This is a genomic window from Paenibacillus glucanolyticus NBRC 15330 (assembly GCF_004000885.1).
GTDB lineage: Bacteria > Bacillota > Bacilli > Paenibacillales > Paenibacillaceae > Paenibacillus_AQ > Paenibacillus_AQ glucanolyticus.
The window spans coordinates 115,343-173,013 of record NZ_BIMC01000005.1 but is presented as its reverse complement, the minus strand read 5'-3'; the positions used below and the strand labels follow the sequence as shown (position 1 = coordinate 173,013).

The 57,671-nt window shown below is 48.1% G+C and carries 53 protein-coding genes and 1 pseudogene (1 of these 54 cut by a window edge); 45 read left to right on the top strand and 9 right to left on the bottom strand.

Annotated elements, in window-relative coordinates; genetic code table 11:
- The 11 genes from PGL02S_RS10670 to PGL02S_RS10625 form a co-directional block, all read left to right on the top strand.
- Positions 1-23, top strand: the 3' portion of a protein-coding gene (locus tag PGL02S_RS10670; RefSeq protein WP_036640734.1) for a baseplate J/gp47 family protein. The gene continues 1,036 nt to the left of window position 1, outside the view; the window shows 23 of its 1,059 coding nt (coding positions 1,037-1,059); its start codon lies beyond the left edge, outside the window; the stop codon is at positions 21-23.
- Positions 20-565, top strand: a complete 546-nt coding sequence (locus PGL02S_RS10665) for a YmfQ family protein (protein WP_036640733.1) — start codon at positions 20-22, stop codon at positions 563-565. The genes PGL02S_RS10670 and PGL02S_RS10665 overlap by 4 nt, the downstream gene beginning before the upstream one ends.
- Positions 566-3,187 (top strand): hypothetical protein, encoded by a 2,622-nt coding sequence (locus PGL02S_RS10660; RefSeq protein WP_036640731.1) that lies wholly within the window; start codon positions 566-568, stop codon positions 3,185-3,187.
- A gap of 129 nt (positions 3,188-3,316) precedes the next feature.
- The gene (locus PGL02S_RS10655; protein WP_244892310.1) at positions 3,317-3,778 is read left to right on the top strand and encodes a hypothetical protein; all 462 of its coding nucleotides are present in this window, start codon (positions 3,317-3,319) and stop codon (positions 3,776-3,778) included.
- Between the two features lie 19 nt (positions 3,779-3,797).
- Entirely contained in the window at positions 3,798-3,935 is a 138-nt protein-coding gene (locus PGL02S_RS10650; protein WP_081742784.1) for an XkdX family protein, read from the top strand.
- A 295-nt stretch (positions 3,936-4,230) separates the two neighbouring features.
- Positions 4,231-4,683 (top strand): phage holin family protein, encoded by a 453-nt coding sequence (locus tag PGL02S_RS10645; protein WP_006212518.1) that lies wholly within the window; start codon positions 4,231-4,233, stop codon positions 4,681-4,683.
- The gene (locus PGL02S_RS10640) at positions 4,670-5,455 is read left to right on the top strand and encodes a glycoside hydrolase family 73 protein (RefSeq protein ID WP_036640729.1); all 786 of its coding nucleotides are present in this window, start codon (positions 4,670-4,672) and stop codon (positions 5,453-5,455) included. The genes PGL02S_RS10645 and PGL02S_RS10640 overlap by 14 nt, the downstream gene beginning before the upstream one ends.
- A gap of 238 nt (positions 5,456-5,693) precedes the next feature.
- The gene (locus PGL02S_RS28745; protein WP_006212516.1) at positions 5,694-5,828 is read left to right on the top strand and encodes a hypothetical protein; all 135 of its coding nucleotides are present in this window, start codon (positions 5,694-5,696) and stop codon (positions 5,826-5,828) included.
- A gap of 56 nt (positions 5,829-5,884) precedes the next feature.
- On the top strand, positions 5,885-7,300 hold the full coding sequence (locus PGL02S_RS10635) for a deoxyguanosinetriphosphate triphosphohydrolase family protein (RefSeq protein WP_036640728.1): 1,416 nt from the start codon (positions 5,885-5,887) through the stop codon (positions 7,298-7,300).
- Between the two features lie 23 nt (positions 7,301-7,323).
- A complete protein-coding gene (locus tag PGL02S_RS10630) occupies positions 7,324-8,430 on the top strand; it encodes an LLM class flavin-dependent oxidoreductase (RefSeq protein WP_036640727.1) in 1,107 nt (368 codons plus the stop codon).
- Between the two features lie 142 nt (positions 8,431-8,572).
- Complete coding sequence (locus tag PGL02S_RS10625) at positions 8,573-9,607, top strand: TRM11 family SAM-dependent methyltransferase (RefSeq protein WP_051449215.1); 1,035 nt, start codon at positions 8,573-8,575, stop codon at positions 9,605-9,607.
- Here PGL02S_RS10625 and PGL02S_RS10620 read toward each other — a convergent pair.
- Positions 9,552-9,863 (bottom strand): MGMT family protein, encoded by a 312-nt coding sequence (locus PGL02S_RS10620; protein ID WP_036640726.1) that lies wholly within the window; start codon positions 9,861-9,863, stop codon positions 9,552-9,554. The genes PGL02S_RS10625 and PGL02S_RS10620 overlap by 56 nt on opposite strands.
- Positions 9,864-9,997: 134 nt before the next feature.
- Positions 9,998-10,951: a D-2-hydroxyacid dehydrogenase gene (locus tag PGL02S_RS10615; protein WP_036640724.1), complete on the bottom strand. Its 954-nt coding sequence runs from the start codon at positions 10,949-10,951 to the stop codon at positions 9,998-10,000.
- 297 nt (positions 10,952-11,248) lie between these two features.
- On the opposite strand from PGL02S_RS10615, the gene thpR reads away from it, so the two are divergent.
- From thpR to PGL02S_RS10600, 3 genes and pseudogenes are all read left to right on the top strand, one after another.
- Entirely contained in the window at positions 11,249-11,818 is a 570-nt protein-coding gene (thpR, locus tag PGL02S_RS10610) for an RNA 2',3'-cyclic phosphodiesterase (protein ID WP_036640722.1), read from the top strand.
- 110 nt (positions 11,819-11,928) lie between these two features.
- The gene (locus PGL02S_RS10605; RefSeq protein ID WP_036640720.1) at positions 11,929-12,828 is read left to right on the top strand and encodes a cell wall hydrolase; all 900 of its coding nucleotides are present in this window, start codon (positions 11,929-11,931) and stop codon (positions 12,826-12,828) included.
- A gap of 42 nt (positions 12,829-12,870) precedes the next feature.
- Positions 12,871-13,589 (top strand): annotated as a pseudogene (locus tag PGL02S_RS10600) (metal-dependent hydrolase).
- An 86-nt stretch (positions 13,590-13,675) separates the two neighbouring features.
- On the opposite strand, the gene PGL02S_RS10595 reads toward PGL02S_RS10600, so the two are convergent.
- Positions 13,676-14,851, bottom strand: coding sequence for a UDP-N-acetylglucosamine--LPS N-acetylglucosamine transferase (locus PGL02S_RS10595; protein ID WP_036640719.1), 1,176 nt, complete (start codon positions 14,849-14,851; stop codon positions 13,676-13,678).
- A gap of 340 nt (positions 14,852-15,191) precedes the next feature.
- Between PGL02S_RS10595 and PGL02S_RS10590 the strand changes: the two genes are divergently transcribed.
- From PGL02S_RS10590 to PGL02S_RS28130, 4 genes are all read left to right on the top strand, one after another.
- The gene (locus PGL02S_RS10590; protein WP_006212506.1) at positions 15,192-15,773 is read left to right on the top strand and encodes a TetR/AcrR family transcriptional regulator; all 582 of its coding nucleotides are present in this window, start codon (positions 15,192-15,194) and stop codon (positions 15,771-15,773) included.
- A gap of 215 nt (positions 15,774-15,988) precedes the next feature.
- On the top strand, positions 15,989-18,256 hold the full coding sequence (locus tag PGL02S_RS10585; protein ID WP_036640717.1) for a YhgE/Pip domain-containing protein: 2,268 nt from the start codon (positions 15,989-15,991) through the stop codon (positions 18,254-18,256).
- 568 nt (positions 18,257-18,824) lie between these two features.
- Positions 18,825-23,420: a glutamate synthase large subunit gene (gene gltB, locus PGL02S_RS10580; protein WP_036640715.1), complete on the top strand. Its 4,596-nt coding sequence runs from the start codon at positions 18,825-18,827 to the stop codon at positions 23,418-23,420.
- Positions 23,421-23,758: 338 nt separating this feature from the next.
- Positions 23,759-23,905, top strand: coding sequence for a hypothetical protein (locus PGL02S_RS28130; protein ID WP_164481459.1), 147 nt, complete (start codon positions 23,759-23,761; stop codon positions 23,903-23,905).
- 103 nt (positions 23,906-24,008) lie between these two features.
- On the opposite strand, the gene PGL02S_RS10575 is transcribed toward PGL02S_RS28130, so the two are convergent.
- Positions 24,009-24,377 carry a helix-turn-helix domain-containing protein gene (locus tag PGL02S_RS10575; protein WP_006212502.1) on the bottom strand — a complete coding sequence of 123 codons (369 nt, stop codon included), beginning with the start codon at positions 24,375-24,377 and terminating at the stop codon, positions 24,009-24,011.
- 373 nt (positions 24,378-24,750) lie between these two features.
- On the opposite strand from PGL02S_RS10575, the gene PGL02S_RS10570 reads away from it, so the two are divergent.
- The 22 genes from PGL02S_RS10570 (at position 24,751) to PGL02S_RS10465 (ending at position 46,154) form a co-directional block, all read left to right on the top strand.
- A complete protein-coding gene (locus tag PGL02S_RS10570) occupies positions 24,751-25,116 on the top strand; it encodes a hypothetical protein (protein ID WP_244892309.1) in 366 nt (121 codons plus the stop codon).
- Between the two features lie 107 nt (positions 25,117-25,223).
- A complete protein-coding gene (locus PGL02S_RS10565) occupies positions 25,224-25,913 on the top strand; it encodes a CpsD/CapB family tyrosine-protein kinase (protein WP_006212500.1) in 690 nt (229 codons plus the stop codon).
- The gene (locus PGL02S_RS10560; protein ID WP_231887940.1) at positions 25,901-26,962 is read left to right on the top strand and encodes a nucleotidyltransferase family protein; all 1,062 of its coding nucleotides are present in this window, start codon (positions 25,901-25,903) and stop codon (positions 26,960-26,962) included. Before PGL02S_RS10565 ends, PGL02S_RS10560 begins: the two co-directional genes overlap by 13 nt.
- A gap of 350 nt (positions 26,963-27,312) precedes the next feature.
- Complete coding sequence (locus PGL02S_RS10555; protein ID WP_244892308.1) at positions 27,313-28,041, top strand: hypothetical protein; 729 nt, start codon at positions 27,313-27,315, stop codon at positions 28,039-28,041.
- Complete coding sequence (locus PGL02S_RS10550; RefSeq protein WP_006212496.1) at positions 28,038-28,319, top strand: PqqD family protein; 282 nt, start codon at positions 28,038-28,040, stop codon at positions 28,317-28,319. The genes PGL02S_RS10555 and PGL02S_RS10550 overlap by 4 nt, the downstream gene beginning before the upstream one ends.
- Positions 28,312-28,746, top strand: a complete 435-nt coding sequence (locus PGL02S_RS10545; protein WP_255308625.1) for a S24/S26 family peptidase — start codon at positions 28,312-28,314, stop codon at positions 28,744-28,746. The genes PGL02S_RS10550 and PGL02S_RS10545 overlap by 8 nt, the downstream gene beginning before the upstream one ends.
- A 76-nt stretch (positions 28,747-28,822) precedes the next feature.
- Positions 28,823-31,003 (top strand): ABC transporter ATP-binding protein, encoded by a 2,181-nt coding sequence (locus tag PGL02S_RS10540; RefSeq protein ID WP_036640712.1) that lies wholly within the window; start codon positions 28,823-28,825, stop codon positions 31,001-31,003.
- An 80-nt stretch (positions 31,004-31,083) separates the two neighbouring features.
- Entirely contained in the window at positions 31,084-31,494 is a 411-nt protein-coding gene (locus PGL02S_RS10535) for a DUF1854 domain-containing protein (protein ID WP_234973106.1), read from the top strand.
- Positions 31,495-31,728: 234 nt separating this feature from the next.
- Positions 31,729-32,550: a YveK family protein gene (locus tag PGL02S_RS10530; protein WP_255308624.1), complete on the top strand. Its 822-nt coding sequence runs from the start codon at positions 31,729-31,731 to the stop codon at positions 32,548-32,550.
- 221 nt (positions 32,551-32,771) lie between these two features.
- Positions 32,772-33,665 carry a UTP--glucose-1-phosphate uridylyltransferase GalU gene (gene galU / locus PGL02S_RS10525; protein WP_006212491.1) on the top strand — a complete coding sequence of 298 codons (894 nt, stop codon included), beginning with the start codon at positions 32,772-32,774 and terminating at the stop codon, positions 33,663-33,665.
- Positions 33,666-33,681: 16 nt separating this feature from the next.
- A complete protein-coding gene (locus PGL02S_RS10520; protein WP_006212490.1) occupies positions 33,682-34,389 on the top strand; it encodes a sugar transferase in 708 nt (235 codons plus the stop codon).
- 17 nt (positions 34,390-34,406) lie between these two features.
- Positions 34,407-35,360, top strand: coding sequence for a GDP-L-fucose synthase family protein (locus tag PGL02S_RS10515; RefSeq protein ID WP_036640757.1), 954 nt, complete (start codon positions 34,407-34,409; stop codon positions 35,358-35,360).
- Between the two features lie 2 nt (positions 35,361-35,362).
- Complete coding sequence (gene gmd / locus PGL02S_RS10510) at positions 35,363-36,361, top strand: GDP-mannose 4,6-dehydratase (RefSeq protein WP_006212488.1); 999 nt, start codon at positions 35,363-35,365, stop codon at positions 36,359-36,361.
- Entirely contained in the window at positions 36,358-37,818 is a 1,461-nt protein-coding gene (locus tag PGL02S_RS10505) for an oligosaccharide flippase family protein (protein ID WP_235187387.1), read from the top strand. Before gmd ends, PGL02S_RS10505 begins: the two co-directional genes overlap by 4 nt.
- On the top strand, positions 37,815-38,615 hold the full coding sequence (locus PGL02S_RS10500) for a glycosyltransferase family 2 protein (protein WP_036640707.1): 801 nt from the start codon (positions 37,815-37,817) through the stop codon (positions 38,613-38,615). The genes PGL02S_RS10505 and PGL02S_RS10500 overlap by 4 nt, the downstream gene beginning before the upstream one ends.
- Complete coding sequence (locus tag PGL02S_RS10495; protein WP_006212485.1) at positions 38,605-39,453, top strand: glycosyltransferase family 2 protein; 849 nt, start codon at positions 38,605-38,607, stop codon at positions 39,451-39,453. The genes PGL02S_RS10500 and PGL02S_RS10495 overlap by 11 nt, the downstream gene beginning before the upstream one ends.
- A 62-nt stretch (positions 39,454-39,515) precedes the next feature.
- Positions 39,516-40,700 (top strand): hypothetical protein, encoded by a 1,185-nt coding sequence (locus PGL02S_RS10490; protein ID WP_006212484.1) that lies wholly within the window; start codon positions 39,516-39,518, stop codon positions 40,698-40,700.
- Positions 40,697-41,986, top strand: coding sequence for a membrane protein (locus PGL02S_RS10485; RefSeq protein ID WP_036640705.1), 1,290 nt, complete (start codon positions 40,697-40,699; stop codon positions 41,984-41,986). The genes PGL02S_RS10490 and PGL02S_RS10485 overlap by 4 nt, the downstream gene beginning before the upstream one ends.
- A gap of 11 nt (positions 41,987-41,997) precedes the next feature.
- Positions 41,998-43,230 (top strand): glycosyltransferase family 4 protein, encoded by a 1,233-nt coding sequence (locus PGL02S_RS10480; protein WP_036640704.1) that lies wholly within the window; start codon positions 41,998-42,000, stop codon positions 43,228-43,230.
- 32 nt (positions 43,231-43,262) lie between these two features.
- Positions 43,263-44,627, top strand: coding sequence for a sugar phosphate nucleotidyltransferase (locus tag PGL02S_RS10475; protein ID WP_006212481.1), 1,365 nt, complete (start codon positions 43,263-43,265; stop codon positions 44,625-44,627).
- Between the two features lie 33 nt (positions 44,628-44,660).
- Positions 44,661-45,209 (top strand): VanZ family protein, encoded by a 549-nt coding sequence (locus PGL02S_RS10470; RefSeq protein WP_036640701.1) that lies wholly within the window; start codon positions 44,661-44,663, stop codon positions 45,207-45,209.
- A gap of 6 nt (positions 45,210-45,215) precedes the next feature.
- On the top strand, positions 45,216-46,154 hold the full coding sequence (locus PGL02S_RS10465; protein WP_036640699.1) for an LCP family glycopolymer transferase: 939 nt from the start codon (positions 45,216-45,218) through the stop codon (positions 46,152-46,154).
- A gap of 76 nt (positions 46,155-46,230) precedes the next feature.
- Here PGL02S_RS10465 and PGL02S_RS10460 read toward each other — a convergent pair whose 3' ends face one another.
- On the bottom strand, positions 46,231-48,024 hold the full coding sequence (locus tag PGL02S_RS10460) for a glycosyl hydrolase family 28-related protein (protein ID WP_036640698.1): 1,794 nt from the start codon (positions 48,022-48,024) through the stop codon (positions 46,231-46,233).
- A 483-nt stretch (positions 48,025-48,507) separates the two neighbouring features.
- Between PGL02S_RS10460 and PGL02S_RS10455 the strand changes: the two genes are divergently transcribed.
- Both PGL02S_RS10455 and PGL02S_RS10450 read left to right on the top strand, forming a co-directional pair.
- On the top strand, positions 48,508-49,425 hold the full coding sequence (locus PGL02S_RS10455) for an ABC transporter ATP-binding protein (RefSeq protein ID WP_036640696.1): 918 nt from the start codon (positions 48,508-48,510) through the stop codon (positions 49,423-49,425).
- Entirely contained in the window at positions 49,418-50,191 is a 774-nt protein-coding gene (locus PGL02S_RS10450) for an ABC transporter permease (RefSeq protein ID WP_036640694.1), read from the top strand. Before PGL02S_RS10455 ends, PGL02S_RS10450 begins: the two co-directional genes overlap by 8 nt.
- Positions 50,192-50,331: 140 nt before the next feature.
- On the opposite strand, the gene PGL02S_RS10445 is transcribed toward PGL02S_RS10450, so the two are convergent.
- Positions 50,332-50,745 (bottom strand): bactofilin family protein, encoded by a 414-nt coding sequence (locus tag PGL02S_RS10445; RefSeq protein WP_006212475.1) that lies wholly within the window; start codon positions 50,743-50,745, stop codon positions 50,332-50,334.
- A gap of 40 nt (positions 50,746-50,785) precedes the next feature.
- The gene (locus tag PGL02S_RS10440) at positions 50,786-51,757 is read right to left on the bottom strand and encodes a M23 family metallopeptidase (protein ID WP_006212474.1); all 972 of its coding nucleotides are present in this window, start codon (positions 51,755-51,757) and stop codon (positions 50,786-50,788) included.
- 274 nt (positions 51,758-52,031) lie between these two features.
- Here PGL02S_RS10440 and cls point away from each other — a divergent pair, with 274 nt between their 5' ends.
- The 3 genes from cls (at position 52,032) to PGL02S_RS10425 (ending at position 55,855) form a co-directional block, all read left to right on the top strand.
- Positions 52,032-53,462 (top strand): cardiolipin synthase, encoded by a 1,431-nt coding sequence (gene cls / locus PGL02S_RS10435; protein ID WP_006212473.1) that lies wholly within the window; start codon positions 52,032-52,034, stop codon positions 53,460-53,462.
- Positions 53,463-53,629: 167 nt separating this feature from the next.
- Positions 53,630-54,547 (top strand): YitT family protein, encoded by a 918-nt coding sequence (locus tag PGL02S_RS10430; protein ID WP_006212472.1) that lies wholly within the window; start codon positions 53,630-53,632, stop codon positions 54,545-54,547.
- Positions 54,548-54,769: 222 nt separating this feature from the next.
- The gene (locus tag PGL02S_RS10425; protein ID WP_036640692.1) at positions 54,770-55,855 is read left to right on the top strand and encodes an SPL family radical SAM protein; all 1,086 of its coding nucleotides are present in this window, start codon (positions 54,770-54,772) and stop codon (positions 55,853-55,855) included.
- Here the strand turns inward: PGL02S_RS10425 and ligD are convergent.
- Both ligD and PGL02S_RS10415 read right to left on the bottom strand, forming a co-directional pair.
- Positions 55,838-56,755 carry a non-homologous end-joining DNA ligase gene (gene ligD, locus PGL02S_RS10420; RefSeq protein WP_036640689.1) on the bottom strand — a complete coding sequence of 306 codons (918 nt, stop codon included), beginning with the start codon at positions 56,753-56,755 and terminating at the stop codon, positions 55,838-55,840. The two genes, PGL02S_RS10425 and ligD, sit on opposite strands and share 18 nt — an antisense overlap.
- A 5-nt stretch (positions 56,756-56,760) precedes the next feature.
- Entirely contained in the window at positions 56,761-57,666 is a 906-nt protein-coding gene (locus PGL02S_RS10415) for an ATP-dependent DNA ligase (protein WP_036640688.1), read from the bottom strand.
- Positions 57,667-57,671 lie beyond the last annotated feature (5 nt).

Below are 57,671 nucleotides of genomic sequence, written 5' to 3'. Positions count from 1 at the left end.
TGGGGACGGTGACGGTCCAATGAGCAAAGCGGAGGTTTGGCTGAGTTACCTGCCGTCCTTTTATCACGATGTTCGGGAGATGAAAGCCATCGCCGGAGCCGAAGGGACCGAGCTGGACAAGCTGACGCAGGAACTGGAGGATCTGCTGGATCAGTATTATCCAGAGACTGCTACCTGGGCGCTGTCCCGATATGAGCAGGACTTGAACATTCCGGTGAATCTGTCCAAGCCGATAGAGCAGCGGCGCTCGGTTATTATCTCGAAGATGCGGGGGAGCGGGAAAGTGTCGGTCAGCATGCTCAAAAACGTGGCGCAGGCCTACGAGCGGGGCAGCATCGAAGTAACCGTACAGCCGGATGCGTATAAAGTGACAATTCATTTTCGGGATACGCTGGGCATTCCCCCGAATTTAAGCGATCTGAAATCGGCCATTGAGGAGATTAAACCTGCGCATATGACTGTCGATTACGCGCTGCGTTATCTCACGATAACCGAGGTGGAGGGCATGACCTTTGATGAAATATCAGGAACAACACAAGACAGATTGTTGGGAGGAGGAGCTTAAATGACAAATCCGGTTACACCGAATATCGGATTGAACAAAATCGATCGAACCTCACCGTCCACGACGTATTTCGATCTGGATAAGTATATCGATCAGAACGCGGATGCCGTAGATCAGTTCGCGGGTGCAGCCAGTGAAGCAATCGGCGCTTTGGAAAAGCGCCTGGACACGGAAGAACGCAGGGAAGTCGTGCTGCAGCCAGGGCTCCAGATCGTGAACGCAGAGCGGAGCGCACCTTTTAAGTTGTGCGGGATTAAAGGGCGGACGCTGGTGAATTTGCTTGGGCGGGAGGGAAACGTTGAGGATATAACTAAGTGGTATCCTTATCAATCGACTATTGCCAATGATACGTCAAATTTCACAACCGGTTCAAAATCGATTAAAATCACCATTTCCACAGGGTTTACAGCCGGAAATGCGGGATCAAATGTACAAGTTCAACTAAACGCTGGGAAATATTATATTGTTGTGGCTGACTTAAAAAATGGAAATGCGGCGTCGGCTCTTGTCTACCTGAATAATGCGACAGGTAACAAAGGTTTAACTCCTACTACAAGCGATACAACTAAATTTGTGCCAGTGTTTCGTGCTTACAACCCGACTGTTGATGCGCTAAGTGAGGCAGTAATAAGCATAAACGGTACGGCGGGACAATTTGGGTATGGTGATGCGATCCGTATATATGAAATATCTGCCGCAGAATACGCCGCACTTGACAGCATGACGCCGGAGCAAGTAGCTGCTAAATATCCTTACGTTGATAGCGTAACGCCTGTACGAAACCCGTATGCGATCCGGTACGGGGAGAATTTGTTGCCATCATTGTATGAATGGAATATTCACGCACAAGCAAAGGCCAACGGCCCGTATACTCTTTCCCTGGCAAGCACAGCAGCGACACAGAACACTTATATAAACATCCGGGTTATACCGAATACTGATTATGTGCTTTCCGGAGTTGTTACCGGAGGTACGTCGACAACGGGTGGTTATATAACTGTTGGTTGGGTCGACGCTACAGGTACTACTTTTATTTCGTGGGTAGGCGAAATATACACCGGGGGAAGTCCTAGGAAGATTCATTCCCCAGCCAATGCAGTTTACGCCCAGGTGGTGTGTACCACGACGGGGGCGGGTAACTACGAGTTTACAAATGTAATGTTAACCGCGGGCTCCACGCCTAAACCGTTCAAACCACGCGAAGATTCCATGCTCGCCCTGCAAACGGACTTATATGCCGATCCGCTGACAGGTGCGAATGCTGATGAGGTGTTCGAAAAGGACGGACAATATTTCAAGTTGGCGAAGTGGAAGAAGGTTGTAATAGACGATTCGATTGGTAAATATGTCGTTCCTACAAATCAAGGGAATGTGCCGATTGGGTCAAAAGTGATCTATATAGAACCTCTCAATTTTTCTGATGGGAGTCGTACAGGCGCTATCCTCCCTGCCTATATGACTAAGTTCAACGGCTCATTGCTTAAAGGTGAAACGGATAACGCAAACCTTAATGCTGTCGATGAATTCCTTCTGAACTCTGCATACCAGAATAAAATTCAGATTGTAATGTCTAACACTGACACCGGGTGGGGCGACAACTACACGCCGACAGTCGACGAGATTAAGGCGTACTTTATGGGCTGGGTTATGTATCCGGGGGCAGCAGCTGGGGATAATCCGACAACTAAAGGGCCGTATAATGGAACAGGCGAAAAATGGTGGGTTAGAAAAAGCTCTTCTGGGTCATGGGCAGATGCGACCAAAATTTGCCCAACTACACTAGCAGCCGAGTACACGCCCTACCAACTCGTATACCAACTCGCAACGCCAACAGTCGAGCCTATCGTTTCCGAAGGCATGCTGACGTTTAATGAGGGCGATAATCAGATTGAAGTTGGAACGGGAATTGTACTACGGGAGGGGGTAAAGCCAGTTGACGCGGGAGACGGTACGTATTGGATTAACGGTAGAACTTCTCCAAGTTACCCATTATCCAAAAGACCAAGCAGAATACAGTCTGTATATAAGAACAATCTACCTGACAATGGGTGGATTGCCCACCCTGTGGACGTAGGATATGAGTACGTATTTGGGCTTGTACAAGCGAGATTAGGAAGCGGCCTTTTCGATCCATCCGCAAATTATTCCGTCACGTACCTAATGCTTGACAAGTCGCCAATCGCTCCGTTCACCGGATCGTACGCGGCCAACGAAAAGGCGATGCTCCAAGAGCTGACCGACACCGTGCAGCAGAATGCGACCGCTGTATCCGTGTTGATGAATAAGAAGGTGGATAACGATGCACCGGGGTGGATTACGCCAACACTGTTAAATGGGGCCACATCTGTGGATACTACAAGGTTTGGAACAGTTGCTTATAGGAAATTGAGTACTGGTAAAATTCAATTTCGAGGGCTAGTCCAGGTTACATCGTCAGGCGCGGATATTTTTAAACTCCCTAGTGGGTTTAGGCCCGAAAGCTATCTAAAGTTCCCCGCCGCGAATGGTGGAACCTATGGTGAGATTGTCGTACTAAATACAGGTGAAGTTAGGGCAGATGTTGGAGGTACAGGGGCCAAATGGTATTCACTCGCCAACATCACGTTTCTAGCCGAACAATAAAGGAGGTTCCACATGAAAGCCGTACCTAAAGTAAATACAAATGGCCTCTATTTAGAGGACACACTTGTGGACGATGCCTTTTCCGGTGTCGTCCCTTTTTATTCCCACATTGGGCAAGGGGAACCTAACGTGTCTACAACAGTAGACGCTACAGAACCTGACGATGAGCCGTCAAACGACTCTGACTCTAATATCTCGGGCTACATTGTAGGCATCCCGACAACTTCCGGCTTGTACCGCCCGTGTTTTGATCTCGCAGCCTGGAGTGCATACCAGTCTGCCATAAGCGCAGCTCAAGACTCATACCAACGAGTCCTTTCGGAGTGGCAAGCACTGTCGAAGGAAGAACGCGGCGAAATGCCGGTTCTGGAGTCCACACCTCAGCCGACTCTATGGATTGAAGGCTTAACCCCGGAAGAAATCGAGGAGCTAACAAAACCTCAACCGCAGGAAGCCAATGAAGTGGATCGCCTAGGCAGCGAGATGGTGACACGAGAACTGGAAGCCTTGGAACTGCGTCAGCAGAATGAGGCGCAGGGCGCTCAAATCGTAGGGCTTGAATTGCGGCTGCTGTCACTTGAAAATAGCTGAACGAAAGGAGCGGGAGACGATGTTTGAGAACGATTTTGAACGATTGAAATACTACTATGAAAAAAAATGGGCGCAGAAGCCCCAATTGAGACTGTATGTTTCATTCGGTGTAATCACGCCAGAAGAATTCGAAGTTATTACTGGCGAGGTCTACTAAACGCTGCTTTGAATGACTCTACAGTAAACCAGACTTCAACGGAGAAGGCGGAATCAGGCTGGAGAAGCGAAGCGGTCGCCTTTGTCCACGGATTTTAACCCTATCGATAAAGTTACAAGAAAATCTGGGGGCAACAGCGATCGGAAGCATGATCCGCATGCGAAGTGGTGCACATACTAAAAAGGTGATCTCTATTAGGATCAGCTATGAATAACTTCAATTCTAACTTCAATCCAGTCCTCGGCTCACCGAGGGCTTTTTCACACCCTCAAAACCATATAAAGGAGGAGCAATTATGTATGAGCACATCGGTCAGATTTTTAAGATGCTGGTGGCGGGGACGGGGGCCGTGACAGGGTACGTCTGGGGCGGGTGGTCGCTTCCGCTGCATCTGTTGTTATGGTTCGTGGTGATCGATTGGCTGACAGGATGGGGCGCAGCCTGGATGAACGGTGAGCTGCGCAGCCGCATTGGTTATACTGGTATTGCACGAAAAATGACCATTTTTCTCATCATCGCCCTGATGCATCTGGTGGACCGGGTGCTGGGAGAGATGAATTATTTTCAGAATACCGTGATTTTCTTCTATCTTGCGAATGAGCTGCTGTCTATTATTGAGAACGTTGGGCGAATGGGAGTACCGATCCCTCAGTCCCTGCGTAATGTGGTACAGGTGTTCCAGATCAAATCCGAAGAAGGGGACAAGCAAACCGAAGGAAAGGAGGAGAAAAAGAATGAAGCCTCTTGAATTTATTGCCCGACTTGCCCCTGTTGCTGTTCAGGACATGCGTAAATACGGGGTACCGGCTTCACTTACGCTGGCCCAGGCTATTTTGGAGTCGAATTGGGGAACGAGCGGTCTCACGCAAAAAGCAAATAATCTGTTTGGTATCAAGGGAACCGGTCCGGCGGGAAGCGTCACCATGCAGACAACGGAATACCGGGGGCAGACATCTTATACAACCAACGCCCAGTTCCGCAAGTATAACAGCTGGAGCGAATCGGTTGCTGATCATACGCGCCTCATCCTGAATGGAACGAGAGACAAGCCAATGCGTTACCATGGCGTGTTATGGGAGGACTATAAAACGGCAGCTACGGAGATATGGAAGGGAGGCTACGCTACAGATCCCAATTATCCGAAAAAGCTGATCTCCCTTATGGAGCAAAACGCACTTCATCAGTATGATGTACCCAGTCCGGAGGAGGAGGAACGCATGAAAATCGAACAATTAACAGCGGAGCTGCAAAAGACACAAGAGCAGGTACGTCAGCTTAACGAGCAGTATGCTTCCGCATTGAAAATGTTAACAGAACAGAGCAATACCATGAAGCAAATGAACTCCAGGCTCAAGGACATAGAGAGTGGAAAGTCTGCAAAAGTTCCAAGCTGGGCAGAACCCGCGATACAGGCTGCTCAGCAGGCAGAGGTTTTGAATGACCCGGAAGGCAGCTTCGATTTTTACCGAATCATGACTGTCCTGCACCGGGTAGGGGTCTTTAATAACGAGAGTAAGTGACAAGCACTGTTTTACGACATACGAAACGTCGCTAATTTTGCAGCATCTAACAGCCGTATTGGCAGAAAAAAACTTATTGTGAAACACTGGGGTCGCCAATAGGCGGCCTTTTCATTCGGTACGGGTTTTGTGTGATCCTAGAAGCGTCTGGTGCTTTACATAATGTAAGCTTTATTACGCTCCAATCCATCCTTTTTACATAACATGAAATGCTTGGCAGAGGGAGAGTCTGCTCACCGTGTCGGTGTTTGAAGCTTGGTATATGAAGGAAAATCCTCCACAGCGGATAACAGGCGTTACGATAGGGGTATACAATGAGGGAACGGGTACAGAAGGAATAACCTTTTTCTTTCAGAAGCGAGATGGCATATAATCTAAGGAACGAACAATTCAGAATCGACCATAAACAGATAAACAGGAGTGGGGAAAATGAGACTGAGGGAGCTTAGAGAGCATCGCCAATACCCGGAGCAGACGAAGTCCGATGCTTCGCGCGCAGTATACGAGCGGGATTATTCCCGCCTGATCCATTCGCCGACGTTCCGCAGGCTGCAGGGGAAGTCACAGGTATTCGGTGCAGGCACCGGCGATTACTACCGAACGCGCTTAACGCATTCACTGGAGGTTGCGCAGATTGCACGGGAAGCGGCGCGAAGTCTGACCCGTCATTATCCTGAAGTGCTGCCGGAACAAGCCGAGAATGCGGGCCTGATGATTGATCCCGAGGTGGTGGAATGTGCGGCAATCGCTCATGATTTTGGACATCCTCCATTTGGTCATAAAGGCGAAGAGGTGCTGCAGGGCATTCTGGAGAAACTCATCGACCGCAGAACCGAGAAGGAGCTGACGCGTCAGCCGGGTACACCGACACCGGAGCAGGCTGCTGAAGTACAGCGGGCGATGCGTCGAAAATATGAGCATTTTGAAGGGAACGCGCACAATTTTCGGCTGATCATGTTTTTGGAGAAAAGAGAGAACATGAACGGGCTCAACCTGTCCGATGCGGTTCTGCTTGGAATTAATAAATATCCGTTCTCCGGTTTGGTGAATCCGAAAGGGATGTACCGGCATGAATGGGAATATATCTCCCACATCCGGGAGGCTTGGCAAATTCCTGGCACGTATCGGACGCTCGAAGCGCAGCTGATGGACCTCTGTGATGACATCGCGTATTCCGCGCATGATCTGGAGGATGGCATTAAAGCCGGAAAGATAGAGGTGCATGAGCATTTTCTGCGGGACAGTCATCTGAACAAGCTGATCGTGGAGAAGATCATGACGCTGGAGGACGAGGTGTGGAAGGGCTGGACCCCTGAGAAGATTCATCCGAAGGTGGATTCGGTGCTGGATGAGTTCCTCAAGATTTGGAATGAGAAGATGCCGACTTGCGAGAATGACTATTCCCGTACCCGGCGCGAGGTAAAGGCCTATTGGGTGAGTCTGTTTGTAGGCAGCCTGGGCGTGATCACGAACGGGGACTGGAAAAAGGTGACGTTTGTCAGAGACGGCGCGGAGGACGAGGATATGCTGCGCACGGTCAGCGTCCTGAAAAGTTTCGCCTGGGTGACCATGATTCGCGACCTGCGGGTCCAGCGTCTGCAAAAACGCAGCGAGTGGATCATTAAGCGCCTGTGGGACGCTTTTCTTGATCCTGTTGCCTCAACGGCCATCATTCCATCGGATTGGCTTCAGCGTTATGAAGCGGATCAGAAGCGGGCGCACCCGATCTGGACATGGGAGCATATGGTGATTGATTATATCGCGGGCATGACGGATGCCTTTGCCGAGAAAATATACAACGAGTTATATGGCCTGAAGGTTGGCTCGATCTACGATCTGGATTAGGGGTCAGGAGAAGGAGGGAGCTTATGAACAACCCATTGAAGTTTAGCGTGCTTGATCTTGTTCCGCGTTTTGGGGAGAGCACCTTCGAGGAGGCCCTTTTGCATGCGGTGGATCTGGCACAGCATGCGGAAGCGTGGGGCTACCGCCGTTACTGGGCGGCGGAGCATCATGATCTGGAGCACTTGTCCTGCGCTTCACCCGAGATTCTGCTCTCCCATATCGGAGCCCGGACAGAACGTATTCGCCTCGGTTCCGGGGCCGTGCTGCTGCCGCATTACAGTCCGCTGAAGGTAGCGGAGAATTTCCGTATGCTGGCGGCGCTGTATCCCGGACGCATCGATCTCGGGATCGGGCGGGCGCCGGGAGGTTCCGCGCATACAAGCATGGCGCTTAGCGGAAATTTCCTGGGCCACGTGGCAGATTTGCCTCATCGGATTCGGGCCCTGACCGAACTGCTTGAAGACCGGTATCGCTACGAGGATGTGCCGGTGGCAGCGAAACCGGTTCCTGTAACGGAGCCGGTTATGTGGATGCTCGGCACGAATACGAAGAGTGCCGGTTATGCGGCGGAATTCGGCACGGGGTATGTATTCGGCCAGTTCATGAGCGATACGGACGGTGCCGAGGTTTTGCGCTCTTATCGTGAAGGTTTTCAGCCCAGCGCTCGTCTGCGAGAACCGCACACGATGGTGGCAGTAAGCATTGTGTGTGCAGAGACGGAGGAACGAGCAGGCGAACTTGCTGCTGAAGCTTCCGGGTTCGGACAGCGCCCGCTGCCCTCGGACCGCTTGGACACGGGGGCAGCTGCTCCAGAACAGAGCTCTGCTTCAACCAGGATTGGACAAGCTGAGTTTTATGGATCGGCCGATCGCGATAAAGGGGGGAGCCGCAGCCGAGATCCGATCTACAACGGAGATCCGGCAGGCAAATCCAAGCAAGGAAGTCCGGATACGGCTGCTTCCAGGACGCCAGGCCCTAGTCAACTTATTGTCGGTACGCCTGCAAGTGTGCACCTCAGGCTTCGGAATATGGCAGAGCAGTATGAATGTGACGAGTTCTTGATTGTCACACCGGTGAGTGATTATGCTGCGCGGCTGGCATCTTATCGTCTATTAGTAGAATCCATATAGTTCTCTTTATAATAGAAGAAACTATTCTAAACTGCGCAGCATTTTATTTCCATACAACATTTATCCTGCCACATATGTATTAATGCGTACGTTTAAGCTGATGCAGGGTATTCACCTATATAATAGAAGGAAGTAGAAATAAATGACGAATTTCGTTCAAGATGACATTGCATGGGGTCCTTCTTCCATAAGGGATAAGTCATCATATCTGTATACTTACGCCTGTCATGAAACAGAGCGTGAGCTGTGCTTCATGGAGCTGGCCGAGCTGTTCGGACATATGCCGGATGGAGAGGACTGGCTGGAAAGCGAGCAATGGGTGGATCCGGATCGAAGCCCATTCCTGTCCGCTTGCCTGGATGTCAGGGTGACTGGCGATTCGATAGAACAAATGGCAGAGCAAGCAGACGAAATTCAACTTAGGAACGCCACCTTCAAAGTTGTTTCCCTAAAGGCGGGAGATCCTTATACTTATGATCAATTACGCGAGTTTGAGCGGAGGGTAGGCCGCCGAATCGCAGGAACAGCACAGATGAAATCACCCGATATCACGTTTGGGATGATATCCATAGACGGCATCTGGCGCTTGGGCATACTGCAAGAGCCAGCGCGTGCCTGGCTGAAGCATAAGCAGAAGCCGCAAAATTACTCCACAGGTCTTAGCTCTCGGTTAGCAAGGGCATTGGTTAACATCGCTGCACCTGAACCGGATGGGGTCATGCTGCTGGATCCCTGCTGCGGAATGGGAAATGTTCTGATCGAGGCGTTGTCGATGGGAATTTCGGTCGAGGGCTGTGACATTAACCCGCTTGCGGTGCGGGGAGCAAGGGTGAACCTGAAGCATTACGGTTATGATGACAACATAGTTGCCATTCATGATATGAATACATGGCAAGGACATTATGACGCGGCTATTCTGGATCTTCCTTATAATGTGTGTTCCGTTTTCCCAGAGGAAGAGAAGTTGAAGATGCTGCATAGCTTACACAGGTTGGCAGATCGGGCGGTTATCATTAGCACGGAACCATTAAGGGAACATTTGCGGGAGACGGGGTGGAAGGTGCTTCGTCATAGCACGACCCGCAAGGGGAGTTTTGTAAGAGAAATCTGGCTGTGTGTATCTATTCCGCAGGATCGTAACCAAATTTCTTCAAGTCGATCATGCCCAGGTGGTTAACCGTAACGCCTTCGTCCTGCAGGTACAGCTCCTGCATTAATCTGGACTCATCGTCCTTGATGGCAATTTCGCCTTTGGCATTAACAACCCGATGCCATGGAAGCTTATGAATATGACTTTGGGTGTGAAGTATTCTAACGACTTGGCGTGCGGCCCGCGGACTCCCAGCCAATCGGGCTACTTGTCCATAAGTCGCCACATATCCTTCGGGGATGCTCTGGATCACTTCGATCACGCGTTTCGTAAATGGCTGCATACATGTTCACTCCTGCCGGCATTGGGATTATTATATAAACGAATAGGGTGTCCCGAGGATACAGATCACGGGACACCTTTCTATTTGCTTCAAGATCGCTTCAAACGAATGTTCAGACTTCTTGCACTCTGATCCTAGTACGACTTGCTGTAATCGATCACATTGCGGGATAGCGGCTCGCCGTTTACATAGTTCTTTAAATTTTCCAGGAAAATAGCCACGGCTCGCTCGCTGTAGCGATCCGTATCGCCCGCCGTATGCGGCGTGATGATAACGTTGTCCATCGCCCACAACAGATGATCCGACGGAAGCGGCTCTTCCTCGAAGACGTCAAGGCCTGCACTCGCCAATGACCCGTCTTGAAGCGCCCGAATCATATCATCGGTTACCACGGTCTGGCCTCGACCCACATTGATGAAAATAGCGGTGTCCTTCATAGCGGAGAATCGTGCTTGATTGAACAAGCCATGGGTCTCATCCGTCAGCGGGAGGATGTTCACGACATAGTCGCCCTCCGCCAGCGCTTTATCAAGCTGATCGACCTTATACATCACTTCTATATGGGGATCTGATTTACCGGAATGACGAACCCCGACCGTCCGCATACCGAACGCCTGCGCGACACGTGCGGTGTGGCTGCCAATCTGGCCGACGCCGACAATGACAATCGTTTTGCCTGCCAATTCCGTGAAAGTACCCGAAGTATCCCATTTCTTGTTCGACTGCTGCCGGATGGCAAGATGCAGGTTGCGGGTAAAGCCCAGGATCATGGAAAAAATATGCTCCGTAATCGGAACGCTATGTACACCACTGGCATTGGTGAGGCGGATGTCCTTTTCCTGAAGCTCTGGAAGCGGCATTTTATCCACGCCAGCGGACCATGCTTGTATCCACTTGAGTTTACTGTTCGCAGACAAGACATCCTCCTGGATGGAGCGCGACCAGCCGATCAGTATTTCGGCATCCTGAACTATGCTTGTCGTAAGCTCTTTGGCTTTTGAAACGATCAGCTCATAGCCGGGGGCGATATCCTTGATTTTTTGCTGCTGCTCGGTGGTTAAGTCGTGAATGGCAACGATTTTCGGCATGGTACTACCTCCTGGGGAATGTGATGATAATACAGAATAAAAGCGATACTCTCTTTGGAACATATTATCAGAAATCATGGCTTTGCGCATGGCGGAACCCGTCCGCTTAACAAATTTATACATGTATTATTGTCCGATTTATGGTAAATTGAAGCTTCATCATATTTTTAGGCGAAATGATGTACCCCTCATATTTATTTTCAGGCTCTATTGCTCACACTATAAACGAACTGCGAAAACATGGTGCTTATAGCAGCCGATGGCTGCTTGATGATGATTAGGAAGGAAGTGTCTTAGTTGAGCCATTCGGCTGAGGGAGCTATGGATCGTTTATTTGTTGCCGTTCATCTGCCATCCGAGGTATCTTCCCGGATTCAGGAGTGGGCGGACAAGCTGGCAGAGCATGTGAATTTCAAAAAATGGGTTCATCCGCAGGATTACCACATTACTTTACAGTTTCTAGGTGATACACCGACTCATCGCATTGAGGAATTGACGAAGGGGCTTCAGCAGGTAGCCGGGGAGCACAAGCCTTTCAAACTTGGCATACAGGATGCCGGCGTGTTTGGGACAAGCAGCTCACCCCGGATTTTATGGACAGGGGTCGGCGGAGATTTGAATGCGTTGGCCCATCTTCAGCAATCGGTGGTGTCCAAAATGCAATCCTTCGGATTTGCGCCGGAGGATCGTCCCTATCGTCCACATATTACCATTGCCCGGAAATTTCAAGGAAACGAAAAATTTTCATTGGATGAAATCGGAAGAGGACCCGATCCTATCCAGTGGAACGTGCAGGAGCTTGTTCTTTTCCGTACAAATTTGCAGTCGATTCCGATGTACGAAACTGTAGGTGTGGCGCGGCTTTAAACCTTTTTCTGAAATTGAAAATAAAATGTTCATAAAATTACCATGTTTTCAACGCCTAAAAATGTGGTTACATAGTGTAGGAAATGTGCCGACATCATAGGAGGAAAAATATGGTTATAAAAATTCTTCGGCAAAATCGCTGGGTTGCGCTGCTCATCGGAGCGCTCTTTGTGAGTTTGTCTCTTATAAGTTTGCTTGGAATGCAGGCAGAAACAACTGAAGAGGAAGAACAGCAGCAGGACATGCCGAAGTTTGTGATGGCTGCCCTGGCTCCTGAAGGCGACCCTGATACATTAGCGGTAAAAGCGAGTACAAAGCAGGATAGGGAACCTGTCAACATTTTGTCTTCAATTGTTTTCCATGAGTGGAATAAGCCGGGTGGCAAGAATGACGCTTTTTCAAGTTCAAAGGGCATTGGTTTGGCTGATCCCGGGAACTTATACTCACAAAAAACATTGAAGACTGCAGATGAGAAGAAGGAAGAATCCAAATCTCAGGATGCAGACGGGAAACCGGCAAAACAAAAGGGGACACATGTCGTCAAATCACAGGCTAAAAGCCTAACACCCCCCACAACTTTATTCTTCACAAGAACAAATACGTTAACCCAGGCTCAGAAAGATAAAGCAACCTGGACCTATGATTTGTCAGCTGAAGAGCTGCTTCTGCTCCAGAAGATTGTCATGGCAGAGGCGGAAGGCGAACCGTACGAAGGCAAAGTAGCAGTTGCTAATGTTGTCTTAAACCGGCTGCGGTCAGCCAATTTTCCCGATACTATTACCGATGTAATCTATCAAAAGCACCAATTTAGTCCTGTAGCGAACGGGCGTCTTAAACGTGTCCAGCCAAACGAGGAGACGATCAAATCTGTGAATGCGGCACTTCACGGCCAAAAGGAAGTAAAGGACGACACGTATTTTTTCCTGTCTCTAAAGCTTGCTCAGGACCTGACGGTTCATCATTCAAGAACGTTCGTGAAAAAAATAGGGAACCACTCTTTTTACAAGTAGTGCCCATATGGGTAAACTAGTATGTAGGAGGTGTGTTTAACCATGAATATTACGTATTACGGCCATTCTAGCATGTTGGTGGAAGAAGGCGGAGTTCGTGTTATCATCGATCCGCTGCTATCAGGCAATCCAGGCTCCGGTATTAAACCAAGCGATGTGAAAGTTGATGCGGTTGTGCTGACGCATGGGCACTCCGACCATTTTGGCGATTGCATCGAGATTGCCAAGCAGAACGATTGTCCGATTATCGCGGTTTATGAACTCGCGGTGTACTTCCGATTATCGCGGTTTATGAACTCGCGGTGTACTGCGGTACCCAGGGCGTCAAATCCCATGGCATGAATATCGGCGGAAGCGCACAGTTTGACGGCTTTAAGGTGAAGTTTACCCCGGCCTTTCACTCTTCATCCATTTCGGTAGGGGACACCTGGATCTATGCAGGGCAGCCTGGTGGCGTCATTCTGACGATGGGCGGCAAAACATTCTACCACGCGGGCGATACGAGTCTGTTTGGGGATATGCGCCTGATCGGGGAGATGAATCACATCGATGCAGCTGCGCTGCCGATCGGTGACATGCTGACCATGGGTCCGGAGGACGCTCTGCTGGCCGCACAGTGGATTCGTGCGAGGCATGTGATTCCAGTGCACTATGACACCTTCCCGGGCATTAAACAGGATGCAGGGGCCTTCTGCGCCGAATTGGCCAAAACCGGTATTCAGGGTCATCCGTTGAAAGCGGGAGAAAGCCTCGAAATATAGATGGGTTAATGCAAAAAAAGCTTCCCTGTCCTCCGTGACAGGGAAGCTTTTTGTTTGAATAGGCAATGTAAGAATTAGAATGGATATTAGGGCTGGTCCGCCAATATCTTGATGGTTTCTTCCTGATAGCCGGGTATGCGTCCTTCGTTCAGCAGGCCCATCACCTGGCCTGCGCAGTGATCCGGCTCCAAATGCCGAATGCGCCGCCTGCCTGCATCATTACGGTGTTTCGTTACTTGATCATAGCGATCCGACAGCAGATTCAACCATTTATCGATAACGGAAGCAGAATCCAGAATCTCCGCATAGCCCTCGCTAACAAAGAAGTGGGAATTCACTTCCTCCTGTCCCGGGATCGGCTCGTAGAACAGCATGGGAATCCCTTTGGCGGCTCCTTCCGTACAAGTCATTCCGCCGGGCTTCGTAATGAGCAGGTCCGACACGTCCATGAGTTTATGTATATCCTCACGATAACCAAGGACGTGGATGTTGGGGTGCTGAAAGATCGGATCCTCGCGCATGCTGGCCACCAGCTTCTCGTTCTGTCCCATACAGAAGACAAGCTGGATATCACCGGCCCGGCTTGCCAGCTTACTGAGCAGTTCCTTATTGAATACGAGACCCCATCCGCCGCCCATAATCAGTACTGTAGGCATGTTTTTTAATTGAAGCTCGGCTTGAAGCGCCTTGCGATCGCCCCTTTCCCAGAATTTCGGATGCACGGGAATGCCGGTCACATGTATGTATTCCGGCAGAATGTCCCGGAGCATGAGCATCTTTTTCACATGGGGAGTGGATACGAGATATTCATCCACTTCCGGATTGACCCAGGTGCCATGTGCATCATAGTCGGTGATGAGTGTATAGAGCGGAACCTCAAGTCCTTGACGCTTCAGGCGTGAGACCACGGCGTTAGGAAACGGGTGCGTACATATAATAAGATCCGGCTGCAACTCCTCGATCACCCGCTGGGCCTGTGCATAGAAAATCCGGTGAAGCGCGAGCCGCGTCAGACGGTTTAACGATTTCTTATATTGCGAACGGTACAGCATGCCGACAAGGCGCGGCCTGGTGCTGACGGTTTTTCGATAAGCGGACAAGATTAACGGCCCTACGGTCGGATTTAAAAAATTGCCAAGCTCAATGACACGGCATTGGATGCCGGGACTCATCCGTTGTATACCTTCAGCCAGCGCATACGCTGCTTGCGTATGTCCTGTGCCGAATCCCTCGGAAAAGAGGAGCACTCTTGTATATCGCATGGTTTCACCTACTTCTTTCTCCCTCTATCTTACAAAACAGGAATCGTTTTTTGAAGAGCGGCGCGAAAAAAAAGAGTATGCACCCTAAGTATACGCGCAAAAGGGAAAAGCATTTCAATTATTTTGCGGCCCCATATTCGTTGATCGACGTTTTTCTTTCATTAGACGTTATAATAAGATTTGAACACTTCACTTGGAATTATTTAAAAATTTAACGAAAGATATTGCAATGGAATCGATAATCTGATAAAGTGATTTTTGACCGAATGACCAGAATTGTATTATGGTCAGTTTCGAGGGTAAGACCAATCTTAAGAAGATCATAGAAGGAGGGGTAAGCATGCCAGCTGTGGACCGTCGGAAGCAGGTGCTAGATGCTGCCTCCAAGTCGTTTGCTTTGTTCGGATATAAAGCGACGACGATGGAACAGGTGGCGAAGATTGCGAATGTTGGGAAAGGTACGATCTACACGTTTTTCACGAATAAGGATGAACTGTTTGACGAAATTCTGCTCTCGGCGATTATGGAGATGAAGCGTCTTGCGGAGCGGGAGATCAAGAAGGACAGGGATTTCTTTGACAATCTGTATCGCGTGCTGGATGCGCTGCTTGAATTCCGGAGCGAGCATGAGCTGTTCATCAAGCTGTCTCAGGAAGTGCGGGATATCGGCACGCCGAAGGCTCATGAAGGATTGACGAAAGTGGAGAACGGGATCGTCGGCTATCTCCAGGGGATTGTGGAGCATGCCATATCGATCGGTGAGATCAAACCGCTGGATGCTCAAGTGGTATCCTTCGTGATGCTGAAGCTGTACGTTGCGCTCACGACCGACTTTAATCAGCTTCATGAGCCATTAAGCAAGGAACAGATCAAGGAATATATGATGGTGTTCCTGGCTGACGGGTTGAAGGCCTCTTCATAAGAGGTAAGAATGCAGCCTCCTTCGTGATGAGGAAGGCGGACTCTCTTGGCTTGAGGGATCGTCTTCCTTGCCAGCGATCGTTTTTTTTTGGTTTAAACTGACCGAATGAGAGAATTGGTCATTATGTACTGGTTTGGAAATGTTATCTGCCTGTGATGCAAATTCATGTCGGCAAAATAGCTGCTGTATCTAGAGAAAAAAAGGAGAGAGACTGGATGAAGTCATTATCTGTATTTGCAAAGGATCTTGGCGCTGCCGTTCGGAACAAAAAAATCTTGATTCCGATTATCGCAGTGCTGTTCATACCGGTCATGTACAGCGGTATGTTCTTGGGGGCCTTCTGGGACCCCTATGGAAAGATGGAGGATTTGCCTGTAGCGGTCGTCAATAACGACCAGGGCGCTGTTTTTGAAGGGAAGACGCTTCAGGCTGGCGAGGATTTGGTCGCCGAACTGAAGAAGGGAAAAGATTTTAATTGGCAGTTCGTTGACCGGAATGAAGCTGAGCAGGGCATGCAGGATAATAAGTATTACATGACCATCAGCATTCCGGAGAATTTCTCGCAGCAGGCGACAACTTTAATGGATGAACATCCGCAGCCTGCGCAGATCGTATTTGAGCCGAATGAAGGCTACAACTTCCTGGCAGCCCAAATTGGCGGATCTGCCGTGAAGCAGATTCAGTCCAAGGTGTCCGCGAAGGTAACGGAAGCCTACACGGAGACGCTGTTTGATCAAGTAGCCAAAGTATCCGATGGTTTAAGCGAAGCCGGAGACGGCGCAACCAAGCTGTCCGAAGGTGCCGTTAAATTGGACGATGGCGCCGTGAAGCTGAAGGAAAATCTGGCTAAGCTGGTCAGCGGCACGCAAGAGCTGCAGGACGGAATTGCGCCTTTAACCCAAGGGGTGCAGGAACTAAATAACGGTGCTGGCAAGCTGAACACGGGAGCAGGCACCCTCGCCTCCGGTTTGGATCAGCTTAAAGCGGGTCACAGCCAGCTGCAGGCAGGTGCTGAGGAAGCAAGCAAGGGCAGCGCGAAGCTGCAAGCAGGGATTGAATCTGCTGCAGCGGGCAGCACCGGTCTCCATGAAGGGCTGCAAGCCAACCAGGCCGGAGCTTCCCAGCTTGCGGCAGGAGCGAAGAGCGCTCATGAAGGCAGCAGCAGCCTTAAAGCGGGGCTGAATCAATCGCTGGAAGCTACGGCTGCCCTGGAGCAAGGGGCTCAGGCTGTTGCGGATGGATTGAAGAAGCTGGCAGAAGGGAATCCGGAGCTTGCGCAGAGTCCCGAGGTTCAGCAGCTGCTGGCAGCGAGCCAATCCGTGTCATCCGGCACGAGCGAGCTGAATGCGGGCCAGAAGCAGCTGGCACAAGGTGCAGCGGAGCTGAACCAGGGCACGCAGCAGCTGCAGGAAGGCGCAGGCAAGCTGAGCGCAGGAGCGGCTCAGCTGACTGAAGGCGGCAAGCAGCTAGCAGCCGGCGGCCAAGAGCTGCTGGCGGGTGCAAAGCAGCTGAACGCCGGCCAAAGCCAATTGGCTGACGGCATGAAGCTGTTCGGCACGAAGCTGAGCGAAGCGGCAGCCGGTGGCAAGGAGCTTGCCAGCGGTGCGGCCACGCTCTCGCAAGGGACGCAGCAGCTGGCCGGCGGAGCAGGCAAGCTTGGAAGCGGCGTAACTACGCTGGCCGACGGCTCGAAGCAGCTGGATTCCGGCGCCGGAGAACTGGTGAGCGGAATGAATGAATTGAAGGATGGCAGCGGGGAGCTTGCAGGCAAGCTGAACGAGGCTGCCGGCAAGACGGGCGACATTAAGACAACCGACGAAACGGTGACCATGTTTGCCGGACCGGTACAGGTTGAAGAGCACAAAGTGAATGAAGTACCGAACTATGGTACGGGCTTCGCACCATACTTCCTGTCGCTCGGCTTGTTTGTCGGGGCATTGATTTCTACGATTATCTTGCCGATTCGCGATGCTTCTGTTCCGAATGCATCCGGATGGAACCGGTTTGTCAGCCGTACGTTATCCTTCGCCGGTATGGGATTGATTCAGGCATTACTGGCTGTGGTTGTCATGTTGTACGGGTTGAAGCTTGAGGTGCAGAGCGTTCCGCTCTTCTATCTCTTCTCCTTCATTACAAGCTTGTCGTTTATGTTCCTGGTGCAAACGTTCGTAACCTGGCTGGATCAGCCTGGACGCTTTGTTGTCATTGTGATTCTGATCTTCCAGTTGACCACGAGCGCAGGCACGTTCCCGGTGGAGCTCATTCCAGGCTGGATGAAGGCATTAAATCCGCTGCTGCCGATGACATACAGTGTCAAAGGCTACAAGGACGTCATTTCCACAGGAAGCTTCGACGGCATGTGGGCCAGCGCAGGCGTACTGGCCGGATTCGGTCTGGTATTCCTGGCTTTGACCGCCGTATACTTCCTGGCTGCCCGAAATAACAAGAAGGCGGCAGAGAGCGACGCAGCGGTGACTGCTTAAGCAAGATCACATTTATATGTAAGCAAAAAACAAAGGGACTTCCCCAAAGGTCGATCGGATCTGGGGGGGAGTCCTTTTTTTTATGACCAGATGAGCTTGGCAATGTATACTTGAGCACGCTCTAAAGACGGATCCATTTGGACGAGGTTTTTGGTCCGAGCAGATCCGTGAAGTCTGATTTCGGTAGAATGGGGAATGGCAAAGCTGAACCGAATATATTCATTTTGCAAAAAAAGTCAATACATCGACCTGTTCGGAATGTTTTATTTGCATGTTTTTTTGCACTATTCTACATAAAAATAAGCGATCTATTGTGATTACTCTCACAAAAACAATTCTTATCAAATTCATAAAAACTTTGAATTGCCTGCATTGTATGAGGGTGATAAAATATATAGAACTAATTAATCTACGTGTTAGGTAAATGTCAACCTTTGGCGCTTTTGCACAATACTGCATCACCTCAAGACAGTGTGTCCACTGCAGGTGAGGATTGATGTCCAACCTTTATGTTTTTTCTGTTATTGATCAGCAGTTTTTTATTCTATAAAAAGAAAGGTTGCATCTTATGAAACATACTGATTTTCCCCAGAAACAGGGCCTCTATGATCCGCAGTTTGAAAAAGATGCTTGCGGTATGGGTTTCGTTGCCCATATCAAGGGTAAGCCATCCCACGAAATCGTCAGCAGCGCGCTGACTATGCTTGCCAATATGGAGCATCGCGGCGGTCAGGGCAGCGAGCCGAACTCCGGTGACGGCGCTGGGATTATGTTGCAGATTCCTCATTCTTTTTTCTCCGCAGAAGCGGCCAAACTGGGCTTTGAGCTCCCCGAGGCTGGGCACTATGGTGCGGGCATGCTGTTCCTTTCCCATGATCCTGCCGTTCGCACGGCACATGAGGACCAGTTGGCTTCCATTATTGCTGAGGAAGGTCAGACCCTGATCGGGTTTCGCGATGTGCCAACCAGCGATGAAATGCTCGGCAAGTCCGCAAAAGCGGCAAAGCCGTATGTTCGCCAAGTGTTCATTGGACGCAGCGCCGACATTCAGGATGATCTTGCGTTCGAGCGCAAGCTGTATGTCATCCGTCGTCGTGCCGAGCTGGCTATCCGTTACAGCGGCAAGCCCGAGGGCGACAGCTTCTATGTATCCAGTCTTTCCTGCCGCAAAATCGTATACAAAGGCATGCTGACGACGGAACAGGTCGGGGAGTTCTACCTTGACCTCCAGGAAGAAGGACTGGAATCCGCAATCGCGCTGATTCACTCCCGTTTCAGCACGAACACCTTCCCGAGCTGGGAACGGGCGCATCCGTACCGATTCATGATTCACAACGGCGAGATTAACACGCTGCGCGGTAATGTGAACTGGATGCACGCACGCCAGTCGCTGTTCGAGCATGAGCTGTTCGGAAGCGACCTCGAGAAGGTGAAACCTGTAATCAATCCGGACGGTTCCGATACCGGTATGTTTGATAATACATTTGAATTCCTGTATCTCAGTGGTCGTTCCCTGCCGCATGTGGCTATGATGATGGTTCCCGAGCCATGGAGCAATCATGAGAGCATGGATAAAACCAAAAAGGCATTCTACGAATATCACAGCACGCTGATGGAACCATGGGACGGTCCAGCAGCCATGGCGTTCACTGACGGAGTCCAGATCGGGGCTACCCTGGACCGGAACGGACTGCGTCCATCCCGGTATTATGTGACCAAGGATGATCTGATCATCCTGTCCTCCGAAGCGGGCGTGCTCGATGTTCCGCCGGAAAATGTGTTGTACAAGGACCGCTTGCGTCCAGGACGGATGCTGCTTGTTGATACGAAGGAAGGCCGCATCATCTCCGACGAAGAGGTCAAGGCCAGCATTGCAGCCGAGCTTCCTTACTCGGATTGGCTGGATGAGCATCTGGTAGAGCTTCATGATCTTCCTGAAGCGCCGGAACTGCCGGATCCGAAGCACGAGAATGTGCGCCAGCTCCAGCAAGCGTTCGGCTACACTTATGAGGAGCTGCGCAAAGTGCTGGAGCCGATGGCGATCACCGGCGCGGAAGCCATAGCGTCCATGGGTTACGATGCACCGCTTGCGGTGTTGTCCGACCGGCCGCAGCGGCTGTTCAACTACTTCAAGCAGATGTTTGCCCAGGTTACCAACCCGCCGATCGATGCGATTCGCGAAGAACTGGTGACTTCAACCGCAACGACCATCGGTCCGGAGCGCAACCTGCTGAAGCCGGAACCGGAAAGCTGCCGCCACATCCGCCTGGATTCGCCGGTGCTGTCCAATGAAGAATTTGCGAAGCTGCGCCATGTTCGCCGTCCCGGTTTCAAATCCATGACGATTCCGATCTTCTTCCCGCCAGCGGAAGGGGCTGAAGGTCTGCGCAAAGCAATCAATACGCTGTGCGAGGCAGCGGATCGAGTGATTGCCAAGGGCCATAACATTCTGATCCTATCGGACCGGGGTGTGGACAAAGACAATGCTGCGATTCCTTCGCTGCTCGCCGTCTCGTCGCTCCATCACCACCTGATCCGTCAAGGAACCCGGACGAAGGTGGCTATCCTGCTCGAATCCGGTGAGCCGCGCGAAGTGCATCATTACGCGCTGCTGCTCGGTTACGGTGTGAGTGCGGTCAATCCGTACCTCGCGTTCGAAACGCTGGACGATATGATTCAGGAAGGCATGCTGCGCGGCATTTCACATGAGAAGGCTGTGAAGAACTACATTAAAGCAGCAAGCAAGAGCGTTGTTAAAGTCCTGTCGAAGATGGGGATTTCTACAATCCAGTCCTACCGTGGCGCTCAGATCTTCGAGGCTGTCGGCCTGAAGGAAGATTTCGTGGAAAGTTATTTCACACGTACACCATCCCGTATTGGCGGCATCGGCCTGGAGGAAGTGGCCAAGGAAGCGCTGGCCCACCACGACCGTGCCTTTACCGATAAAGATGGCAATGATAAAGTGCTGGACTCAGCCGGCGAGTATCAATGGAGAGCAGACGGGGAAGAGCATTTGTTCAACCCGAGAACGATCCATCTACTGCAGCAGGCTGTTCGGACGAATGATTATGCAACATACAAGAAGTATGCCGAGCTTGTACAGGGTGAGAATGAGCAGCATCTGACACTGCGTTCCCTCTTGAAAATCAAGCCGGTCGGCGAACCGGTTCCGCTGGATGAGGTTGAATCTGCAGCCTCCATTATGCGGCGTTTTAAGACCGGTGCGATGTCCTTCGGCTCCATCAGTAAGGAAGCGCATGAGAGTCTTGCAATCGGGATGAACCGCATCGGCGGCAAGAGTAATACGGGCGAAGGCGGAGAAGATCCGGGACGTTATGTGCCGGATGCTAACGGCGATTCCCGCCGCAGTGCCATCAAGCAGGTTGCTTCGGGAAGATTCGGCGTAACCTCCAACTATCTGGTTAACGCAGACGAAATCCAGATCAAGATGGCGCAGGGGGCGAAGCCGGGTGAAGGCGGACAGCTGCCGGGACGTAAAGTGTATCCTTGGGTAGCTGAGGTTCGGGGATCAACGCCGGGTGTAGGCTTGATCTCGCCACCACCGCATCACGATATCTACTCCATTGAGGATTTGGCAGAGCTCATCTATGATCTGAAGAACTCGAATCCACGTGCGGATATCAACGTGAAGCTTGTATCCGAGGTCGGTGTAGGTACCATTGCAGCAGGTGTTGCGAAGGGCCGTGCAGATATTATTTTGATTAGCGGTTACGATGGCGGTACAGGCGCTTCACCGCAAGGCTCCATTCGCCATGCCGGTATGCCGTGGGAGCTTGGACTTGCCGAAACGCATCAGACCCTCATCATGAACAATCTGCGTGACCGTGTTGTGCTTGAAACCGATGGCAAAATGCTGAACGGACGCGATTTGGTTGTGGCGGCGCTGCTTGGAGCCGAAGAGTATGGATTCTCGACTGCACCACTGGTTGCCATCGGCTGTATCATGATGCGTGTATGCCAAATGGATACTTGTCCGGTTGGCGTAGCCACGCAAAATCCGGAGCTGCGCAAGAACTTTACGGGCGATCCGGAGCATGTGGTCAACTTTATGCGTTTTGTTGCTGAAGACTTGCGAGAACTTATGGCGGAGCTTGGCTTCCGTACCATTGATGATATGATCGGACGCACCGATTGCCTGGATGCCGTTCAAGCCGATTATCACTGGAAGAAGAAAGGCGTGGATATTTCCGCACTTCTGTATACGCCGGAGCTTCCGGAAGGCAGCACACGCTTCCGCACGCAAAGGCAGAATCATGGTCTGGAAGAAACGCTGGATATGCGCTCTCTGCTGAGCAGCGCTGCACCTGCATTGGAATCGGGAGCAGCTGTTGAAGGTACGTTCCCGATCACGAATGTGGATCGTGCGGTTGGTACTATTCTGGGCAGTGAAGTGACACGTAAATACGGTGCTGCGGGACTGCCGGAAGATACGATTCAATTCAGCTTCATTGGTTCCGCTGGTCAGAGCTTTGGTGCATTTGTGCCGAAAGGGATGACCCTGACGGTAGAAGGGGACGCCAATGACTATATTGGTAAAGGACTTTCCGGTGGCAAGCTGATCGTGAAGCCTTCACCGAAAGCGACCTTCAAAGCAGAAGAGAACATCATTGCGGGTAATACCGCATTCTACGGTGCTACAGGAGGCGAAGCCTACGTAAGAGGCATCGCGGGCGAGCGCTTTGCCGTTCGTAACTCGGGTGCGAACATCGTGGTTGAAGGTGTCGGCGATCATGGCTGCGAATATATGACGGGCGGCCGGGTGGTTGTTCTCGGGGAAACCGGGCGCAACTTTGCAGCGGGCATGTCCGGCGGCGTTGCATACGTCTATGATCCGGAAGGTACTTTTGTAGATCGCTGCAACCTGGAAATGGTGCTCCTCGAGCGTGTAGAGGAAACATCAGAAGCGGAAGCACTCCTTCGTCTGGTTCAGCAGCATGAGCGGTATACCGGCAGTGCGCCGGCACAGCAAATTCTTGCGGATTGGGATCAGGCGCTAAGCCGCTTTGTTCGTATCATTCCGAAGGATTATAAACGGATGCTGCTGCATATCGAGAAGGTTCAAGACCAAGGCCTGACAGGCGAAGCGGCGCTCCTCGCTGCATTTGAGGCAAATATGAAAGAACTGGCTCGTACAGGGAACTAGAACCGGGCTCAAGTTGCGTCAAACCACATTGTATTCTTAAATGAATCCAATGTGGTTTTTTTATATATAAATAAGATACAATCGAAATCATCAATAATCTAAAATATGTGACATCATCTCCCCATATAAAATTCGACAAAATTAGAACCCGAAGCATAGGACAATGGTTCCACAAGACGACAGTATCGTGTGAATACATTCGCTATAATATTGGTAAGTAAGTTTGGTGAGTAAATTGGTTTAGCGAGTAAGTTTTTGTACGGATGAGAAATAATGACAACGAGTTTGCGGAGTTGGGGATGGAGAGGAAATTATAGATAAGCGAGGTAGTTGTGGAAATGAGTGTGGACAAGGAGAGAGGCTCTGGAAGCACCGAGCAGCAGCTTGACCAGCAGAAGACGAATATAGACATCTATAAGCTCATGACTCAAATGGGAATCCATCCTGATAAATGGCTGCAAACGGAGGAACTTCATAAAGATTAAATCATTTGTCATCACTTATACATGACAATTAGTGAAAATCCCCGATATCACTGAGAACTTCTCATCAGTGATTATCGGGGATTTCCATTATTCGTTGCCATGATTACTTCATAGACCGTTCCATGCGAACAAATGCAATAAACCGTCTGGCTTCCTCTTCCGTTAGCTTGCGACCATCCACCGTGAGATTGAATCGCTCCAGCAGGTCTTGATCCGAGAGTTCAAGTCCGTCCACAAATGATCGAACCTCCGGATCAAGCACCGCTTTCTCCTGTGCCGTTCTCCCGATTAGATAATCTATCGATACGTCAAAGAGGTCTGCCAGGCGGGTCAATGTTTCGAAATCCGGTTTGCGCCGGTTTTTCTCATAATGGGATAGTGCAGCACGAGTAATGCCGACAGAGGTAGCGAGTTCTTCCTGAGTCCACCCGCGCTGTTCACGTAGTTCTGAAATTCGTACTCCGTAGTTCATGCTAGATCCCCCTTTCAATTGCTGGCAATACCTGTTGTGTAAAAAAATAAATTTGTCCAAAATTTATATCAATCAGCCTAAGGTACTTTAACTCAGTCTTATCCTGAGAGGTTGTACCTTTACGAAACATGCTAATTTCACACACAGGAGGTAGAAACTGACGATTTTCCTGTTGACTTGATACAATATGTATCGTAAAATTGGAAAATAAAATGATACATAATGTATCCGGATAATTCAAAAGAAGTAACACTTAGTATCATTTTATCCATGGATAAAATGTCCCATACCAGAATTTATAGAAATAAAGGAGCGAATTAAATTCCTGATGTCAAGTGAAACGAAGCATCTTATAACGCTTGGGATTAGAGTCATGGAAATTGGCGCACTGAGTGTGCACGGCAGAAGCCACAATGTAACTCCGGTTGAGCTTAGCCCGGAGAAGCTTGTTTTCCTGTGTCCCTGGGACATCCCGATAAGTCCTAAGATAAAACTAAGCTACGAAATTGATGACACTTATGATCATATTCAAGTTTTTGGCAGGATCCAGATTCAAGAGCATTTACATGATTATCAGTTATATCAGGTTGAAATATGTACAGACCGCGATCAAAAAGCACGGATAACAGGAATGCTTAACCGAATGATCAGTAGTCATATGGCGCTAAATCACTCCGTTTATAGAAATTACATACATAGTTCGCAAGGCCAATATAATAAAAAGCTAATCATACAGTGATACAGACATTTTACTATATTTGAGTTGCTTGGTCATTAGTTCTTTTACCTTAAATCCGTGCACTCATGCATAGAGAACGGACTATTTTAATAGGCAGGTGAGGTAATATGGCAAGAAAATACAAAAACCCCTTGGTTACCGTCATTAATCCAAAATCTCCGGCAGCAGAATCTTATCGAGGACTGCGGACTAATATTCAATTTTCTGTTCATGACAAGCAAGTAAGGGTCATCATGGTTGCTTCGGCCCAAATGAATGAAGGCAAAACCACAACGGTAAGTAATCTGGCTGTTGCCTATGCTCATGAAGGTAAAAATGTATTATTAATCGAAGCAGATTTACGCAAACCATCGTTACACCATGTATTCGGCGTTTCCAATGAAACTGGATTAACAAATGTTTTGGCCCAGCAGATGGATGTTGAAGATGTGATACGACAGACTGCTGTTCCTAATCTCTCCGTTATTCCTTCAGGCTCTATTCCATACAACCCCTCCGAAATGTTAGGTTCTCAAAATATGCAAGTGTTAATCCACGATCTCAAGCAGAAGTATGACATGATCTTGTTTGATACGCCTCCGGTATTGGCAGTCAGTGACGCGCTTATTGTCAGCGCTTTGTGTGATGGTGTTGTTTTAGTTGTGCTAGGGGGGAAAGTAAAGAAATCCCAGGTCAAAAAGGCAAAGGCTCAACTCGAGCATGTTAAGGCACGTCTTCTTGGGGTAGTGCTTAACAATATCACCATTCGCGAAAATGAAGCTGAACAGCTTTATTATGGCAGTACATGGCTGAAATGAAGAACCAAGATGTCCTGGTTACGTTTCTTGATGAGTTATATCAGGGACGATTGCCCTCTCTTGATGAGATGCAATATGTCAACCTTATGATGGATATCGATTTATTTGATATCGCCCCACAGGTGTTCGCTGAGCTTCGACAAAAAGGATTGTCTCATCAAGTACCTGAACAGGTCCGGCTCAAGTTAAGCTCTGAAGCAGATATTGTCCTGATACAGAACTTTCTCATTAAAACCGAACTGAAAATGATACTTCAGACCTTCGAAGCGTCCTGTATAGAGGTAATCCCTTTAAAAGGGACACAGCTTGCTGAACGCTATTTCGGCGGTCTTGCAGCTCGTGGAACGACGGATATTGATTTGCTTGTTGGTAAGAAGGACTTACATCAGGCAAGCGATTTGTTGATCAGCCTTGGATTTGATAAAGTGACAGGCGATCCGACCCATTTCCATGAAGAATACGTCAAACCATTGAATAATGCCAGTTTCCCCTCATTAACCGTAGAACTGCATTGGAATATTATCAGGGAAGATTTTACGAATACTGATGTCTCGCGCTTGTGGAGAGATGCTTCCTTAATGAGTGGCTGCCATTATGTCTATGAGCTGAGTCCCTTGCACACTTTCTATCATATATGCTTGCATGGTATGAATCATCATATGATGTCGATGAAATATTTTGTAGATATAGCAACCCTTATTCACGTGATGGATAGCAGGCTCGAGTATGCTGAATTACTAGATGTTGCCGCTGCAGATCGAAATCTTTCTAAGGTATGGATTGCTTTGTCTTTAGCTTATGATATGCTTCCACATCTTCAAAGGTTGAAGCCGATGCCCATGCTTCCTTACAAGTTTAAGTATCCTGGATGGAATCTTGAAAAAGCACGCAAGGTAATGCTGGGTCGTAAAGGTTTCAGTTACTCCTGGTTTCGAATTGTGACTGCATTTACGGTTCACGATACATGGGGGCAGCGTTGGTCCCAGCTAGGGTTCCTGATTTGGAATCTTCCATTATTGTGGATCCGAAAACGTGAAATCTTCAGATAGGTTCTTTTTACTATTTACAAGTTACGATGTGTAACAATAATCAGTTGACATGATACATATTGTATCATAAACTAATCCTCAAGAAGGAGGTGTTAAGTATGAAAAAAACGTATGAGGCTCCCAAGATTTTGGCACAAGGCAAAGTGGAGTTCGGCACAACTCGTCCCAGCAACCCGGGTGGAGGCGGGAATCCTATCTGGTAACAGGTATACATTTATTTATTAATGACTCCATGCACAGTTTTCGCTCGAATTGAATTATTATAAGTGGAAGTTGAGGTTGATCATATGTTTGTAGCTACTGCAATAGTCGGAAAGTCCCGGATATCCTTCAAAACACAATCAGAACGAATGGCTGAATTTGTCAAGCGGCGGTTCAGGATATCCAATATTCAACATCAGGAGCCGCAGGCTGACCTGTATGTTCGTATTCAGGATGGGTACGGAAAGCCCTTTGATGAAGGACCTGTCCATATTTCCGCATCCGACCATTCGGTTACTTTCCAGCGCTGCGACTATCATATGGTTTCATCCCGGGATTACAGCTCGGCGGAAATTCATATCTATGATGAGTTTGCCTTGAAGCATGCACTTATTAACTTGTATAGCTCATGGCTAATCCATGGAGCGCGCGGGCTGCTGATCCATTCCTCTTGTGTGATTCATGAAGGCAAAGCATGGATGTTTGCAGGCCAATCCGGTGCAGGGAAGTCTACTGTAGCTGAGTTGTCGCGTCCGCGTCCGATTTTATCTGATGAAGCTACGTTTCTGTACATAGAAGAAAACGGACGTGTGACCGTTTACGATTCTCCATTTCGTAGCGAGATGGAGAATCCCTGTGAACTTGAAGAGGCGAAATTATACGGTATTCATTATATTATTCAATCACCTGACGTTGAGCGTATTTCAATTACACCGTTAGATGGATTCGCTCTTATGTTGGATAAGGTATTTTATTGGCGCCACGATGCAAAGGAAACAAGAAACATGATCGCTTTATGCAAGAAAGTGGTACAGCAGGTTCCATCGTACCAGCTCTATTTTCAGAAAAATGATACGTTTTGGGAGAGGATTTCATGAGTCAAACACAAACGAAGCTGCTGAGAAGGAATGAACATGTTGAGAGCGAAATGATTGGCAGTGAATGGATTCTGCTAAATATGAAGGAGCATGTGGCGACCAAGTTGAATGAGCTTGGAGGTTATATATGGAGCATCATCCCTGAATATGGACTCATTGATGAGATCATTGAGAAAATTGCCGAAGAGTATGAGATTGATCGTCATACTGCTGAACAAGATGTGAACTCCTTTATAGAGCAGCTGTTAGGCAGCGGTCTGCTGAAATATGATGGATGAGACCAAAATCGTGACCGAATGGTTGACTAGACGCGGAGGGATCGAGCTTCCCTCCTGGGGACGCAGTATGTTTCCCTTCATGATGGAAGGGGAGCGCAGCTCCTTTGAGGCGTTCAGCCATGACGGACTCCGGATCGGTGAAGTATATCTCTTCATTACCACAGAGGGAAAGCTCGTCTGTCATCGTCTTTATGATATTCAAGGGGAAGGCGATTCGAAACAGTACATATTTAAAGGGGATACGAATATTGTCCCTGATGAACCGGTAAATGCCGCTCGGATTCTGGGGTGTTTCACGGGCACGTATAAGAAAAAAGGCTGGATTCCGGCCCATCATTGGAAGTTGTCATTGCTAACCTGGATAACACTTAACATACCGCTGTGGCCAAAGATGGTGAGGCGGTATTTGTCGTTCAGAAGGCTATAAATAGAAAGTTGTGTTGATTATGAGGGGAATAAGAAGACGAGAATCGAGCGCATCTGGTAATTCGGGATTATTTGGCATGGAAGAAGCATGGCTGACATTACAGGGAGACTTGAACCGCAATATGCAGTTTGAACAATTACAGGTTTTGTTTACTGCTTCCAAGCTTCTCGTACTGGATCGTGAAGGGAGACAAATCCTGCACATTCCCAAGCAGAATGTTGAAAACATTAGATTGATTGAGGCTCTGGGCGGTGGCTATCTTGTGGCTTCGACAGCTAAAGGTCCGGTTGAAATTCTTCGGTTCACGGAAATGCATCTCGATTCCTGTCGTAAGGCTCTATCACGGGTTGAACAGTGGGTATCGAAAGATTCATTCACCACGGATAAACGCAACGATTTGAAGGATAGAAATAAAACCTGTGCCCATTGTGGGCGCGTTATGAGATCTGCTAAGGATTCCTGTATGCGTTGTAACCGTAAATGGAGTACCGTGTCTCATCTTCTTCAGCGGAGTAGAGCCTATAGTGCTTCTATGATTGTGATGGGAATTATCGTTATCCTTACGGTTCTTGTATCACTTGCCCCTCCGTATATAATCAAATGGATTATTGACGGGATATCAGCACCTGTCGGTATGGGTGGCGTTTCCTCTCATTTATTATGGATGTCTGGTTTGCTCGCGGGGATTTACATTTTACAAGCCCTGCTGCAAATGATTGAAGGCTATACTGCGATTTCGATCGGTGGGCGTTTTCTGGGTGAACTTCGGAGAGATATGTTTCATGCCCTGATGAAGCAATCCATGCGTTTTTTTGATAACCGTCAGGTTTCTCAATATATTGGACGCATTAACCAGGATACCGATACCATCAAGGATTTTATGTCCCAAGGCATAGTTCATCTGACGTCGCAATTGTTATCAGCCCTCTTTATTCTGGGGATGCTGTTCTATTTGGATTGGCGTATGACCTTGATGATTCTAATACCGCTTCCACCGCTTGGACTATTCGTGATGCGTCTGTGGCCCAAGGTGAGAGAAATGTGGTATTCCCAGTGGCAGTCGTCTATTCATGTTCAAAATATGGTTGGAGAAGCCCTTCAGGGAATACGGATCATTAAAGCTTTCTCTAAGGAAAATGATGAGAAAGAGCGTTTTGATAAGGCAAATTCTCGATTTGTAAACCGCATGATATCCATACAGAATTTATGGATGTTCATGACACCCGTACTGACGTTGTTTATTTCATTATTTGTTGCGCTTATCTGGTTTGCCGGAGGACGAAAAGTTCTGGAAGGTGGCATGACTGTCGGAACCTTGAGTGCATATGCAACTTATCTGATCATGTTTTTCGGACCTGTTAAATGGTTGGCGCAGTCCGCAAGCTGGATAAATGAGGTGCTTGGATCCGCAGAACGAATTTTTGAGGTGATCCATACTCCAGCCGAAGTGACGGACGACGAGGAAGCGCAGCCACTTAGCAAAGTCCGGGGAGAGATTAGATACAACCATGTGGGGTTTGGTTATGCGAAAGATAGACGAATTTTGCATGGAATCGATCTCCATATTGCACCTGGTGAAATGATAGGCTTAATCGGTCCCTCCGGGGCGGGCAAGTCGACTTTGATTCATCTATTATGCCGCTTCTATGATCCGGATGAGGGGGAGATATTACTGGATGGCCGTCGCCTTAGCAGCATCAGACAAGAGGAACTGCGCAAAAATATCGGTGTTGTCTTTCAGGAAACCTTCCTCTTTGATGGTACGATTGCACAGAATATCGCTTACGGAAATCCTGAAGCTGAAGCACAGGATATTATACAGGCAGCAATGACCGCAAATGCACATGATTTTATATGCCGACTCCCTCATGGCTATGAGACAAAGGTAGGAGAGCGTGGACACCGTCTGTCTGGGGGAGAGCGGCAGCGAATAGCGATTGCAAGAGCTGTATTACTCGATCCACCGATCCTCATTCTGGATGAAGCAACATCTTCCGTAGATGTTGAGACCGAAGCGGCCATTCAGGAAGCAATGGATAAGGTGATTCAAGGGAGGACGACCATTGTGATTGCCCATCGCCTGTCAACCCTACAGCGCGCAGACCGGCTTTTGGTTCTTGAAGGAGGAAGACTTGTCGAAAGCGGAAGTCATGAGGAGCTGCTCAATCGCGGAGGGGTATACCATCGTTTGCTTCATGCTGCACAGGGGGCGTCAGGCAGAGAGGTATGGATACCGATGCAGGAGGTTGCGAGATAGTGAGAATAAGCAGGGGAATACGACATAAGGGTTCAGGGCTTCGGTTTTATCGGAATGAGGAAGGGGTACTGGAGGCTGTTATGAATGGAGAGCCGGTCAGTGATATATACCTCGTTCTCACATTTCCAGTTACAGAGCCGGAGAGGTATATTTCTGTGCGAACCGCATCGCATCAAGAGATTCACCTAATTCATTCGTTAAGTGAGTTAGATATATCAAGCCAAGCTGCGGTACGGGAGGATCTTGAGCGCCGCTATATGATTCCTAAAGTTGTTGCAATCAAGATGATCAAACGTCAGGGTAACCATTGGTTATGGGATGTGGAGACCAGTTATGGCAAGGTTGCGTTTCGTACGAACCAACCCCAAGAGAATATAGACATACTATCAAACGAAACATACATCATTCGAGATACCGATGGAAGGCGATTTGCTCTACATGTGTCGCGCCTCGACAAACGCAGCAAGCTATTTTGGAATAAAATCATTTAGTTATATGGACTCACAATTTAAATGAAAAGAGTACCAAATTATGTAAACGCTTGCCGAAAGGAGGCGTTTTTCTTTTTTTATTATCCTGTATTTATATTTGTGTACGCTTTCATGCCTAGAAAATATGCTGAAATATTGTGAGATATCTTCTGATTGTGTAACAAAATGTATCGTTAATAGGTAAATAAGACCAATTCAGTATTGACATGATACGAATTGTATCGTAAATTGAAGATGCTATATGATACGAATTGTATCGGAAAAGAACATTTGCTTATGGACGGAGGAAATTTAGTGGAACTTGAACTTAAGGAGTATGCTACCGTTTTGAAAAAAAGACTATGGCTAATTCTCCTTGTTGTTGCTGTGGTCTGCGTACTCGTTGGATTTTACAGCTATCGAATGGTTGAACCTCAATATGAAGCAAGCAACAAGATGATTGTGACAAACAAAACAGAGGAGAAAAAGTCTGTCCTTAGTTCAGATGACATGGATATGGGGATGCGCTTGGTTTATACATACAAGGAAATTATCGGAACGAGCGTGATTTTGGAGAAGGTCGTTGAGCAGCATCCGGAATTGAAACTCACTGTGAAAGATTTGATCGATATGATGGTGGTTGATTCGGTGCAGGATACACCGGTTATGACGATATCTGTCAGAGATTATAGCTATGAAGGTGCCCTTAAAGTATCAAAGGCCGTTGCTGATGTATTTAAATCCGAAATCTCCTCTATCATTCCGGGTGGAAACATAACGATTCTGTATGAAAATAATGCAGATCCCAAACCAGTCACTCCAAGCCCATTGCTGTATGTGGTGATTGCTTTCGTAGTGTCACTTATGCTGTCGATTGGCTTCTGCTTCTTGCTCGAATATTTGGATGATTCTATCCGTACTGACAAAGAGGTCGAGATGGTTCTTGGACTTCCAACTCTTGCTGTCATACAGCATTTCAAATCAAGTGATTTCAAAGCGAGAGGCGGATCCGTTTCCAGACGCAGCCCGGTAGAACCTCCAGGGTCCGGTAAAGCTATCGTTAACGCGTCTGATTGATAGGATTTTAAGATAGCATACATCAGGTGATGCCTACTGAACCTCTACCACCGTAGGCACTCGATTATGCTGTGGGCATCCGTAATGAAGGATGCCTTAGACGTTCATCGTCAAGGGCATAAAGTGAGGCAGGGTTAGATGCCCTCGCTTAAGCACTCGGCATACACGACAACCAATCTTCCAGTACACACGAAATGATAAGGATAGAGGAGGGAAGTACAATGGCAACCATTAAAAAAGCTATCATACCTGCTGCCGGACTGGGTACTCGATTTTTGCCAGCAACCAAGGCAATGCCCAAAGAGATGCTTCCGATCGTGGATAAACCAACTATCCAGTACATTGTGGAAGAGGCAATAGAGTCAGGTATTGAGGACATTATTATCGTCACAGGTAAAGGCAAGCGGGCAATTGAGGATCATTTTGATCATGCATTTGAGCTAGAGCATAAGTTGAGGCAAACCAAGAAACTTGATTTGCTTCATGAGGTACAGCGTCCTTCACGAATGGCGGACATTCATTATATTCGTCAGAAGGAACCCAAAGGGCTGGGTCATGCTGTATGGTGCGCACGAAAGTTTATAGGCAACGAACCGTTTGCCGTTCTGCTGGGGGACGATATTGTTCGTGCCGATAAGCCGTGCATCAAACAATTGATTGAGCAGTACGAACAGACACAGAGTTCAGTCATCGGCGTGAAATACGTATCTCCCGAAGAGGTGCATCGATACGGAATCATTGATCCGTACCCTGTACCCACCATTGGGGGATTATCCCGAGTACAAGGAATGGTGGAAAAGCCGCAAGCTGATGAAGCTCCATCGAATTTGGCTATCATGGGACGTTATATCCTGACTCCAGCCATATTTTCATACCTTGAGCAAATGAAGGAAGGAATCGGTGGGGAAATCCAACTGACGGATGCCATACAGAAGTTGACTGACATTGAAGAAGTGTACGCCTACCAGTATGAAGGCACCCGCTATGACGTTGGAGAGAAGCTCGGGTTTATTCTTACATCGGTTGAGTTCGCATTGATGAAAGATGAGCTGCGTCTTCCATTACTGCATGGACTTGAGCAAATGATACATAAGAATCGAACGTTGGCTAGATAGGAGACCAGGTCAAGCCATGAATGTAGAGACGACGATAGAAACGAGAACGCTGGAGAGTGTTGTAGCAGAAGAATATCCGATGATGACAGGGGTACACCTTGTTCCAGCGAAGCCCCATATCGGGTATTCCCGACTGAAAAGGGTAGGGGACGCCATTCTGTCTGCAGTTGGTCTTATTCTGCTCTTGCCTCTATTTATGATCATATTCCTGTGTATGAAGTTCGAAAATCCCCATGGCCCCATGTTTTTCTCTCAGACCCGCGTAGGAAAGAACGGGAGAATCTTTAAAATGTACAAAATCCGTTCCATGGTTGTAAACGCGGAGGAGCTGCAACAAAAACTGATTCATCTAAATGAGATTGAGGGTGCTATGTTCAAGATGAAGAACGACCCTCGGATCACGAAGGTCGGACGTATTCTTCGGAGAACGAGTCTTGATGAGCTTCCACAGCTGTGGAATGTACTCCGGGGCGAAATGAGCCTTGTTGGCCCGAGACCGCCGCTGCCTACAGAGGTAGAGTCCTATACACCATATGATATGCAGCGGTTAAGTGTAGTACCTGGCTGTACCGGCTTGTGGCAGGTAAGCGGGAGAAACGCGCTTGGATTCCATGAAATGGTGGAGTTGGATTTGCAGTACATCCGCGAACAATCTACGACCCAGGATATCCGGATTATGCTAAAGACAGTCCGAGTGTTTCTAGGGTCCAAAGATGCTTTTTAATGAAGGAGATGGCAGATATGAATTTGGATTCCCGGATATATGTGGCCGGTCATCGCGGTCTTGTGGGATCTGCTATTGTAAGAGCTCTTGAACAACAGGGATACCATAATCTGGTTACCCGTACCAGTCAAGAGCTGGATCTGCGAGAACATGATCGCGTAGAGCAATTCTTTTGCAGTGAAGGAATCGAATACGTGTTTCTCGCTGCAGCGAAAGTCGGTGGCATCGTTGCTAATCGCGATTATCCTGCCGATTTCATACGCGATAATCTTCAAATCCAGAATAATGTTATTGATCTTTCTTACCGCTACGGAGTGAAGAAGCTGCTATTTCTTGGCTCTACGTGTATTTACCCCAAATTGGCGCCACAGCCGATGAAAGAAGAATATTTCATGACAGGCACTTTAGAACCTACCAATGAGGCATATGCCATTGCCAAAATAGCCGGGATCACGATGTGTCAATCATATAACAGGCAATATGGAACTCGCTTTATATCGGCCATGCCTACGAATTTATACGGTCCGAATGATAATTATGATTTGGAAACCTCTCATGTTCTTCCGGCTTTACTGCGGAAAATACATGAAGCTAAAGAGAATGGCCGACAAGAAGTAGAAATATGGGGAAGTGGTCAGCCAAAACGGGAATTTCTCCATGCTGACGATCTTGCCGATGCTTGTGTATTCCTGATGAATCAATATGAGGGGAATGACATTGTCAATATCGGATGCGGTAAGGATGTGTCGATCCGTGAGCTTGCCGAAAGTATTGCCTCCATTATTGGTTACGAAGGACAGTTTGTTTATAACACTTCGAAGCCTGACGGAACACCAAGGAAGCTGGTTGATGTTAGCAGACTGACTGAGCTTGGCTGGAGGGCTTCGATTACTTTGGAGCATGGCTTAGCCCGAACGTACGATCATTTTTTGGAATCTCATCAGATCTTCAGTAAACCTGTTGGAGGATAAATATGAAAAGAGCATTGATTACCGGTGTTACCGGCCAGGATGGTTCATATCTTGCTGAATTTCTTCTCAGCAAAGGCTACACGGTCTATGGACTGAGACGTCGGACCAGCACGCCCAATTATGAGAATGTGCAGCATATCAAGGAGCAAATTCACTGGATATCTGGCGATCTTACCGATCTTGCATCACTAATCGAGGCTGTCCGTATTGCGGATCCTCATGAAGTATATAACCTGGCAGCCCAGTCTTATGTAGCGGCTTCCTGGCCTCAGCCTCTGGCGACAGGTCAAATGACAGCCATCAGCGTTACCAATATGCTGGAGGCGGTCCGACTCGTTAAACCGGATACGCGTTTCTATCAAGCATCGAGTAGCGAGATGTTTGGCAAGGTGATTGAAACTCCGCAGAAGGAGACCACTCCATTTTATCCGCGAAGTCCTTATGGTGTAGCTAAGGTATATGGTCATTGGATCACGGTGAATTATCGAGAAAGCTTTGGGATGTTTGCTTGCTCCGGCATTTTATTCAATCATGAATCCCCTCGGCGGGGGTTGGAGTTTGTTACCAGGAAAGTGACAGATGCTGTGGCCAGGATCAAACATGGTTTGCAGCAAGAGCTGCGTATGGGGAATCTTGATGCGTTGAGGGATTGGGGATATGCAGGGGATTATATTAAGGCCATGTGGTTAATGCTCCAGCAGGAGCAACCGGACGATTTCGTCATATCGACGGGTGAAATGCATACAGTCAGAGAGCTGCTTGAAGTAGCCTTCTCGTATGTGGACTTAAATTATGAGGATTATGTAGTTATGGACCCAGAATTCGTACGACCTGCGGAGGTTGATTTGCTTCTCGGGGATTGTACGAAAGCTAAACAGCAGCTGGGGTGGGAACTTGAAGTCAGTTTTCAGCAGTTAATTAAAATGATGGTGGATGAGGACATGAAGCGGGTGCGAGCAGAGATTAAATACCAAGAAGCGCTGTCTGCGGCATTGGTGTGAGAAGCAAACGCTCATCAAGAAAACAGAGCGGAAAGCATGGACTCCATCATCTTCGTGAATTAACTCGTAATCAAACTGTGAATGGTGGTTTGTGGATATTTGTAGGGCGGGCATTCTTTGCGGGGTCCGCCTTACTTATTAACATTTTACTATCAAGGGTCCTGGATACGGCAGCTTTCGGTGCATATTTGATGGCTTTTAACATCGCTTTTTTCGGTGGTGTGTTCGGTACGCTCGGATTGAATCAGAGTATTATTCGTTTTATGGCTGAGCACAGGGAAAATGGAACGTGGAGGAGGGCCAAGAATACCGCGCTGCTGTCTTTAAAGTTAGCGTCTATTGGAGCGGCGGGTACGGGACTGTTGTATATATTTTTGCAGCTCACGCTCCTTAAAGGCGTATTAGGCTCGGAACTTATGGCTTCCGCTGCACTATGGACAGGGCTATGGATTATGCTGACGGTGCTGCAGAATTTAATAGCTGAAACCTTTCGGGGTCATGGTGATGTCAAACAGGCAACATTATTTAGCGGCGTATTGTCCAATTTCTGCATGCTTGTGGGTTTGGGTTTGATGATGTGGCTGGGCCGTTCGTCTTGGTCGCTTCAGGAAGCGCTTCTGCTCGTGACAGTCTGTATGGGGGCAAGCTGCTTCATAGCCGGTTGGCGATTGTTAAAGCTCCTCCAGGTAAGAAACCGGCAGCAAACGAATGAAGCGGCAATGAGCAATGAGCCAAGGGCACGGCAACTGCTGGCTGTCTCATTGCCAATGATGGCATCCAATGTAGCTCTGTTTATGCTGACCTCAAGCGACATCTGGATTTTAGGTGTATTTTACAGCGAGAGTGAAGTGGCGATTTACGGGGCAGCAGTTCGCTTAATGGCGGTGCTTAATTTTTTTGTGGTGTTGATGAATACATTGATGACGAGCATCATCTCCAAATATTTCGGCAGTGCTCAGTTCCCCAAAATACAGAATTATGGACGAATTATAGTGGGTATCTCCACATTGCCTGCAATTGTTATTGGAGCTGTTTTTATTGTAATGGGCGAGCAAGTACTCAATCTGGCTTTTGGAACTACATATGGTTCGGGTCAAACGATACTGGCGGTATTGTCGGTGGGGCAGTTAATTAATTTGTTTGCAGGTCCATCAGGCCTGCTTCTGACCTTAACCGGTAATGAGCGTACCATGTTGAAGATTACACTGATTACGAGTGTTGTCACGGTAATAGCGGCTGTAACAGTTGTTTATCTATGGGGACCTTTTGCGCTTGCGATAGTGATGGTATGCGGTTTGTTTGCACAGAACGGGTGGATGTGGGTAGAAGTGAGAAGAAAACTTGGTATTTCGGTTCACTTCAATCCCGTTGATCTGGTTCGTCAGTTGATACGTCTTGCAGGCAGAAACAAAAACTTAGAACAGCAAGTTCGAATAAAGGGAGCCAGTTACAAATGATACGGACTCAGTGGGTAGAAGACAGATCTGAAGTATTTCTGTCCGTAGTCACGGTTTGCAGGAATAATTTGCAGGGTCTGATCAAAACTTGGCAGAGCGTAAGGTCCCAATCTATCTCGTTGGAGTGGATCGTAGTGGATGGACAATCAGACGACGGTACGCTGGTTTTTCTTCAGAGTATTGAAGATGAACGGTTGTCTTTTATCAGTGAACCAGATCAAGGCATCTACGATGCCATGAATAAAGGGCTGGAACATTGTAAAGGTCGTTACGTTGTCTTCATGAATTCCGGGGATCAGTTTCATGATCATTTGACTGGAGACTTGCTTCAAGTGCAGGCCTTACGAAATCACCTACCCGATTTGCTGTATGGCGATGCACTTGAGGAAACAACCTTCGGTGAACTGTTATACAAAGCAGCCCGCAGTCATAAGCGAATGTGGTACGGCATGTTTACGCATCATCAGTCCATGGCTTTCAGGCTGGGAAGCCTGCACAGCATCAGGTATCGCCTTGAATATCCCATTGGAGCCGATTACGCTTTGACGGCAGAACTGTTGGTAAGAGGTGGAACTGCAGCATACATTCCGGAGCCCTTATGTATTTTTGAACAGGGTGGAGTCTCACAAATACAGCATAGGCAAGGTCAGAGGGATCAATGGTTTATCCGCAAGACTATTCTTGGGATGCCGATCATCCTTCGTGTTGCCGTTGCATTGCTGCATTGGGGTGTTCGTTTGGTTAAACATAGCTTTCCTAAATTCTATAAGAAGGTGCGCTTTTCTTATGAAAAATAAAATTCCGGTGTCCGTCATTATCATGACAAAGAACGAAGAAAAAAATATCGCGAAATGTCTGGCTTCGGTATCTGCTTTTGATGAAATATTCGTCGTCGATTCCAACAGCACGGATCGAACCTGTACTATAGCAAGGGAAATGGGTGCTCATGTAATCAATTTCACTTGGAATGGTCAGTACCCCAAGAAGAAGCAATGGTGCCTTGAGGAATTGCCATTCCGAAACGACTATGTGTTTTATGTTGATGCTGATGAAGAAGCTACTCCAAAGCTGGTTGCCGAAATGATGGATATGTTTCAGAGTAAGCAGACATTGGCCGCAGGTTACTTCGTAGCATACGACTATGTTTTCATGAACAAAGTGCTCAAGCATGGGCACAGGATGTATAAGCTTGTACTGTTTCACCGTAGCCAAGGCAGGTTTTTGGATCATAACGATCTGTCTGCGTCGAATATGTGGGAAGTGGAAGGGCATTATCAGCCTCAAATCGATGGAGGTACCGGGGTGCTGGGCAACTGCATGGTGCACTATGATCATGATTCCCTGTTTGACTATTTTGCGAAGCATAATCGCTACTCGGATTGGGAGGCTGTTGTCCGCTCTAATGGTGGTTTCCGTAATCTGAACGAATCCCAAATCTTTATCCGCAGTCTTCAGAAAAAGCTTTTTGATCGAATGCCGCTGAAATGGGTCGTTGCATTTATACACTCATACATTGTTAAACTCGGCTTTCTTGATGGATCCGCCGGTTTCCACTATGCCTTTGCTCGTTCCGTTTATTATTGGCAGATTGGAATCAAGATGTCGGAACTTCGGAAAGTAAGTCAGGGCACATGAACAGCCGTAGTGCTATCGGTAATCCGTTGTCCTCAGTCCCAACTCCGACCGGAGGAGGGATTTTGGGAGGGCTGGCATTTATCCTGGCTCTCTTGATTTACGCTATATTCAGCGCTCCATTTCCAGCCAATCCAGGCATGACAGAAGTTCTGATTGCTGTATTGCTCATATTGTTTGTATCACTTCCTACAGGAATTTTTGTCATAAGCGGCGGTTTCACGCTATATCGCAGATATGACACAGTTCCCATGCCGCTGCATTTGGGTTTTTTTGTGCTGCTGTGGCTGGGCCTACTAAATGGAGGCGTAATATACCGATGGGATTCTACGGATATATTGCGTGATCTCATCCCATGTGTGTATTTATTCGTCCCCTTGCTCCTTCTTCCAGCGATGAACCGTTCCAAATTAAAGTGGTTGTCTATTCTTCCTTGGTTAGTCGCAGTAATGGGTGTTATTTTATCCATCAGATTTTATATGGAAGTTCGTATTTCACCGCTGGATATAGGAAAAATGTATTATTTTGATAATTTTCTATACCTTCCGTATGATCCGAGTGTCTCTTTTGCAGGGGTTTTCCTTCCAATCATGGCTGTACACACGTGGAAAAGCTCAAACCCACTCCGTTGGCTAAGCAGTCTTGCTATGTTAATCGGAGGGTTTTTGGCGTTAGGGTCCCTAATGGCAGTGGCACAGCGGGCGCCTCTTGGGCTGGCTGTCCTATGCTTTGCGGTATATTTTGGTTTAAGTTCTGGAAGGTCCGTACGCAAGTTGCTCGTTATCCTTGTGATCATGATTGGAGCTGGAATGCTGGCACAGGAACAGATATCGAGTTCGTTTGATTTGCTGTTATCCAAGCAAGTGAACTATGGAGCGAACGGTAAGACAGATGAACTGGCAGCTGTTCTTCAGGAAACATCCAAATCGGTGTACACCTTGCTGCTCGGCATCGGGTGGGGGGGATTATTCTTTGATCCTACTTATATGTCGGAAGTCTCGTTTACGCACTCGGCATTTACCTTTCTGCTTTTAAAAGGGGGGGTTATCGGCCTGACTGTCTTCTTGGCTTATCTTAGCTGGATCTCACTGAAGTGCCTAAGACGGGTAAACATGAACAATCTGCCTTATATGCTTGCAGCTGGAGTTCCGATTATGATCGGATTGTTTTTTCAGCCCAGTTTTAAGACTCTTTCCTATGGAATGCTCCTCACTGTTCTGATCTTAAAAGATAAGGAGTCAATCTCATGAATCACAATCTGAGTTTACCTGCTGATACATTGCATAATCGAGGCAGAAGCTCAGTGGCCAACTGGGGAGGATTCGGTTTTATAGCGGCGCTGCTGTTATATGCGCTGTTTAGTTCCCCTTTTCCAGCGGACCCAGGTATTCCAGAAGCTTTGATTGCCGTTCTTTTGATTTTATTTGTATCCGTTCCAACGGGAATCATCGTCTTGGGTGGAGGTTTCTCGTTGTATCGGCATTACGGAACCGTCCCTGTCATTATTCACGCGGGTTTTTTCTTCTTATTGTGGATTGGACTCCTGAATGGCGGGGTTGTTTATGGCTGGGATATGACGGATATTATCCGCGATCTGATCCCATGTGTGTATCTGTTCGTTCCGTTATTGCTTCTGCCTGCGATGAAACGCTCAACGCTTAACTGGCTTGCCATATTGCCCTGGATCATATCCGTAATGGGCGTCATTCTATCTATTCGATTTTACCTCGTTGTACAGATTTCCCCGCTTGAAGTGGGCAGAATGTACTATTTTGACAACTTTTTATATCTACCTTATGATCCGAGCGTTTCTTTTGCGGGAGTCTTTCTTCCTATCATGGCGGTCCATACGTGGAAAAGTGCAAGCCCATTTCGATGGTTGGGCAGCATTGCGATGCTGACTGGAGGCTTTCTGGCGCTTGGATCGCTCATGGCCGTTGCCCAGCGTGCACCTCTTGCACTTGCCGTGCTGTGCTTTGCTGTGTATTTCCTGGTAAGTTCACGCAAATCAATGAATAAGCTGATCATCGGGCTGATCGTTCTTGTTGCAGCAGGAATTTTTGCCCAAGAACAAATCTCCAATTCATTTGAACTGTTGGTATCTAAGCAGGAGGATTTTGGCGCCAACGGAAAAACGGATGAGCTCGCTGCCGTATTGGCTGAAACCTCAGCGTCTCCCTACTCCATGTTGTTTGGAGTGGGCTGGGGAGGGTTGTTTCATGATCCGGCGGTGAACAACATTCTTGTCTCCTATACCCATTCAGCTGTCAGCTTTTTCTTGCTGAAGGGTGGATTGATTGGCATCGCTGTGTTGATGTCTTATCTTGGCTGGATCATGTACAGGGCTTTACAGCGGTTTACGATGGTCATGCTTCCTTATATGCTGGCAGCGTTTGTACCTGTAGTCATCGGCCTGTTGTTTCAGGTCAGTTACAAAACCTTGTCGTACGGAATGATCCTTACCCTGATTTGCCTGATACATAAGGATGTCGGTAAGGTTCATACAAATGACCAGAAGAACATTCCAAGACAGTAAGGGGTCATGAAATGAAAAAAGAAATTGTGTTTGTAGCTAATTATTTTCATCCGGATTATGCTTCCTCAGGGCAATTATTGACTGAGCTTTGTCTTGAACTTCAGCATGATTTTGATGTGACAGTTATCGCTGTTCAGCCGGAAAATGTAGATCTAGGCAAGAGAAATAAGCTGTTCGAATACGATCAGCTCGAACAAATACGCGTTATCCGTCTGCGTACACCCAAAGTGGATAAACGAAGCAAATTCAGCCGTGTCATGTTTATCCTGTCATATTTTATATTGGCTGTTATTGCTCTGCTGCGTATTAAGAAGGTGGATGTGATTTATACAATATCTTCGCCTCCAATTATCGGGGGATTGGTCGGAGCAATCGGTAAGGTTCTGAAACGGGGCAAACTCGTGTATAACATTATGGATTTTAATCCAGAGCAGGCTGAAGCTATCAGTTATACGAATCGTAAATGGCTGTTTAGTCTGGCGAAGAAAATTGATAACTTGAGCTGTAGCGTATCCGATCATATCATCACAGTTGGACAGGACATGCAAGAAACGCTGAACCACCGTTTTCGCGGGCGCAGGGTGCCCAGCAACAGTGTCATCAACAATTGGACTGACGAGCAGGATATCATCCCCTTGCCTCGCAGTCATGCTCAAGTATCGAAGTTTGTGAGAGAGCATGATTTACAAGGGAAATTTATCGTGATGTATTCGGGCAATCTGGGTTTGTATTACGATTTGGAGAATATTATTCGAGTGGCTTCGGATTTTAAGGATCATCCGGAAGTCCTGTTTGTTTTTATCGGGGATGGCGCAGTGAAGCCCGAAATGCAGCGGTATGTGAAGGATAAGGGATTACAGAATGTGCGTTTCCTTCCTTTTCAGCCTAAGGAACATATCAAATACTCCCTGTGCGCAGCAGATGTTCATCTGGTAGTCAATCAAAAGGGAATCAAGGGTGTCTCTGTTCCGAGCAAAATATACGGTGTTATGGCAGCTGGAAAGCCAATTCTCGGTGTCCTGGAACAAGGCAGCGAGGCTGCTGTTCTAATTAAGGAGAGCGGATGCGGAGTTGTGATAGAGCCGCAACAATACCATGAAATCTCCGAGCATATAGCGAATATGTACGCCTGCGGTCAGGAGACGTTGGAATTGACAGGGCGAGGCGGCAGGTTATATTTGGAACGTTATCTTGCCAAATCTCAGTCCATCGATAAATACCGAACGCTTCTGCAATCCATATAATTTCTGTGTGAAGGATGGAGGGAAGTAGTAAGATGAAAATTATTTTATTGTCCGGTGGTTCAGGTAAGCGTCTGTGGCCTCTCTCCAACGAACTTCGTTCCAAACAGTTCCTCAAAGTGCTCCCAGGAGATAAGGGACAGTCTGAATCTATGGTCCAACGGGTTTGGAAACAGCTGCAGAAGACCAATTTGGCTGATTCATCCTTTATTGCCGCAGGCATATCGCAGATTGAAATTATTCGAAATCAGCTCCCTGGCAGAGTGCCCATTATCGTGGAACCCCAGCGGCGGGATACCTTCCCGGCTATTGCGCTCGCTGCCGTATACTTGTATTCGATTGCCAATGTGGATTTGAAGGAAACAATAACAGTATTGCCTGTAGACCCTTTTGTGGAAGAACCTTTTTTTCAGACCTTGTCTTCCTTAGATCGAGTTTTAGCCGATTCAGGAGCAGATATCGCTCTGATGGGAGTCAAACCAACCTATCCTTCGGAGAAATACGGTTATATTCTGCCAGAGCGAGCCAAAGCCGGACCGGTCGCCTTCCATAAAGTAAAAAGCTTTAAAGAAAAACCAAGCGAAGAGCAGGCCCTGGAATACATGGAACAGTCTGCTTATTGGAACTGCGGTGTGTTTTCTTTCAAGCTCGATTATCTAATTCAGCTGTTGATTGATAAGGGACTCCCGATTCAATATGAGGAGATGTCGAAACAATATTCGCGATTGTCCAAGATCAGCTTTGATTATGAGGTAATAGAGCAGGCTCAGCGCGTAGTGGTTGTTCCGTATGAAGGCAGCTGGAAGGACCTTGGGACATGGAACACGCTAACAGAAGAGATTCCCTCGCCCATAAACGGAAAGGGAATGATCAGCGATGATTGCCAGAACACGCATTTAATTAATGAATTGGATATTCCGGTAGCCGTGCTGGGGCTCTCTAATGTAGTAGTTGCTACAGGTGCTGATGGTATTTTGGTTACGGAGAAATCATCCAGTCCGCGATTGAAAGAATTCATTTCACATATCGAACAGCGGCCAATGTACGAGGAACGGCGATGGGGGTGGTATCGGGTGCTGGACCTGCAAAAGCACAAGAATGGGCAGGAGGTTCTGACAAAGCGAATTCGGATAGATGCAGGGAAGAACTCCAGTTATCATTATCATCTTCACCGTGAAGAATATTGGACCATTACGAGCGGTACTGGAGAAGTGTGCATTCAAGATAAGGTGCAACCCGTTAAAGCCGGAGATGTGCTCAAAATTCCAGCGGGAACCCTGCATGGTATTCGTGCCCTGGAGGATCTTGAATTTATAGAGGTTCAATCCGGTACTGAGGTATCAGAGGAAGATACGATAAGGCTAACATTTCAATGGGAAGAAATGACTCAGTTCGTCTAAGGGTATAGGCGATAATGTAACGGGGAGGATATCGTGAGCAGAAAGAGAAGCAGCTACAGGAGCAAGAAGCGCCTGTTGATCATCATCATCGTAATCATGTGGATGAGCATCATTTTTTTCTTCTCCTCCCAGTCGTATCAGCAGCAGGATCTAAGACCGTGGCTGCAGAAGCACTTGCCTGAAACAACGATTGAACATTGGTTTTCCTGGGTTTCATTCACTTATGCCGGGGAAATTGTCAGTATCGATGCAAAGGGTATGCCTGGATTTGTTGAATTCTTCATTCGAAAGGCTGCTCACATCGGAGAATATCTAGTTCTTGGCGGCCTGTTGTTTCTACTGCTGGCGACCTTGTTGCGAATCAGGGCCAGGGTCGCCATGCCAATTGCGTGGTGCTTATGCGTGCTGTATGCCATCAGCGACGAGCTGCATCAAAGTACATCAGGTTACCGCGTCTTTAAAGCACAGGATGTTGTTTTGGATTCAATCGCCGCTTTGTTCGGTATTACGCTGGTTAGTGCATATACATATTGGAGGTCTGCAAGAACGAGACCGAGGGAAGTGTTAGATCGGAGAGGATGACAAGGTATGAGAAAGTGGCTTAAGATTACGGGGACTGCACTTGTAAGTCTTACAGTGTTGGCAGGCGGTTACGGTATATATGTGTATCAGTCTGTTAAAGCGACAGCTGAACAAATTTACGAGCAGCGAGAACCGTCATCGCTTCCCGCTTTTATATCAGCCGATCCGGTCCTGGAGGAAATACATTCCGCAGATATTGATCAGCGCGAGCCCTTCACAGTTCTGGTGCTGGGCATCGATGAGCGCCCCAATGATCGTGGGCGTTCGGATGCGATGATTATGCTATCGGTCAATCCGTCTAAACAATCCATACTCATGTTCAACATACCAAGGGATACCCGAACATTAATTGTAGGCCATGGTACCGAGGACAAAATCAATCATGCCTATGCCTTTGGAGGAATTCAGATGTCCGTCCGGACGGTGGAAGAACTGCTGCATTTTCCTGTTAATTATTATATTAAAGTTAATATGGAAGGATTTGCGAACATTATTGATGCTCTTGGCGGAGTAGATGTAGATAATACAATAACGTTTAATTATGAGGGACATCATTTTAAAGAAGGCAGTTTACATTTGAACGGACAAGAAGCATTGGCTTATTCTCGTATGCGTTATGAGGATCCGCGCGGCGATTTGGGCCGAAACTCACGTCAGCGTCAAATTGTGAAAGAGGTATTGAAGAATGCGCTTGATGTTTCAACCGCTTTTAAGCTTGAAACCTTACTTAAGGAGGTAGGCACAAGCGTAAAGACAGATATACGATTTGATGAGATGAAGACTTTTGTAACGGAATATCGGCAGGATATGAAGAAGATCGAGCAGGTCGAGATTCAGGGCAGCGGCCAGAATATCGGCGGTATCTGGTATTATAATGTGGCTGATAAGGAGCGTGAGCGAATCCATGAGCTGCTCAAAGAGCATATGGATCGAGAGGGTTCTTGATCTGAAACGAAGCGGGTGAAGACGTGCGTCTTCACCCGCTTCTTTATTAAAATGTTCAAAGCTCAGGTCGTTTGAACTATCCCAGCTTGATCCAGGTATGAACACCTTTTGAACGCTGCTTGCAGATATATAGGGAATCCACGCCGCTGCTGTCCTCAACCATGATGATTCGGCCCCGGTGGGCGGCAGATGCTGCAGGGATTGCGGGCAGCGGACTGATGACCATACTGCTGGAACGGATCAGTTCAGTAAAGACTGCTGAGCTTGATATCGTCTCCTCACCATAAGGGATTTGATTAACGATATTCGGTATAACGTAAATAGAATGGATTTGAAGGTTCAGCGGTTCATATACAACGAGGTCGACGATATCGGAATAGAATTTCTTAAACGTTTTGGTGATGGTGAAGCGTTCAGAGCCAGCAGGAAGTATGAGTGTCAGATCGTTGGTGTCCCCCCCGATGTCAACAAATAATGGAGTGGATATACCGGAAAGATTAGTGCCTGAGATAACAAAAGTGTAGTATTCATGCTTATGCAATCGCTCTATGGTTCTCATTCGGAGCTTGATCTTGGTGCTGCTCGTACTCTGCGAGACAATACAACCTGATGGAGCAGCCTGTTTGAAGGTAAAGCCAGGGTCGGGTTCTACCGAGTAAGGGACATCATTTGCAAACATGGCATATAATGACGGATTTCGAAGCAGGTTATGCCCTGCAGAGCCTATATAGGGTACAGTGCGTCGTTCCGTTAAATAGAAGGAATCCCGAAATGATGTTCGATCCGCAATGTTCTCGACGATTACACAGCCGACAGGATCTTTGACCAGTGTCCCGTGTGTTGTATTGGGATGATTAGCCTGAATTCGGTAATTGCGAGGGCCGAGAATGATATCTTGTGATGCTGTAGAACCTGGATCAACGGTAACGATGTAACCTTTATTGGGATTATAATCCGTGATAGCATAGTGATCCAGACGGCATCCGTCAATCCATACGCCGGAAGTATGCCCGTAGATACCGACAAAGCTTTCATAGGTGGCTTCTGCATGACATTCTTCAATAGATATGGCTCGGGAGTTATTCAATTTGATTAGAGGGGCTGTCATTACTTTATTTGCAGCAATTGCATCTCGCATGACATCTTCCTCGGTGCGTCCTTCAGAGGGAGAAGCAGGGGGAACGGCCTGTTCGCTCCTTTCAAAAGCGGTTGACGTAATATGAATACTGTCTGAGTTCACTATTTCAAGGTGGGGGTAATTCCGTACTGATCTTGAAAAAAAGCAATTATCAATGGTTGTACACAATACGATATCCTCCAATTTCAAACCTGTTCCCAGATACCCCGTCTCCTGCCAGAATCGGCAATTGCGAAACGAGATCATGTAGCCCCCATAACCTGAAGTGGAGTTCGTACCGCTTCGCATCCCCTGAATATATACCCCGATTTTCCCTTCGCCGCATGCACTTGAAAAGAAACGCTCGAACATTTGGTGTGCACCTTGGGGCAAATAAATCCCCCCGCCTTGGGCGTGGTTTATATAAAAGTCTCTAAATAAGATGGTTTCAGCCATGTCTTTATCACTGTAAAGGGCGTAGTCGGTACCCGTATAGATAATACCGCTGTCATACATTCCATCCCCATAGATCGTAAGCCCGATCCCCTGCGTGGCGTTGGTATTAGGCCTTTCCTGTTTCGGTAATACCAAGGTTTGCGTTATACGGTATCGGCCTTTAGGCATATAGATGACCGAGTATGAACCTGATGCACACGCATTTATTGCGCTTTGGAAGGCTAACGTATCGTCTGCAACACCATCGCCTTTTGCTCCGAAATTTTTAACATTGGCTAGATTATTCAGGACAGGCATGTTTGTTTCCTCCCAGCTGATTTGTTTATTCTTATTTACAAAATATGATCAAGGATCGTATGAAGTGATGCCTGTTCACCTAATTGTCCTTAAGTATTGAAGATATTTGTTTGACAAAAGGGTACAAATTTATTAGGATACATTCTGTATCGAAAACCATTATATCAAGCCATTTCTCATTGGGAGTGGATCATGTGTGAAGAATGAAATGAAAATGTATTGTATCAGCTGCCGTCGGATCGTGCTGATGATAGAGGGTGTTAGTGTGTTTAAAACCGGTTTCTACAGATATGATATGCCGATGGGAATATGTAGAGAGTGTAACACTGTCACATCCAATACATCATTTCTTATAGTGCAAGATAGTTGAATGATTAGTCGTATAAGACACATCAAGTGAGGGTACGAATAGACTCATATTATGTAATGTGTATAATTAGGGATAATTGAACGTGCGTCATTTGGCAAAGGAGAATCGATTTCATGAAGCAGGAACCGCTGGTAAGATTGCTCGGGGTTACGAAGAAAATATCGTCCAAGGTTCTGGTTGATGATGTGACCTTAGATATCCTGCCTGGACAGATCTTCGGATTTCTTGGGCCGAATGGAGCAGGCAAGACAACGACCATTCGGATGATGGTGGGGCTGATGTCCATTACCAAAGGGGATATTACCGTCGGGGGTTACAGCATTCGGAACCATTATGAGCAGGCAGCCGCCCAGATTGGAGCGATTGTCGAGAATCCCGAGATGTATAAATTTCTGTCCGGTTATAACAATTTGAAGCATTTTGCGCGTATGATGCAGGGCATCACCAAAGAACGCATCGACGAAGTGGTGGAGCTCGTTGGGCTGGGCAACCGAATCCATGAGAAGGTGCAGACCTATTCGCTGGGGATGCGCCAGCGTCTGGGCGTGGCGCAAGCACTGCTGCATAGACCGAAGCTCTTGATTCTGGACGAGCCGACAAACGGCTTGGACCCACAGGGGATCCGGGAGCTGCGCGATTACTTGCGCAGATTGACGCAGGAGGAAGGGACGACGGTATTCGTATCCAGTCACCTGCTGTCTGAGATGGAGCTTATGTGTGATACCGTTGGTATTATTCGCCATGGCAAGCTGATTGACATCCGGAAACTTCGGACGGCTGAAGGGGAGCGGATGTTTGAGGAAACGGCATTTACTGTGAGTGATGCGGACGCTGCCGAAGGACTGCTCCAGGATTTTCAAACGAGAGCCCAGGAACATCGAATTATCGTCCGTGGGGACCGGAACATGATTGCCGATATCAATGCGGTTTTGGTCGGAGCCGGCATTCAGGTGTATGCCATACAGCCGGTAACGCGGTCGCTGGAGGATCAATTTTTGGAAATGACGGGAGGGGGATCCGCCGTTGAGTAACTTTACCCGTCTTGTCGCCAATGAGAATATGAAGATTTACTACCGTGTACGGACATGGGTTATGCTGTCAATCCTGGTGTTGTTTAATGTGGCGATGCCTGCCATGCTGTACTTTACCAACGCACCGATGGATGTCTGGACCGTGTTTACCTGGACCGAAAGCTTCACCATTTATTTGAGTGCCATATTCTCGGTAATCATCGCTGCGGATCTTGTTGCCGGCGAATTTGCAGGAGGCACAATCAAATTGCTGCTGATTCGCCCGTGGAGCCGAGGCAAAATCCTGATGTCCAAATTCACGTCCCTGGTTCTATTTAATCTGCTCTGTGCGGGAATTACGGCTGTGGTGGGTATCGCTATCTCCATGCTGTTGTTCTCGGGCAACACGGGATTCTCTAGCGGATTTGAGGGATCGTCCATGAACAACTCCCTGCTGCTCCTGCTGACGGATACGATCCAGGTGTTTGTGATCTCGCTGATAGCCTTTATGCTATCTACCGTATTCCGTTCAGGCGGACTGGCGATTGGATTATCGCTGCTGGTTCTGTTCACCAAAGATATATTTGGTTTTATTTTCAATCCGGAACGGTTTCAATGGGCCCAATACTTGCTCTTTCTCCATACCGATCTGAGCGGGTATATCCAGTCTCCTATCGGACCGGGAGGAGTGGGTATCGGCTTCTCCGTTTCCGTTCTGGCTGCCTATTGCCTAGTGTTTATGCTCATCTCTTGGTTAGTCTTTACCAAGAGAGATGTAGCCGCATAGCGGGAACGACAGGATAAGAAAAGAGCTCCTTCTGCCGTGTGATCACATGGTTTTAGAAGGGGCTCTTTGATTGTGCCGGCTGAATGCAGCAGCCGGTCTATATAAAACTGCCGGGTTCAGGCATTCGTCCATATGCGGGGTTAACCTGCTTCCGGACGCTGAAGCGGCAGTGGGGTTTCGGTTGATTCTGAAGGAGCGGCGTTTGCGGCTTGATGTTCCATTACACTCGCGCCATGAAGGAGTCCGCCTTCCATAATGACGAGGGAATTGGCACACACATCTCCATACATTTGTCCGGTAGGCGTAATGGTCAGCTTATTCTCCGCTGTTACATCCCCGTAGATCTTGCCAGCCACAATGACCTCCCGGGCTGAGATGCTGGAGCGCGCAACAGCGTTCTCCCCGATGGTAACGCAGCCCTGACTCTCGATGGAGCCGTTAAAGCGTCCGTCGATCCGTAAATTATCCTCGCATTGCAGAACACCCTCAACTTCGCTCCCTGGTCCAATCAGCGTATCAGTCCGGTGGGATGGTCGCTTGTTCTTCTTCTTCATACTACATTCCTCCTATTAATGAATAATAAATGGATGGAACTTATTGCAGGTAAGGTATCGGGTCAACCGTCTGATTGTTTTTGACAACCTGAAAATGAAGATGAGGCCCTGTGCTTCTTCCCGAGGAACCCAGCTTGCCAATGGTTTCTCCTTGATTAACATGATCGCCTACCGATACATCCAGACTGTCCAGGTGCATGTACCAGGTTTCCAGGCCATTGGGATGTTTCACAATGATATAAAGGCCACGGGCTCCGCTGCGTTCGGCAGCAGTTACTTCACCGGCGCCTGCGGCATAAACCGGATCACCGATTTTGCCGGCAATATCGATGCCTGCGTGATAGGCCGAGCGCCCGGTGAAAGGATCGCTACGATAACCGAAGTTTGATGTCAGACGCTTGGACGTTGTCGGCCACAGTGAAGGCGTCCCTTCCCGTTTTTCCTGGGTTTCTTGCGCCTGGTCCAGCGTGCGTGGAATATGACGTTCCATGCTGGCTATCAATTGCTGAATTTCCACAAAATCATCTTGGGTCTCTTGGGCGAGGCTCAGCATTTCATTCTCATGAACGGCAATGAATTCCCCGCCGACATGTTGGTCGTTATCATCCGGAATGGAGGAGGTCTGTCCGGACAAGCTGCCGTGCTTCTGAATGAACTGCTGAAGTTCCTGTTCCAGCTGCTGCACGCGTTCCATCTGGACCTTCGTTTGCTCTGCTTCGCCCGATAGCTGAATTATGGCTTTATTGAGGCGTTCGATGGCTTCATCCTTGTCTGTGACCGTTACTTCCATCTTGATGGCTTCCAGGCTTTTCAGGGTTAACTGCTTCTCCAGCCCCATGATCGTTTGGGCTGATTGGATCTGCAAGGAAACAATCAATCCGGCGATTGACAAAATAGCGGCCGCAGGCACCGCTATCATCAGAGGTCTGGACAGCTGGATCTGTCTGACTGAATGCTGGGCATCCCGAAGCACCAGCAGGGTTAAGCGTTGTTTACGGTGTGCGGTTTTCATGGCATCTCCCTTCCCTACATAATGAATGGATCTTAATGGCTATCCGCTAGACTTGGCCAGCCCCTTATCTAGTATGTATTCTATTCTTTCGAAAACTATGTCAAAAATGATGAGATAAGAGAACTTATTCACTATGGTGCCAGATTGGGTAATTGAATAAATACATAAGGAATTGGTCAATGATGTAGTGTAGTTATTTTGCAGGTCTCGCATTCCAGTGCATTGTCATTTCTATTCAATAACCACTATTATTCATCGTGAGGAGGCTGCCGATATGGTGTGGCTTCTGCTTGCACTAATCACCTTTATTTTGCAGATGGCCGCGGTGCTGCTGCTTGAGTTCCGAAACCCGTCCAAGGCTGTGGCATGGCTGTTTATTTTATTTTGCCTCCCCTTGATCGGCTTCGTACTCTATTTCTTTGTGGCGCAGGATTATCAGAAGCGGTTGAAGATTCGTAAGCGGGGCTCCAGGCTATTCCAGGAAATCAGAGGGCATCTGTGGGATCGAGCCGCCGTTGTTAAGCGTAAAGAGGATATGAATAATCCCGGATTTCATCACAATGACCGTTTGTTTAATCTGCTCAATCATCTGTCGGAGAGTCCCATCACAGGCTGTAATCAGAGCCGGGTGCTGACGGATGGGGAAGAGACATACGATGCGATGCTGAATGCCATGGAACAGGCCAAGGAACACATTCATGTGGAGTTCTATATCTTTCGCCACGACCGGATCGGTACCCGGTTTCAGGATGTAATGATTCGCAAGGCAAAAGAAGGCGTTAAGGTACGTCTGGTTTGCGACGGATTGGGAAGTTATAAGCTTAAGAGAACGTTCATTCAACGGTTCAAAGAATCGGGGGTGGAGTTCTATTTCTTTCTACCTGCCATGGTTTCGATGTTCAGCCGCAGAATCAATTACCGGAATCACCGCAAAATCGTTGTTGTGGATGGAACGGTCGGGTTTCTTGGCGGGATCAACGTCGGGGATGACTATCTGGGCGAGTACCCGAAAATGGGTTTTTGGCGGGATACGCATCTGGAGGTCAAAGGGGACGCGGTCTATTTTCTGCAAAATGTATTTCTGCACGATTGGAAGCTTGCCTCCGGCGAGCGCATTTCTGATTTTGGCCTGTATCCGGAGCATGAATGCACCGGAAATGAGCAAGTCCAGATCCTGAGCAGTGGACCGGATATGAACTGGAATGCCATCCAGGAGATGTGTTTTGGGGCGATTTCTGTAGCCAAAGAACGGATATGGATCACAACCCCGTATTTCATTCCAGATGAGGGGATATATGAAGCGCTGAAGACGGCTGCGGTGAGCGGCGTTGATGTACGGATCATTATTCCGGATCGTGCCGATTCCCGTCTGGTCAAGATGGCAAGCTTGTCTTACGTGGAAGAGCTGCTGGCAGCGGGAGTTACCTTCTATGAGTATGAAAAAGGCTTTATTCATGCCAAGGTATTGATCGTAGACGAGCTTCTGGGCTCGGTAGGTACGGCAAATATGGATATGCGGAGTTTCTTCTGTAATTTTGAGCTGACTGCCGTGCTGTTTGATCAGCAGCCCATAGAGCGCTTGGTATCGGACTTCAGGGAGGACCTGAGACAGAGCCGCCCTATTGATGCGGAGGCATTTCGGCAGCGGGGAAGATGGCAGAAAGCAGCGGAAATATTATGCCGCATGCTGTCGCCACTTCTATAACTGTAATATATTACATCGAATGTCATATTTAATAGAAAGCAAGTAAAAAGGAGGAAGAACTTTGAAATTTGGATGTCCAGCTTTTATTTATATGATAGAATATTTATATAAGTTCCACTTATAAATATATATTAACTTAGTTTCCATAAGTTGAACGGGGGAGATTTATGTCAAGTGATGTGAAGATTCTTGCACAAGTGAAAGCGGAGCAGCAGAAGCCGGAGAATCCCAAAGCAGGCTCAGCAACTTTGAAGATTCTCCGCCGTCTGGTGTTCTTAACTTTCGGTGCGGTATTGATGGCAATTGGGCTCGAAATATTTCTGGTGCCGAACAAGATTATTGACGGAGGAATTACCGGGGTATCCATTATGGTTTCTCATATCACAGAAATTCCGCTGGGGATATTCTTGACCTTGTTCAACCTTCCGTTTTTGTTTATAGGATATAAACAGATCGGAAAAACGTTTGCTCTATCCACGCTATACGCCGTATTGGTCATGTCCATTGGCACTTATTTCCTTCATCCAGTCGACCCGCTTACGATCGATCCGCTGCTTGCTGCCGTGTTCGGTGGCGTTCTCCTCGGTATTGGGGTTGGCTTAGTTATCCGATCCGGTGGCTCCCTGGATGGAACGGAAATCGTGGCTATCCTGATCAACAAGAAGTCACCGTTCTCTGTCGGTGAAATCGTGATGTTCATCAATGTGTTTATTCTGGGCAGTGCAGGTTTTGTTTTCGGATGGGATCATGCCATGTATTCACTCATTGCTTATTACCTGGCGTTTAAACTGATTGATATTACGATTGAAGGTATTGATCAATCCAAATCGGTTTGGATTATCAGTGACAAGCATAAGGAGATTGGTGATGCATTGACCCAGCGTTTGGGACGCGGCGTTACCTATCTGGATGGAGAGGGTGCTTACTCGGGCGATAGCAAGAAGGTCATTTTTGTTGTCATTACCCGCCTGGAGGAAGCGAAGCTGAAATCCATTGTGGAAGACTGGGACTCCCAAGCCTTTGTTGCCATCGGCAACATCCATGATGTGAAGGGCGGTCGCTTTAAGAAGAAGGCAATCCATTAATATGATACCGATATATAGGTTTCACCCGTGTTGTTTAACAGCGGGTGGAACTTTTTTTATTTAGCGAGTATGAGAATTCAGTTAACGTTTTTTTATTGACGATGTGAACTGGAGTTTTATTTGTAAATCCAGTAAGTTCCACTTATAATAGGAACATATGTTTGTTAAAATTAAGGGTATACCCAACCTTTATCATGGCAGTATCCGAGGGGAGGAAGAGGAATGGCTCATACGCAATACGAACGCATAACCACTAAACAAACATTAAACAGGGTGAAAGAAGAGAGGATGCCCTTCGATTGGTCCATTAATCCGTATCGTGGCTGCGGACATGGGTGCAGTTTTTGTTATGCCCGTGCTTTTCAATCGTTTATCGGCATGGGGGCAGAGGACGAATTCCAGCATCATATCTTTATGAAGGCAAATGCGGCCGAAGCACTGGAGAAGCAGCTATTGAGCGCGGCGAGGAAGTTTGATCATGATATTGAAGCGATGCGCACATCCATTGGACAGGTTACGATCGGTACGGCAACGGACCCGTATCAGCCGATCGAGGGCAAAGAGGGAATCACGCGGGAATGCTTGAAGCTGCTCGCCAAATACCGTATCTCTACCAGCATTACAACGCGCTCTCCACTCGTGCTGAGGGACATGGACATTTTGACCCGGATGGAGAATGTGTCGGTCAACATCAGTTTGAATACGCTGAACGGGGACATCATCCGAAAGCTGGAGCCTGCATCACCGCACCCAGGGGGCAGGCTTGAAGCGATGCGCGCTTTATCGGCAGCCGGCATAACGACAGGACTGTTTGTTGCACCCGTGCTGCCTTTTCTGACGGATGATGAATCAGAGTTGAAGGAGCTTTTGTCCCAGTCGAAGGAGAGGGGCATTTCTTTTGCCATGATCTCATTGCTGAGGCTGTCTCGCGATGTGAAGAAATGGTATATCGAGACGCTTAAACACCAGTTCCCCGATGTGGTTCAGTCTTATCGCGAATTATATAGGCAAGGCGCCTATGCAGAAGAACACTACGTTCATGCTTTTAAGTCGATGGCGGCCCGACTGCTCAGCGAATATGATCTGAGCGGTCAGAGCAAGCGGGAGCCTGCTGCCATCACGGGTGCGAATGGGACGAATTCCGGCTTCTCTCAACCATTCGAAATATCGGACGAAGGGAGTAATCTTCATCTGCCACAGCCAGACATGGCTGGATCTCCAAAGCCGAAAAAGCTGCCCCAACCGGCTGTGCCAGTTTCCCGGGAGGAACTGATGCCGGATATTGAGCAGCTAGCCTTTCCTTTTTGACGCGTTCTTTCCTTGGGATGTCAGGTGACGGATGACATTTTCGATCGGTTGCGGAGGCAATGCTTGCAGCAGATCCCCCTTTTCTTGCAGACGCTCTACAATGTTCAGCAGGTGGAATTCTGTAGGCGAAACATCCCGATGGACCTCTTCCCAGGTCAGCGGGGTAGAGACGGTCGCAAGCTTGCGCGCCCGAGGTGTATAAGGAGCAGCAAGGGTTCTTCCGCTATAGTGCTGTAGATAATCGAAATAGATTTTATCCCCGCGATTTTTCTTAAGCCGCTCGATGGTGAACAGCTTAGGGAATTTCTCCGTCACATATTGGCCTACGAATTGACCGACTGCGCGAAGCTCATCAAAAGTTACGCCTGCCGGAATCGGGACGATGATCTGAACCCCGGTTGCGCCGGAGGTTTTTGGCACAGAGTTCAGCCCCAAGGAGTTCAGCACATTGCCAACGATTGCAGTTGCCTCCATGATCCGGGGTTCCTCTGGCAGGGTCGGATCCAGATCAATCATCCATTCGCAGGGCTGATCGCTGCCTGCCAAATGCAGCGACGGATGAAACTCAAGTGCAGCCAGATTCCCGAGCCAGAGCAGCTCGGGCAATCCATTCAGCAGCACATAATTAATGTTCTCATGCACATAGGTGTGCACAAAAGGAGGCAGCGGCTCCGGCGCATTTTTCTGATAGAACGATTCGCCTTGCACCCCATGCGGGTATCGGATGGTAGTCAGCAGCCTTCCCTGGCAATATCGAAGCAGGAAAGGCGATATCGCTGCGAGTTTTTGCAAATACATGGCCTTGGTAATGCCGACCTCCGGCCACAGCGGTTTGTCCGGATTGGTAATTTGAATCTCCTGACCTTCAATGTTCAAGGTTCCTTTGACGGTACGGGCCATGCTGCTTACACCCCCTCAATCGAGACAAGTTTGGGATGGCGCATCATGCCGTCCTGACTCCACTCGAGAAATGTAACCTGCACCGTCAGCGGCTGACTGAGCCAGGCAAGCTGTTCTTTTTTCAGGTCATTATGGAGTGCGTGCCAAGCGGCCCCAGCCTGGTGGCTTTCCGCATACTGCAGCAGCTTTTTTTTGGTCTGTTCATTAAGCCCGAGGGATGCTCTGCCGATATAGCTGCCCTCGTCATCGGCAATAACCAGGCTGGCTACGCGGCCCTCCCTCATGATGAGTCCAACAGCCGTGGCTTTCATGTTAACGGCAATTTTCTTTTTGTACCAATCCCGATGCTTCTTGCCTTCGCGATATGGAGAGCTGAGGCGCTTCATTACAATGCCTTCCCAGCCTCGTTCCTCGGCCCAATTCCATAAATGCTCGCCCTCAAGAAACAGATCTGCGATCAGAAGACCCGGCGTGGCGGAAACGGCTTCCTTCAGCCGGTGATGGCGTTCAAGATAAGGAAGCTTGCGCAGGTCCTGATCGCCGTCCACCAGAATGTCGAACAAGACATACGTGAACAGAGGAGCGTGCATGCTGATGGCACGCGAGCGCTCCCGCTGGAGAACCTTCTGGAACACGGGTCGACCTAATTCCGGATGAAAGTAGACAACCTCACCATCCAGGAGAAGACGCCGTTCATTCAGCCCGGATAATGCCTGAACGACTTCGGGATACAGGGAGGTTTTATCCAACAGCTTACGGGAGTACAGGGATACGCCGCTAGGGTCTACTCCGGCCAGAATTCGCACGCCGTCCCATTTCAATTGGTATCCCCACTCCTCACCCGTGGTGATCTGTTCCGTCGAGATTGGGGCCATTGGCTCCTTAGGCAGCATATTCTGCAGCTGTCCCATGCCGA

What these genes read in the sequence shown, in the direction of transcription:
- PGL02S_RS10665 (WP_036640733.1), top strand. Translation starts at nt 20, where the DNA reads ATGAGCAAAGCGGAGGTTTGGCTGAGTTACCTGCCGTCCTTTTATCAC.
- PGL02S_RS10660 (WP_036640731.1), top strand. Translation starts at nt 566, where the DNA reads ATGACAAATCCGGTTACACCGAATATCGGATTGAACAAAATCGATCGA.
- PGL02S_RS10650 (WP_081742784.1), top strand. Translation starts at nt 3,798, where the DNA reads ATGTTTGAGAACGATTTTGAACGATTGAAATACTACTATGAAAAAAAA.
- PGL02S_RS10645 (WP_006212518.1), top strand. Translation starts at nt 4,231, where the DNA reads ATGTATGAGCACATCGGTCAGATTTTTAAGATGCTGGTGGCGGGGACG.
- PGL02S_RS10640 (WP_036640729.1), top strand. Translation starts at nt 4,670, where the DNA reads ATGAAGCCTCTTGAATTTATTGCCCGACTTGCCCCTGTTGCTGTTCAG.
- PGL02S_RS10635 (WP_036640728.1), top strand. Translation starts at nt 5,885, where the DNA reads ATGAGACTGAGGGAGCTTAGAGAGCATCGCCAATACCCGGAGCAGACG.
- PGL02S_RS10630 (WP_036640727.1), top strand. Translation starts at nt 7,324, where the DNA reads ATGAACAACCCATTGAAGTTTAGCGTGCTTGATCTTGTTCCGCGTTTT.
- PGL02S_RS10625 (WP_051449215.1), top strand. Translation starts at nt 8,573, where the DNA reads ATGACGAATTTCGTTCAAGATGACATTGCATGGGGTCCTTCTTCCATA.
- PGL02S_RS10620 (WP_036640726.1), bottom strand. Translation starts at nt 9,863, where the DNA reads ATGCAGCCATTTACGAAACGCGTGATCGAAGTGATCCAGAGCATCCCC.
- PGL02S_RS10615 (WP_036640724.1), bottom strand. Translation starts at nt 10,951, where the DNA reads ATGCCGAAAATCGTTGCCATTCACGACTTAACCACCGAGCAGCAGCAA.
- PGL02S_RS10605 (WP_036640720.1), top strand. Translation starts at nt 11,929, where the DNA reads ATGGTTATAAAAATTCTTCGGCAAAATCGCTGGGTTGCGCTGCTCATC.
- PGL02S_RS10595 (WP_036640719.1), bottom strand. Translation starts at nt 14,851, where the DNA reads ATGCGATATACAAGAGTGCTCCTCTTTTCCGAGGGATTCGGCACAGGA.
- PGL02S_RS10590 (WP_006212506.1), top strand. Translation starts at nt 15,192, where the DNA reads ATGCCAGCTGTGGACCGTCGGAAGCAGGTGCTAGATGCTGCCTCCAAG.
- PGL02S_RS10585 (WP_036640717.1), top strand. Translation starts at nt 15,989, where the DNA reads ATGAAGTCATTATCTGTATTTGCAAAGGATCTTGGCGCTGCCGTTCGG.
- gltB (WP_036640715.1), top strand. Translation starts at nt 18,825, where the DNA reads ATGAAACATACTGATTTTCCCCAGAAACAGGGCCTCTATGATCCGCAG.
- PGL02S_RS28130 (WP_164481459.1), top strand. Translation starts at nt 23,759, where the DNA reads ATGAGTGTGGACAAGGAGAGAGGCTCTGGAAGCACCGAGCAGCAGCTT.
- PGL02S_RS10575 (WP_006212502.1), bottom strand. Translation starts at nt 24,377, where the DNA reads ATGAACTACGGAGTACGAATTTCAGAACTACGTGAACAGCGCGGGTGG.
- PGL02S_RS10570 (WP_244892309.1), top strand. Translation starts at nt 24,751, where the DNA reads ATGGAAATTGGCGCACTGAGTGTGCACGGCAGAAGCCACAATGTAACT.
- PGL02S_RS10565 (WP_006212500.1), top strand. Translation starts at nt 25,224, where the DNA reads ATGGCAAGAAAATACAAAAACCCCTTGGTTACCGTCATTAATCCAAAA.
- PGL02S_RS10560 (WP_231887940.1), top strand. Translation starts at nt 25,901, where the DNA reads ATGGCTGAAATGAAGAACCAAGATGTCCTGGTTACGTTTCTTGATGAG.
- PGL02S_RS10555 (WP_244892308.1), top strand. Translation starts at nt 27,313, where the DNA reads ATGGCTGAATTTGTCAAGCGGCGGTTCAGGATATCCAATATTCAACAT.
- PGL02S_RS10550 (WP_006212496.1), top strand. Translation starts at nt 28,038, where the DNA reads ATGAGTCAAACACAAACGAAGCTGCTGAGAAGGAATGAACATGTTGAG.
- PGL02S_RS10545 (WP_255308625.1), top strand. Translation starts at nt 28,312, where the DNA reads ATGGATGAGACCAAAATCGTGACCGAATGGTTGACTAGACGCGGAGGG.
- PGL02S_RS10540 (WP_036640712.1), top strand. Translation starts at nt 28,823, where the DNA reads ATGGAAGAAGCATGGCTGACATTACAGGGAGACTTGAACCGCAATATG.
- PGL02S_RS10535 (WP_234973106.1), top strand. Translation starts at nt 31,084, where the DNA reads ATGAATGGAGAGCCGGTCAGTGATATATACCTCGTTCTCACATTTCCA.
- PGL02S_RS10530 (WP_255308624.1), top strand. Translation starts at nt 31,729, where the DNA reads ATGCTATATGATACGAATTGTATCGGAAAAGAACATTTGCTTATGGAC.
- galU (WP_006212491.1), top strand. Translation starts at nt 32,772, where the DNA reads ATGGCAACCATTAAAAAAGCTATCATACCTGCTGCCGGACTGGGTACT.
- PGL02S_RS10520 (WP_006212490.1), top strand. Translation starts at nt 33,682, where the DNA reads ATGAATGTAGAGACGACGATAGAAACGAGAACGCTGGAGAGTGTTGTA.
- PGL02S_RS10515 (WP_036640757.1), top strand. Translation starts at nt 34,407, where the DNA reads ATGAATTTGGATTCCCGGATATATGTGGCCGGTCATCGCGGTCTTGTG.
- gmd (WP_006212488.1), top strand. Translation starts at nt 35,363, where the DNA reads ATGAAAAGAGCATTGATTACCGGTGTTACCGGCCAGGATGGTTCATAT.
- PGL02S_RS10500 (WP_036640707.1), top strand. Translation starts at nt 37,815, where the DNA reads ATGATACGGACTCAGTGGGTAGAAGACAGATCTGAAGTATTTCTGTCC.
- PGL02S_RS10495 (WP_006212485.1), top strand. Translation starts at nt 38,605, where the DNA reads ATGAAAAATAAAATTCCGGTGTCCGTCATTATCATGACAAAGAACGAA.
- PGL02S_RS10485 (WP_036640705.1), top strand. Translation starts at nt 40,697, where the DNA reads ATGAATCACAATCTGAGTTTACCTGCTGATACATTGCATAATCGAGGC.
- PGL02S_RS10480 (WP_036640704.1), top strand. Translation starts at nt 41,998, where the DNA reads ATGAAAAAAGAAATTGTGTTTGTAGCTAATTATTTTCATCCGGATTAT.
- PGL02S_RS10475 (WP_006212481.1), top strand. Translation starts at nt 43,263, where the DNA reads ATGAAAATTATTTTATTGTCCGGTGGTTCAGGTAAGCGTCTGTGGCCT.
- PGL02S_RS10465 (WP_036640699.1), top strand. Translation starts at nt 45,216, where the DNA reads ATGAGAAAGTGGCTTAAGATTACGGGGACTGCACTTGTAAGTCTTACA.
- PGL02S_RS10460 (WP_036640698.1), bottom strand. Translation starts at nt 48,024, where the DNA reads ATGCCTGTCCTGAATAATCTAGCCAATGTTAAAAATTTCGGAGCAAAA.
- PGL02S_RS10455 (WP_036640696.1), top strand. Translation starts at nt 48,508, where the DNA reads ATGAAGCAGGAACCGCTGGTAAGATTGCTCGGGGTTACGAAGAAAATA.
- PGL02S_RS10445 (WP_006212475.1), bottom strand. Translation starts at nt 50,745, where the DNA reads ATGAAGAAGAAGAACAAGCGACCATCCCACCGGACTGATACGCTGATT.
- PGL02S_RS10440 (WP_006212474.1), bottom strand. Translation starts at nt 51,757, where the DNA reads ATGAAAACCGCACACCGTAAACAACGCTTAACCCTGCTGGTGCTTCGG.
- cls (WP_006212473.1), top strand. Translation starts at nt 52,032, where the DNA reads ATGGTGTGGCTTCTGCTTGCACTAATCACCTTTATTTTGCAGATGGCC.
- PGL02S_RS10430 (WP_006212472.1), top strand. Translation starts at nt 53,630, where the DNA reads ATGTCAAGTGATGTGAAGATTCTTGCACAAGTGAAAGCGGAGCAGCAG.
- PGL02S_RS10425 (WP_036640692.1), top strand. Translation starts at nt 54,770, where the DNA reads ATGGCTCATACGCAATACGAACGCATAACCACTAAACAAACATTAAAC.
- ligD (WP_036640689.1), bottom strand. Translation starts at nt 56,755, where the DNA reads ATGGCCCGTACCGTCAAAGGAACCTTGAACATTGAAGGTCAGGAGATT.
- PGL02S_RS10415 (WP_036640688.1), bottom strand. Translation starts at nt 57,666, where the DNA reads ATGGGACAGCTGCAGAATATGCTGCCTAAGGAGCCAATGGCCCCAATC.